This is a genomic window from Sphingomonas sp. Ag1 (assembly GCF_000980895.1).
GTDB classification, from domain to species: Bacteria; Pseudomonadota; Alphaproteobacteria; order Sphingomonadales; family Sphingomonadaceae; genus Sphingomonas; species Sphingomonas panaciterrae.
In genome coordinates this window covers 729,068-785,467 of record NZ_LAZX01000094.1, presented here as the reverse complement: position 1 = coordinate 785,467, position 56,400 = coordinate 729,068, and the positions used below count along the sequence as shown (strand labels likewise).

The 56,400-nt window shown below is 66.6% G+C and carries 56 protein-coding genes (2 of these 56 only partly in view); 35 read left to right on the top strand and 21 right to left on the bottom strand.

The genetic code is table 11. From position 1 onward, the window contains the following. The 6 genes from XM50_RS16680 to XM50_RS16655 form a co-directional block, all read left to right on the top strand. On the top strand, positions 1 to 197 hold the end of the coding sequence (locus XM50_RS16680; protein ID WP_231622006.1) for a glycosyltransferase family 2 protein. It extends 682 nt beyond the left edge of the window; the window shows 197 of its 879 coding nt (coding positions 683–879); its start codon lies off the left edge, out of view; it ends in the stop codon at positions 195 to 197. Then, positions 194 to 1,114, top strand: a complete 921-nt coding sequence (locus XM50_RS16675) for a glycosyltransferase family 2 protein (protein ID WP_046411048.1) — start codon at positions 194 to 196, stop codon at positions 1,112 to 1,114. Before XM50_RS16680 ends, XM50_RS16675 begins: the two co-directional genes overlap by 4 nt. Positions 1,115 to 1,396: 282 nt before the next feature. Then, complete coding sequence (locus tag XM50_RS16670; protein ID WP_046411046.1) at positions 1,397 to 1,807, top strand: hypothetical protein; 411 nt, start codon at positions 1,397 to 1,399, stop codon at positions 1,805 to 1,807. Positions 1,808 to 2,141: 334 nt separating this feature from the next. Next, on the top strand, positions 2,142 to 2,750 hold the full coding sequence (locus tag XM50_RS16665) for an SRPBCC family protein (protein WP_046411044.1): 609 nt from the start codon (positions 2,142 to 2,144) through the stop codon (positions 2,748 to 2,750). After that, positions 2,750 to 3,946, top strand: a complete 1,197-nt coding sequence (locus XM50_RS16660) for a zinc-dependent alcohol dehydrogenase (RefSeq protein WP_046411042.1) — start codon at positions 2,750 to 2,752, stop codon at positions 3,944 to 3,946. Before XM50_RS16665 ends, XM50_RS16660 begins: the two co-directional genes overlap by 1 nt. Positions 3,947 to 3,957: 11 nt before the next feature. Then, positions 3,958 to 4,743: an SDR family NAD(P)-dependent oxidoreductase gene (locus XM50_RS16655; protein WP_046411040.1), complete on the top strand. Its 786-nt coding sequence runs from the start codon at positions 3,958 to 3,960 to the stop codon at positions 4,741 to 4,743. Between the two features lie 27 nt (positions 4,744 to 4,770). Here XM50_RS16655 and XM50_RS16650 read toward each other — a convergent pair whose 3' ends face one another. Then, positions 4,771 to 5,439 carry a CerR family C-terminal domain-containing protein gene (locus XM50_RS16650; protein WP_197075570.1) on the bottom strand — a complete coding sequence of 223 codons (669 nt, stop codon included), beginning with the start codon at positions 5,437 to 5,439 and terminating at the stop codon, positions 4,771 to 4,773. An 81-nt stretch (positions 5,440 to 5,520) separates the two neighbouring features. On the opposite strand from XM50_RS16650, the gene XM50_RS16645 reads away from it, so the two are divergent. From XM50_RS16645 to XM50_RS19270, 4 genes are all read left to right on the top strand, one after another. Next, positions 5,521 to 6,435, top strand: coding sequence for an oxygenase MpaB family protein (locus XM50_RS16645; RefSeq protein WP_046411038.1), 915 nt, complete (start codon positions 5,521 to 5,523; stop codon positions 6,433 to 6,435). Positions 6,436 to 6,530: 95 nt separating this feature from the next. Next, complete coding sequence (locus tag XM50_RS16640; RefSeq protein ID WP_052742614.1) at positions 6,531 to 9,059, top strand: TonB-dependent receptor; 2,529 nt, start codon at positions 6,531 to 6,533, stop codon at positions 9,057 to 9,059. 26 nt (positions 9,060 to 9,085) lie between these two features. Continuing rightward, a complete protein-coding gene (locus XM50_RS16635) occupies positions 9,086 to 10,618 on the top strand; it encodes a fatty acid--CoA ligase (RefSeq protein WP_046411035.1) in 1,533 nt (510 codons plus the stop codon). Continuing rightward, positions 10,615 to 11,358 (top strand): acyl-CoA dehydrogenase family protein, encoded by a 744-nt coding sequence (locus tag XM50_RS19270; RefSeq protein WP_052742613.1) that lies wholly within the window; start codon positions 10,615 to 10,617, stop codon positions 11,356 to 11,358. The genes XM50_RS16635 and XM50_RS19270 overlap by 4 nt, the downstream gene beginning before the upstream one ends. Positions 11,359 to 11,377: 19 nt before the next feature. Here the strand turns inward: XM50_RS19270 and XM50_RS16625 are convergent, their stop codons facing one another. Further along, the gene (locus XM50_RS16625; RefSeq protein WP_046411033.1) at positions 11,378 to 11,791 is read right to left on the bottom strand and encodes a hypothetical protein; all 414 of its coding nucleotides are present in this window, start codon (positions 11,789 to 11,791) and stop codon (positions 11,378 to 11,380) included. 59 nt (positions 11,792 to 11,850) lie between these two features. On the opposite strand from XM50_RS16625, the gene XM50_RS20580 reads away from it, so the two are divergent. After that, positions 11,851 to 12,087, top strand: coding sequence for a hypothetical protein (locus XM50_RS20580; protein WP_197075569.1), 237 nt, complete (start codon positions 11,851 to 11,853; stop codon positions 12,085 to 12,087). A gap of 60 nt (positions 12,088 to 12,147) precedes the next feature. Here the strand turns inward: XM50_RS20580 and XM50_RS16615 are convergent, their stop codons facing one another. Continuing rightward, complete coding sequence (locus tag XM50_RS16615; protein ID WP_046411029.1) at positions 12,148 to 13,296, bottom strand: acyl-CoA dehydrogenase family protein; 1,149 nt, start codon at positions 13,294 to 13,296, stop codon at positions 12,148 to 12,150. A gap of 79 nt (positions 13,297 to 13,375) precedes the next feature. Next, positions 13,376 to 14,122, bottom strand: coding sequence for a helix-turn-helix transcriptional regulator (locus tag XM50_RS16610; RefSeq protein ID WP_046411027.1), 747 nt, complete (start codon positions 14,120 to 14,122; stop codon positions 13,376 to 13,378). 127 nt (positions 14,123 to 14,249) lie between these two features. On the opposite strand from XM50_RS16610, the gene XM50_RS16605 reads away from it, so the two are divergent. Then, complete coding sequence (locus XM50_RS16605; RefSeq protein ID WP_046411025.1) at positions 14,250 to 15,029, top strand: SDR family oxidoreductase; 780 nt, start codon at positions 14,250 to 14,252, stop codon at positions 15,027 to 15,029. Between the two features lie 43 nt (positions 15,030 to 15,072). Here the strand turns inward: XM50_RS16605 and XM50_RS16600 are convergent, their stop codons facing one another. Genes XM50_RS16600 through XM50_RS16590 form a run of 3 tightly spaced genes read right to left on the bottom strand, consistent with a single transcriptional unit; the run spans position 15,073 to position 16,691 of the window. Next, a complete protein-coding gene (locus XM50_RS16600; protein WP_046411023.1) occupies positions 15,073 to 15,531 on the bottom strand; it encodes a cytidine deaminase in 459 nt (152 codons plus the stop codon). After that, a complete protein-coding gene (locus tag XM50_RS16595; protein WP_046411021.1) occupies positions 15,528 to 16,202 on the bottom strand; it encodes a GH25 family lysozyme in 675 nt (224 codons plus the stop codon). The genes XM50_RS16600 and XM50_RS16595 overlap by 4 nt, the downstream gene beginning before the upstream one ends. Before the next feature lie 6 nt (positions 16,203 to 16,208). Next, positions 16,209 to 16,691 carry a UPF0262 family protein gene (locus tag XM50_RS16590; RefSeq protein ID WP_046411846.1) on the bottom strand — a complete coding sequence of 161 codons (483 nt, stop codon included), beginning with the start codon at positions 16,689 to 16,691 and terminating at the stop codon, positions 16,209 to 16,211. 119 nt (positions 16,692 to 16,810) lie between these two features. Between XM50_RS16590 and XM50_RS16585 the strand changes: the two genes are divergently transcribed. Then, positions 16,811 to 18,301 (top strand): replicative DNA helicase, encoded by a 1,491-nt coding sequence (locus XM50_RS16585; protein ID WP_046411019.1) that lies wholly within the window; start codon positions 16,811 to 16,813, stop codon positions 18,299 to 18,301. 42 nt (positions 18,302 to 18,343) lie between these two features. Here XM50_RS16585 and XM50_RS16580 read toward each other — a convergent pair whose 3' ends face one another. The 8 genes from XM50_RS16580 to XM50_RS16545 form a co-directional block, all read right to left on the bottom strand. Further along, positions 18,344 to 19,102: a phosphoadenylyl-sulfate reductase gene (locus XM50_RS16580; protein ID WP_046411017.1), complete on the bottom strand. Its 759-nt coding sequence runs from the start codon at positions 19,100 to 19,102 to the stop codon at positions 18,344 to 18,346. Continuing rightward, complete coding sequence (locus tag XM50_RS16575) at positions 19,095 to 19,523, bottom strand: DUF934 domain-containing protein (protein ID WP_046411016.1); 429 nt, start codon at positions 19,521 to 19,523, stop codon at positions 19,095 to 19,097. Before XM50_RS16575 ends, XM50_RS16580 begins: the two co-directional genes overlap by 8 nt. Beyond that, positions 19,516 to 21,147 carry a nitrite/sulfite reductase gene (locus XM50_RS16570; RefSeq protein ID WP_046411014.1) on the bottom strand — a complete coding sequence of 544 codons (1,632 nt, stop codon included), beginning with the start codon at positions 21,145 to 21,147 and terminating at the stop codon, positions 19,516 to 19,518. The genes XM50_RS16575 and XM50_RS16570 overlap by 8 nt, the downstream gene beginning before the upstream one ends. Positions 21,148 to 21,189: 42 nt before the next feature. Next, positions 21,190 to 21,486 carry a DUF2849 domain-containing protein gene (locus tag XM50_RS16565; protein ID WP_046411012.1) on the bottom strand — a complete coding sequence of 99 codons (297 nt, stop codon included), beginning with the start codon at positions 21,484 to 21,486 and terminating at the stop codon, positions 21,190 to 21,192. Further along, on the bottom strand, positions 21,483 to 22,274 hold the full coding sequence (cobA, locus tag XM50_RS16560; RefSeq protein ID WP_046411010.1) for a uroporphyrinogen-III C-methyltransferase: 792 nt from the start codon (positions 22,272 to 22,274) through the stop codon (positions 21,483 to 21,485). Before cobA ends, XM50_RS16565 begins: the two co-directional genes overlap by 4 nt. A gap of 95 nt (positions 22,275 to 22,369) precedes the next feature. After that, positions 22,370 to 23,014: a hypothetical protein gene (locus XM50_RS16555; RefSeq protein ID WP_046411008.1), complete on the bottom strand. Its 645-nt coding sequence runs from the start codon at positions 23,012 to 23,014 to the stop codon at positions 22,370 to 22,372. A gap of 40 nt (positions 23,015 to 23,054) precedes the next feature. After that, a complete protein-coding gene (astD, locus tag XM50_RS16550) occupies positions 23,055 to 24,464 on the bottom strand; it encodes a succinylglutamate-semialdehyde dehydrogenase (protein WP_046411007.1) in 1,410 nt (469 codons plus the stop codon). Between the two features lie 59 nt (positions 24,465 to 24,523). After that, the gene (locus XM50_RS16545; protein WP_046411844.1) at positions 24,524 to 25,894 is read right to left on the bottom strand and encodes a protein adenylyltransferase SelO family protein; all 1,371 of its coding nucleotides are present in this window, start codon (positions 25,892 to 25,894) and stop codon (positions 24,524 to 24,526) included. Positions 25,895 to 25,931: 37 nt separating this feature from the next. Between XM50_RS16545 and XM50_RS16540 the strand changes: the two genes are divergently transcribed. The 3 genes from XM50_RS16540 to XM50_RS16530 are packed head-to-tail and all read left to right on the top strand — an operon-like array spanning position 25,932 to position 28,733. Further along, entirely contained in the window at positions 25,932 to 26,807 is an 876-nt protein-coding gene (locus XM50_RS16540; protein ID WP_046411005.1) for an alpha/beta fold hydrolase, read from the top strand. A 34-nt stretch (positions 26,808 to 26,841) separates the two neighbouring features. After that, the gene (locus XM50_RS16535) at positions 26,842 to 27,615 is read left to right on the top strand and encodes an SDR family oxidoreductase (RefSeq protein WP_046411003.1); all 774 of its coding nucleotides are present in this window, start codon (positions 26,842 to 26,844) and stop codon (positions 27,613 to 27,615) included. After that, a complete protein-coding gene (locus tag XM50_RS16530; protein ID WP_046411001.1) occupies positions 27,612 to 28,733 on the top strand; it encodes a glycosidase in 1,122 nt (373 codons plus the stop codon). Before XM50_RS16535 ends, XM50_RS16530 begins: the two co-directional genes overlap by 4 nt. A 20-nt stretch (positions 28,734 to 28,753) precedes the next feature. Here XM50_RS16530 and glsA read toward each other — a convergent pair whose 3' ends face one another. Further along, positions 28,754 to 29,695, bottom strand: coding sequence for a glutaminase A (gene glsA / locus XM50_RS16525; protein ID WP_052742612.1), 942 nt, complete (start codon positions 29,693 to 29,695; stop codon positions 28,754 to 28,756). Positions 29,696 to 29,816: 121 nt separating this feature from the next. Between glsA and XM50_RS16520 the strand changes: the two genes are divergently transcribed. Further along, complete coding sequence (locus tag XM50_RS16520) at positions 29,817 to 30,959, top strand: glycosyltransferase (RefSeq protein WP_046410999.1); 1,143 nt, start codon at positions 29,817 to 29,819, stop codon at positions 30,957 to 30,959. An 80-nt stretch (positions 30,960 to 31,039) separates the two neighbouring features. Further along, positions 31,040 to 32,443 carry an NAD(P)H-dependent flavin oxidoreductase gene (locus XM50_RS16515; RefSeq protein WP_046411841.1) on the top strand — a complete coding sequence of 468 codons (1,404 nt, stop codon included), beginning with the start codon at positions 31,040 to 31,042 and terminating at the stop codon, positions 32,441 to 32,443. 96 nt (positions 32,444 to 32,539) lie between these two features. Here XM50_RS16515 and XM50_RS16510 read toward each other — a convergent pair whose 3' ends face one another. Both XM50_RS16510 and XM50_RS16505 read right to left on the bottom strand, forming a co-directional pair. Beyond that, positions 32,540 to 32,731: a hypothetical protein gene (locus tag XM50_RS16510; protein WP_046410997.1), complete on the bottom strand. Its 192-nt coding sequence runs from the start codon at positions 32,729 to 32,731 to the stop codon at positions 32,540 to 32,542. Between the two features lie 91 nt (positions 32,732 to 32,822). Further along, entirely contained in the window at positions 32,823 to 33,821 is a 999-nt protein-coding gene (locus XM50_RS16505; protein ID WP_046410995.1) for a 2-hydroxyacid dehydrogenase, read from the bottom strand. 135 nt (positions 33,822 to 33,956) lie between these two features. On the opposite strand from XM50_RS16505, the gene XM50_RS16500 reads away from it, so the two are divergent. The 4 genes from XM50_RS16500 to XM50_RS16485 are packed head-to-tail and all read left to right on the top strand — an operon-like array spanning position 33,957 to position 36,408. Continuing rightward, entirely contained in the window at positions 33,957 to 34,415 is a 459-nt protein-coding gene (locus XM50_RS16500; RefSeq protein WP_231622005.1) for an SH3 domain-containing protein, read from the top strand. Positions 34,416 to 34,429: 14 nt separating this feature from the next. After that, positions 34,430 to 35,248: a carboxylating nicotinate-nucleotide diphosphorylase gene (gene nadC / locus XM50_RS16495; protein ID WP_046410993.1), complete on the top strand. Its 819-nt coding sequence runs from the start codon at positions 34,430 to 34,432 to the stop codon at positions 35,246 to 35,248. A 12-nt stretch (positions 35,249 to 35,260) separates the two neighbouring features. Continuing rightward, the gene (locus XM50_RS19265) at positions 35,261 to 35,701 is read left to right on the top strand and encodes a hypothetical protein (RefSeq protein WP_125945788.1); all 441 of its coding nucleotides are present in this window, start codon (positions 35,261 to 35,263) and stop codon (positions 35,699 to 35,701) included. Continuing rightward, positions 35,698 to 36,408: a ribonuclease T2 family protein gene (locus XM50_RS16485; RefSeq protein WP_046410991.1), complete on the top strand. Its 711-nt coding sequence runs from the start codon at positions 35,698 to 35,700 to the stop codon at positions 36,406 to 36,408. Before XM50_RS19265 ends, XM50_RS16485 begins: the two co-directional genes overlap by 4 nt. A 57-nt stretch (positions 36,409 to 36,465) precedes the next feature. On the opposite strand, the gene XM50_RS16480 is transcribed toward XM50_RS16485, so the two are convergent. Next, complete coding sequence (locus XM50_RS16480) at positions 36,466 to 37,644, bottom strand: vWA domain-containing protein (RefSeq protein WP_046410989.1); 1,179 nt, start codon at positions 37,642 to 37,644, stop codon at positions 36,466 to 36,468. Positions 37,645 to 37,756: 112 nt separating this feature from the next. On the opposite strand from XM50_RS16480, the gene otsB reads away from it, so the two are divergent. The 4 genes from otsB to XM50_RS16460 are packed head-to-tail and all read left to right on the top strand — an operon-like array spanning position 37,757 to position 43,787. Next, a complete protein-coding gene (otsB, locus tag XM50_RS16475; RefSeq protein ID WP_046410987.1) occupies positions 37,757 to 38,500 on the top strand; it encodes a trehalose-phosphatase in 744 nt (247 codons plus the stop codon). Beyond that, positions 38,497 to 40,293, top strand: coding sequence for a glycoside hydrolase family 15 protein (locus XM50_RS16470; protein WP_046410985.1), 1,797 nt, complete (start codon positions 38,497 to 38,499; stop codon positions 40,291 to 40,293). The genes otsB and XM50_RS16470 overlap by 4 nt, the downstream gene beginning before the upstream one ends. Then, positions 40,290 to 41,687, top strand: a complete 1,398-nt coding sequence (locus tag XM50_RS16465; protein WP_046410983.1) for an alpha,alpha-trehalose-phosphate synthase (UDP-forming) — start codon at positions 40,290 to 40,292, stop codon at positions 41,685 to 41,687. Before XM50_RS16470 ends, XM50_RS16465 begins: the two co-directional genes overlap by 4 nt. 51 nt (positions 41,688 to 41,738) lie before the next feature. Continuing rightward, positions 41,739 to 43,787 carry a TonB-dependent receptor gene (locus tag XM50_RS16460; protein ID WP_046410981.1) on the top strand — a complete coding sequence of 683 codons (2,049 nt, stop codon included), beginning with the start codon at positions 41,739 to 41,741 and terminating at the stop codon, positions 43,785 to 43,787. 9 nt (positions 43,788 to 43,796) lie between these two features. Here the strand turns inward: XM50_RS16460 and XM50_RS16455 are convergent, their stop codons facing one another. After that, positions 43,797 to 44,396 carry a TetR/AcrR family transcriptional regulator gene (locus XM50_RS16455; RefSeq protein WP_046411837.1) on the bottom strand — a complete coding sequence of 200 codons (600 nt, stop codon included), beginning with the start codon at positions 44,394 to 44,396 and terminating at the stop codon, positions 43,797 to 43,799. Between the two features lie 154 nt (positions 44,397 to 44,550). On the opposite strand from XM50_RS16455, the gene XM50_RS16450 reads away from it, so the two are divergent. The 5 genes from XM50_RS16450 to XM50_RS16430 are packed head-to-tail and all read left to right on the top strand — an operon-like array spanning position 44,551 to position 51,749. Then, positions 44,551 to 45,840, top strand: coding sequence for an efflux RND transporter periplasmic adaptor subunit (locus XM50_RS16450; RefSeq protein ID WP_082103131.1), 1,290 nt, complete (start codon positions 44,551 to 44,553; stop codon positions 45,838 to 45,840). 6 nt (positions 45,841 to 45,846) lie between these two features. Next, on the top strand, positions 45,847 to 49,056 hold the full coding sequence (locus tag XM50_RS16445) for an efflux RND transporter permease subunit (protein WP_046410979.1): 3,210 nt from the start codon (positions 45,847 to 45,849) through the stop codon (positions 49,054 to 49,056). Positions 49,057 to 49,061: 5 nt separating this feature from the next. Next, positions 49,062 to 50,594 carry an efflux transporter outer membrane subunit gene (locus XM50_RS16440; RefSeq protein ID WP_443024677.1) on the top strand — a complete coding sequence of 511 codons (1,533 nt, stop codon included), beginning with the start codon at positions 49,062 to 49,064 and terminating at the stop codon, positions 50,592 to 50,594. Positions 50,595 to 50,654: 60 nt separating this feature from the next. Then, the gene (locus tag XM50_RS16435) at positions 50,655 to 50,909 is read left to right on the top strand and encodes a hypothetical protein (RefSeq protein ID WP_046410975.1); all 255 of its coding nucleotides are present in this window, start codon (positions 50,655 to 50,657) and stop codon (positions 50,907 to 50,909) included. A 60-nt stretch (positions 50,910 to 50,969) separates the two neighbouring features. Continuing rightward, positions 50,970 to 51,749, top strand: a complete 780-nt coding sequence (locus XM50_RS16430) for a metallophosphoesterase family protein (RefSeq protein ID WP_046411833.1) — start codon at positions 50,970 to 50,972, stop codon at positions 51,747 to 51,749. Positions 51,750 to 51,857: 108 nt separating this feature from the next. Here XM50_RS16430 and XM50_RS16425 read toward each other — a convergent pair whose 3' ends face one another. Further along, on the bottom strand, positions 51,858 to 52,136 hold the full coding sequence (locus tag XM50_RS16425) for a hypothetical protein (protein ID WP_052742609.1): 279 nt from the start codon (positions 52,134 to 52,136) through the stop codon (positions 51,858 to 51,860). 177 nt (positions 52,137 to 52,313) lie between these two features. Here XM50_RS16425 and argS point away from each other — a divergent pair, with 177 nt between their 5' ends. From argS to XM50_RS16405, 4 genes are all read left to right on the top strand, one after another. Next, positions 52,314 to 54,038, top strand: a complete 1,725-nt coding sequence (gene argS, locus XM50_RS16420) for an arginine--tRNA ligase (RefSeq protein ID WP_046410973.1) — start codon at positions 52,314 to 52,316, stop codon at positions 54,036 to 54,038. A gap of 3 nt (positions 54,039 to 54,041) precedes the next feature. Continuing rightward, on the top strand, positions 54,042 to 54,764 hold the full coding sequence (locus XM50_RS16415; protein WP_046410971.1) for an SPOR domain-containing protein: 723 nt from the start codon (positions 54,042 to 54,044) through the stop codon (positions 54,762 to 54,764). A gap of 61 nt (positions 54,765 to 54,825) precedes the next feature. Beyond that, positions 54,826 to 55,830 carry a beta-N-acetylhexosaminidase gene (gene nagZ / locus XM50_RS16410; protein ID WP_046410970.1) on the top strand — a complete coding sequence of 335 codons (1,005 nt, stop codon included), beginning with the start codon at positions 54,826 to 54,828 and terminating at the stop codon, positions 55,828 to 55,830. After that, positions 55,827 to 56,400: the 5' portion of a segregation and condensation protein A gene (locus XM50_RS16405; RefSeq protein ID WP_046410969.1), read on the top strand. 152 nt of this gene lie beyond the right edge of the window; the window shows 574 of its 726 coding nt (coding positions 1–574); it begins with the start codon at positions 55,827 to 55,829; its stop codon lies beyond the right edge, outside the window. The genes nagZ and XM50_RS16405 overlap by 4 nt, the downstream gene beginning before the upstream one ends.

Here is a 56,400-nt window from a genome sequence, read left to right as displayed (position 1 = left end):
GGCGGGGCGGGCGGTTGCGGTGGTTCGTGGCAAGCGCTGCGATGCCGGTGTCGATTCTGGTGCATGGGCTACGCATCCTGACCAGCCCCGCGTTGACCAACTGGCGGGAGCGCCGGCGTGGTCTCGCGACGCTCGCGCGGTTGCGATTGTGGCGCTGTGCCGACGGCATGTTGCGGCTGGTGGGCGCACGCCCGTGACTGAGGTCGCAGTGTGTATCGTCTCGTTCCGTGATCCGGCGCTGGTCGCGCAATGCCTCACGGCGCTGGCCCGTTCGACGTTCACCGACTTTGCGGTGGTAATCTGCGAGAATGGCGGGGCAGCGGCGCGGCGTGCGTTGCAGGACCGGTTGCCCGCGACGCTGCCCGGCGGGCAGCCGGTCACGGTCGTCCCCCAGTCCGACAATCTGGGCTATGCCGGCGGGGTGAATGCCTGCATCGCCGCGCGGCGCAACGCCGCGGCCTGGTGGGTGCTCAATCCGGACACGACGCCGGAACCCGCTGCGCTCGCCGCACTGGTGACGCGACTGGGGCGGGGGGATTGCGACGCGGTGGGCGGCATCCTGTACCACCCGGGTGGCCGGGTGCAGGCCTATGGTGGGCGCTGGTACCCGGTGTTGGCGCGGGCGACCTCGATCGGGGTCGGCGCTTGGATCGATGCGCCGCCCGATGCGGCCCGGGTCGAGCGGGACATGAACTATCTGCTGGGGGCGTGCATGCTGGTCAGCCGTGCCTTTGTGCAGGCCGCCGGGCCGATGCGGGACGATTATTTCCTCTACGCTGAAGAGATCGAATGGTGTCTTCGCGCGCAGCAGCACGGCCTGCAACTTGGCTTCGCGCCGGACGCCCGTGTCTGTCATGGACAGGGTGGCACCACCGGCTCCGCCACGGCTATTCGGCAGCGGCCGCGGCTGCCGATCTTCCTTGATGAGCGCAACAAGCTGCACGTGGTGCGCGATACGACGCCGGCGCACCTGCCGATCGCGGCGCTGTCGGCGCTGATACTGGGTGCGGCACGCTTCGCCCGGCGCGGCGCGGTGCGGCAATGGGGCGACGCGCTGGCGGGATGGTGGGCGGGCATCCGCAATCATCGCGGCGCGCCCGAGTGGATCGCCTGACGAGCATCAGTCTCGTCGCGCAGTAAGTCGGACGCTTCCCGACCAGCAGCTGATTAAAAATATACCGATCGGTATGAATAGTTGTTGACCGACACCGGCAGCGTCTCTATACCAACCGGTACACAACAGCTGCTCCCGTGTCATCGGCCATGATGCGGGAAAAGCGCCGAAGATGCCTGGCGACCGACGCCGGGAAGATCAACTGTTCAGATTGCCACCGCCCGCCCGTCGCCCGCGCGACGGTGCCCGGTCGCGCGCCCAACAGGGCAGAAGGGAAGCATCATGGCCTATCTCGCCTTCAACACTATCGACGCTGCGCTTCCGCTGGCGCCGATCGCCGATCCGATCCCCGCCAGCACTGCGCGGGACGATCGCTATGCCGATGATGCCCGCTTCGGCGCGTTGGAATGGTCTGTCATTGCGTTGGCGCGCAATGATCGGCTGTCATCCTTGCGCGAGCCAGGTCGCTTGTCGGTCGCGCTACGGGCGGTGATGCGGCAGAACAATCCCCGTCTTGCCGACGAGCGGCTTGAGGCGTTGCGGCGGATGGCGGTGCTCGCCTGGCACCAGAGCTTCCAGGTTGCGGCAAGCGAGCTTCGCGCCTTCTTCGACGCCGGCTTCACCCATGGCCAGTATGAAACCATGATGGCCAGCATCGCGGCGGCGCGCACACAGCGCCGCCGTCGCCGCTGAGTGCATCCGCCTGGGCGCTCGTGCGTTGGGTGCGAGGGTGATCGATGCGAGGAGCATCACGCCCCGACGGGGTCCATCAGTCTTGATGTAGTCGCGGCATGGTCGCTGCTGCGGATGGTGCGCTGTGCGCCAGTATCGCGATTAGATACGACATGATCTGCATCAATATAGAAGGTGATCGACGTTGCATCTGATGTGCGCGACGACAGGATGCGATCTGCGCTTCTTCTTCAATCTTTAGGGGCTGGTCGGGCAAGTTTTTGATTTCATCGGATTGTGTCGGGAACGGGCCTGCTATTGCACTCGTTAAGGCCGCATTCCTCAGGAGGATGCAATGGCCGACACGATCGACCCGGCGCGTGCCGACGACGCGCCGCTTTCCACATCGAAACACCGCGGTGCTGCCGTGGAGGCAGCGGGCAATGCGACGCTGCCGCATCCGGCGGACGGCAATGCCGATACGCTGATCGGGCGCACCGTGACGATACGGCGCCCGCGCGCCGAACTGTTCGCCTTCTGGCGCGACTTCACCAACCTTCCCCACGTGCTCGAGAATGTCGAGCGGATCGAGGTGCTGGACGACCGCCGCTCGCACTGGACGGTGACCGCACCGGGCGTGAACACCGTCGAATGGGTGGCGGCAATCACCGACGAAAAGAAGGGCGAGTATATCACCTGGGCGTCGGAGGATGGCGCTGACGTGCCCAACAGCGGGCGGATCGATTTCCGCGACGCGCAGGGCGATCGCGGCACGATCGTCACCGCGACGATCCTTTATGATCCGCCCGCCGGGCTGATCGGCAAGGTCATCGCCAAGATGTTCCAGCGCGAACCCGCCATCCAGGCGCGGCGCGACCTGCGCCGGTTCAAGCAACTGATGGAAACCGGCGAAATCGCCACCGGCGCGCGCAACCGCCGCCTTCTGGACGAGGGGAAGAACTGATGCGAGCATTGGCCTGGCACGGCAAGCATGACGTGCGCGTCGACACGGTCGACGATCCGGAAATCCTCAACCCGCGTGATGCAATCATCAAGATCACCTCGACGGCGATCTGCGGGTCCGACCTTCACCTGTACGACGGCTATATCCCCACGATGCAGTCGGGCGACATCCTGGGCCATGAGTTCATGGGCGAGGTGGTCGAGACCGGCCCGAAATCGACGTTGAAGAAGGGCCAGCGCGTGGTGGTGCCATTCACCATCTCGTGCGGCGCCTGCTACCATTGCAGCAAGCACCAATATTCCGCCTGCGACAACGGCCTGCCCGCCGACAACCAGGATCTGGGGCAGGAGATGTATGGTCAGCCCATGGCGGGCCTGTTTGGCTACAGTCACCTGACCGGCGGCTATTCGGGCGGCCAGGCGGAATATGTCCGCATCCCATTCAGCGACGTCGGCCCGATCGTGGTGCCGGACGGCGTCCCCGATGAGAAGGTGCTGTTCCTGTCGGACATCCTGCCCACCGGCTGGATGGCGGCGGAAAATGCCGAGATCGAACCGGGCGACACGGTGGCCGTGTGGGGCTGCGGGCCGGTCGGCCTGTTCGCGGTACAGTCCGCCTTCCTGATGGGCGCGGCGCGGGTGATCGCGATCGATCACTTTCCCCGCCGGCTGGAACTGGCGAAGAAGTTCGGCGCCGAGACGATCAACTTCGAGGAAACCGCCACTTATGAGGCGCTGATGGAGATGACCGGCGGCATCGGGCCCGATGCGTGCATCGATTCCGTCGGCCTGGAGGCGCACGGCCTGTTCGTCGATAATGTGATCGACCAGATCAAGGCGTCGACCTTCCTCGGCACCGATCGGCCGCACTCGATCCGCCAGGCGATCCTTGCCTGTCGCAAGGGCGGGCGGGTGTCGATGCCGGCGGTCTATGGCGGCTTCGTCGACAAATTTCCGCTCGGCGCGTTCATGGAGAAGGGGCTGACGCTCAAGACCGGTCAGACCCACGTCCAGCATTATATGCCCGGGCTGCTCAACGCGATCATGGAGGAGAAGATCGATACGACCTTCCTGATCAGCCACACGCTGCCGCTGGAAAATGCCCCGGACGGCTACCGCATCTTCCACGACAAGCAGAATGAAGTGACCAAGGTGGTGTTGAAGCCGGGCCTTGAGCGGATCGAAATCGACCTTTGAGGAGAGGTGCCATGGCCAATAAGCTCGCCCTTGTTACCGGCGCCTCGACCGGCATCGGCTTCGAACTTGCCACCATCGCGGCCCGGGAAGGTCATGACCTGATCGTGGTCGCCGATGAGGAACTGATCCATGCCGCCGCGCGCGACTTCGAGCAGTTCGGCACCAATGTCGTGGCGGTAGAGGCGGACCTTTCCACGCTGGAAGGCGTGGACGCCGCGCTCGCCGCCGCGGCGGGGCGCCAGATCGACCTGGTCTGCGCCAACGCCGGGATCAGCAAGGGCGGGCCGTTCCTCGACGAAAGCATCGAGGATTGGCGCCATTCGATCGACACCAACGTCACCGGCACCGTCTATCTGCTGCAGAAGAGCCTGCGCGACATGGTGGCGCGCGGATCGGGCAAGATCCTGGTGACGGGATCGATCGCCGGCTACATCCCCGGCAGCTTCAACGCGATCTACAATGCGACCAAGGCGTTCATCGACAATTTTACCGAGGCGCTGCGCAACGAGATCAAGGACGTGGACGGCGTGACGCTCACCACGTTGATGCCCGGGCCGGTGGACACCGAATTTTTCGCCCGCGCCGACATGCTCGACACCTCCGTCGGGCAGAGCGAGAACAAGTCCGATCCTGCCGACGTGGCAAAGGACGGCTGGGACGCGCTGATGGCCGGCAAGGGGCACATCGTGTCGGGCCTGAAGAACAAGATCCAGGTGTTGGGCTCCGGTGTCGTGCCGCAGTCGGTGCTGGCGGAGCGGCATCGTGCGATGGCCGAGCCGGGATCGGGCAAGGAATGATCGCCGCGCGGTGATCCTCGCCGCTGGCTAAAGCGCCGCGATCCTGGCCTGGAGACGAGCCACGATCGCGGCCACCAGCGCAGGATCGACCGCCGCCCATCCGCCGAAATCCAGCGCGACCCGCCGCGCCGTGGTGAACGCGGAGAAACTGGACAGCAGCAGCAATGCCTCAAGCCGGTCCTCCTGCGCCGGTTCCGCGCGGCCGCCGATCGCCGCCACCAGCCCCGCGACCAGCGTCAGCCCCGGCTCCCACAGATCGCGGTACAAAAGGTCATGCGCCAGCCCCTTGTGGTTCATCTCGCGCATCATGAACGTCGCCCAGCTGTCGTCCTCCGCGACGTCGAGCAGCATTCCTGCCAGCAGCGACACCACTTCCTGCAACGCCGCGCGCGCTACATCCGGTGGCATGGGCATCCCCGCCTGGATCGCCGACACACCGCTCAGCATGCGCGCGCGATAGCGCTCCACCACATGTTCGGCACAGGCGCGGTACAGGCCTTCCTTGCCCCCGAAATGGTAGGTGATCGCCGGCAGCGCGACGCCAGTGCTCGCGGCGATCTCGCGCGTGCTCGTCCCCTCCAACCCGTGTTTGCTGAACAGCGCCAGCGCCGCGCCGATCAGGCGCTGCCGCGTCTCCGCGCTGCTGCGATACGGCCCGCGCGGCGCGCGCGGGCGAGGGGGAACGGCGCTGGTCACGCCGCCCTCCATACGGCCCACCGGGGTTGCGTGACAGCCCATTGCAGCATATCAAATCCTATCGAACGATCGGAATTGTTTATGTCAGTCGCGCATCGGGGCTATCAGGTGGATTACGCGAACCCGGTGGGGGAGGCGTCGCTCGTCCCGCCGACGTCGCCGCAATGGCGCGTGTTCAAGAACCCGGTGGCGATCGCGGTCGGCGGCGTGGCGGCGGTGCTGCTGGAGTTCGCCGACGCGCGGATACGCTCGGGCGTGTGGGACCATTCCACCTACAAGGTCGATCCGATCGGCCGGTCGAAGCGGACCGGTGTTGCCGCCATGGCGGGCGTATTCGGGCCGGCGAGCACGGCGCGGCGGATCATCGGCGGCGTCAATCGCATGCACCGCAAGGTGACCGGCGAGACGCCCGGCGGCGAAGCCTATCGCGCGCTTGATCCCGAGTTGCTTGACTGGGTCAGCGCCACCGCGGCCTATGGCTTCCTGGAGGCCTATCATCGCTTCGTCGCACCGCTCAGCGAGGCGGAGCGAAGCGCCTACTACCGCGACGGCGAACCCGTGGTGCGCCTGTACGGCGTGGAGAACCCGCTCACCAGCGATGACGATTTCTTCGCCATGCTGGACCGGCTGTTGCCGCGGTTTGAGCCGCACCCGATCAACCTGGAATTCCTGGCGATCATCCAGTCGGGGAAGGCCGCGCCGGCCGTGCCGCGCTTCCTTCACCAGGCGCTCGCCCGTGCGGCGGTGTCGCTGCTGCCGACGGCGGTGCGCCAGCGACTGGAGCTTGGCGCCGACTATGATCTGCGGCGCAGCGACCGGTTGATGCTGCTCGCAGCCGGCACGCTCGCAGACCGGGTGCGCGACCCGCGTTCGCCCGCGTGGCAGGCGGCACGGCGGCTCGGCCTGCCGGGCGATTTCGCTTGGCGCTCGCCGCGCGCGCAGGCGCGGATGCTGGGCCACGCCGGGATCGGCACACAGTCCGCGCCCGCCACCTGACACAGGTGTCAGGCGCTGCGCCCGGCGGCGCTGCTAGTAGAACAGGATGAAGACGCCCGAAAAGGGCGCTTGAGCTTTGATCGGGGAGAGGATCGATGACCGCAATGGGCCGTACGCGCCGGGCGATGTATTTGGGCGCCAGCATCTTGGCGGTGATGGCAGGCGCCGCGCAGGCGCAGGACGCGGCGGCGGGCGCGCCCGATGCCACCGCGCCGGCGCAGGAGGAAGCGCCGGCAACGACCAGTCAGCAGACACGGCCAAGTGACGCCGCGCTCGGCGACATCGTCGTTACGGCGCAGCGGCGCGCGGAATCGATCAACCGGGTCGGCATTTCAGTGCAGGCGCTGGAGTCCGAGACGCTGCAGGAATTGCGCGTCCAGAACGTGCGTGACCTGACCGCGGTCGTCCCCAGCTTCACCGTCGCGCAAAGCTACCAGGGCGTGCCCACCTACACGCTGCGCGGCATCGGCTTCAATTCGATCAACCTGTCGGCCCAGTCGACCGTCGGCACCTATGTCGACGAGGTCGCCTATGCCTATCCGATCATGAACACCGGCCCGCTGATCGATATCGAGCGGGTCGAGGTGCTGAAGGGGCCGCAGGGTACGCTCTACGGCCGCAACACCACCGCCGGCCTCATCAACTTCGTCACCGGCAAGCCGAGCGAGGATGCGTCGGGTGCGATGTCGGTCGATGTCGGCAACTACCAGACCTTCAATGTCGGCGGCTATGTCACTGGCCCGATCGCCGAGGGTATCCAGGGCCGCATCGGCTATCGCGTCGATCTCAGCAACGAGGGCTGGCAGATCAGCAACAGCCGCCCCAACGAGCGGCTTGGCCGCGTGAAGCGGTACGGCGTGCGCGGCTCGCTGGCGGCGCAGCCGGGTCCGTTCGAAATCGACGTGTCGGCCACCTATTGGGTCAACAAGTCGGACACGGTGGCGGGCCAGGCGATCGGCTTCACCCCCGCCACGACGCCGGGCAGCGGCGGCGCGGCGAGCAACTTCAACGCGCCCGGCGCGGCGGCCTATATCGCAGCCAACCGCCCGACCAGCGGCAGCCAGGCAGACTGGGCGCCCTATGCGCGCCGCTCCGCCGATATCGGTCGCGGTGCTGGCCTGAAGGGGCCGCTGGCCGAGGACAATTACTTCATCGGGCTGAAGGCGCGCGTCCAACTCGACATTTCGGACAATGTCCGCGCGGTCTCGCTGACCGGCTATAACGAGTTCGATCGCAAGGCGACGTTCGACTGGTCCGGCATCCCCAACGAGGTGCTGATCCAGGAGGCGGACGGTAACATCAAGAGCTTCGCGCAGGAGCTTCGCGTCGAGGGCGATGGCCCCGGCTTCAACTGGCTGGTCGGCGGCTATTACGCCAAGGACAAGATCCGCGACACGAACCGCACGCTGCTGGGCGAGAATGCCAATTCCGCGCTGCTCCGCTTCGCGACGTCGCAGTTGATCAACTCGCCGATCAACACCTTCGGCTATACGCTGGCCGATGCGGCGACGACGTTCCGCACCTATCGTGACGAAGGCGCGTTCGACACGACGACGTGGAGCATCTTCGCCAATGGCGACTATGCCTTCTTAGACCTCGTGAAGCTCACGCTGGGCGCGCGCTACACACAGGATCTGCAGAAATTCACCGGCTGCTCGCGCGATTTCAACGGCAGCATGCAGACCAACATCAACCTGTTCAACCGCGGCCTCTATCAGCAGCTGTTCAACCCGACGCAGCCGCTCGCCGCGCCGATCGGCCGCAACGACTGCAACACCTTCAATCCGGCGACCAACAGCTTCGGCATCGTCAACTCGCGGCTGGACGAGGACAATTTCGCGTGGCGCGCAGCGCTCGACTTCACGCCCAACGCGACGACATTGTTCTACGCCTCGATCTCGCGCGGGTATAAGTCGGGCACCTCGCCGATCAACGCGGCCAGCAACGCGGCGCAGAACCTGCCGGCCAAGCAGGAGCGGCTGACCGCCTACGAAATCGGTGCGAAGCTCGGCTTCCTCGATCGCCGCGTGCAGCTGAACGTCGCCGGCTTCTATTACGACTATAAGGACAAGCAGATCAGCGCCTATTTCGCTGATCCGATCTACACCGCGCTCGCTCGGCTGGATAACATTCCGAAGTCGGAGGCTTATGGCATCGAGGGCGAGCTGACCGTCCGCCCCGCCCGCCCGCTGACGCTGATGGCGAACGCCTTGTGGCTGAAGACGCGGATCAACGGCTATGTCGGCACCAACGCCGCCGGCCGCCCGCAGGATTTCGACGGTGCGCGCTTCATCTACAGCCCGGAATGGACGCTGTCGGGCACCGCGCTGTTCGACCAGCCGGTCAATGACGACGTCAGCTTCACCGCCAATGCGAACGTACGCTGGCAGTCGCGCCAGACGACGATCTTCGAATTCAATCCGCTGTACGACATCAAGCCGTACGCGGTGGTCAACGCCGGCTTCGGCGTGAAGGCGGCGGACGAAAGCTGGGCGGTGAACGTCTGGGGTCGCAACCTCTTCGACGAATACTACTGGAACGCGGTCGCCAGCAACGCCAACATCGTCGTGCGCTTCCCGGGCCAGGTCCGCACATACGGTGCCACCGCGACCTTCCGGTTCTGAGGCGTGGAGAGAGGAGCGGGAGAGGCATGACGAACTTGCCGCCGACATTCGGTGAGGCACTGGCGCGGCACGCGGCGGAACGGCCGCAGCAGGTGGCGCTTCGGTTCGAGGACCGGGTGACCGATTATGCGACCTTCGATGCCCATGCGTCGCAGATCGCCAACGGTCTACTGGCGATGGGGCTGAAGCACGGTGATCGCGTCGCCTATGTCGGTAAGAACAGCGACTGGGCGGTCGAACTGGCGCTCGGCACTGCCCGCGCTGGCATGGTGCTGGTGCCGATCATCTGGCGGCTGGCCCCCGCTGAAGTGGACGGCATCCTGGGCGATTCCGGTGCGCAGACGCTGTTTGTCGAGCCTGCCTTCGCCCGCGACTTTCCGGCCGCGCAGGTGGTGGTCATGGACGACGGCTTCGCCCGCTGGCGCGACGCGCAGAGCAGCACGCCGCCGCCGGTGACCGTCACCGAGGACGACGTGGTGCTCCAGCTTTACACCTCGGGCACCACCGGCGCGCCCAAGGGCGTGATGCTGAGCCACGCCAATGGCATTCAGCAGCGGCAGAAGCAGATCGACGCGCGGATCGACTGGCTGCTCGCTGATCCGGGTGACACCACGATCATCGCGATGCCCTACGGCCATATCGGCGGCGTCGGCGTCGCGCTCGGCGCCGTCAACAGCGGGCAAGAACTCATCATCCACGCCGAATATGATGCCGGCGCGGTGATGGACGCGATTGCCGAGCATCGCGTCCGCCGGCTGTTCCTGGTTCCGGCCGCGATCGGCCTGATGCTCCAGCATCCCAAGGCGGCGAGCGCCGATTTCTCCTCGATCGAGACGCTGTCCTACGGCGCCAGCCCGATCCCGCTGCCGCTGTTGCAGCAGGCAGTCGAGCGGATCGGCTGCGGCTTCGTCCAGGTCTATGGCATGACCGAGACGTGGGGTTCGATCGTCGCTCTGCCGCCGGAGGATCACCTGCCCGGGCGCGAGCACAAGATGACCGCTGCCGGAAAGGCGCTGCCTGGCGTCGAGCTGAAGATCATCGACGAGGATGGCAACACGCTGCCGCCCGGCGAGATCGGCGAGGTCGCGATCCGCAGCCCAAACAACACGCGCGGCTATTGGAACAAGCCGGAGGAAAGCGCCAAGGCGCTGATCGGCGATGGATGGCTGCGCACCGGCGACGCGGGGATCCTCGATGAGGAGGGCTATCTCTACATCCAGGACCGCATCAAGGACATGATCATCACCGGCGCGGAGAACGTCTATCCCGCCGAGGTGGAAAGCGCGATCTACGGCCATCCCGCCGTGGCGGACGTCGCCGTGATCGGCGTCCCCGACCCCAAATGGGGTGAGGCGGTGAAGGCGATGGTGGTGTTGAAGCCCGGCGCCGAATGCGACGGCGATGCGATCATCACCCATGCCCGCGAGCGGATCGCCGGGTTCAAATGCCCAAAGAGCGTCGAGTTCATCGAGGCGCTGCCGCGCAACCCGTCGGGCAAGATCCTGCGGCGCACGCTGCGCGAGCCTTTCTGGTCCGGCCACGAACGGAGAGTGAATTGACGAGCTTCGCACGCACCGACGAACAGCGGATGCTGGCCGAGACGCTGGACGTTGCCCTTTCCAACGGGGCTGACTGGCAGGCGGCCGTGGTGGACACCGGGCTCGGCCAATTGGGCGTGTCGGCGGACGAGGAGGGGCTTGGCACCGACCTGCGCGATGCGGCGGTCGTTGCGGCTGCCTTCGGGCGCGCGAACGCTGCCTTGCCCTGGGCGGAACATTGGGTTGCGACCCGGTTGGGTGCGCGGGGGGAGAATGGCCCGCGTGCGGATGCCGACGTCGCGGCGCTCGCGCGTGCAAGGGAGCCGCGCGAGGGCCAATGGGCCGAGGACGCGCTGACCGTGCTGCATTGCGCGGAGATCGTCGGCCTGTGCCGCACGATGCTGCGCGACGCCGCGACCTTCTCCAAGGAGCGCCGCCAGTTCGGGGTCGCGATCGCCAGCTTCCAGGCGCTGCGCCATCGCATGGCCGACATGGCGATGATCCTTGAGCAGGCAGAGGCGATCACGGCTGCTGCGATCACCTCGTTCGACGGCGATGAGACCGGCCGTGCGCGGGCGGTGTCCGCCGCACGCGTTGTTTGCGACGACGCCGCTCGCCTGATCGGGGAGGGCGCGGTGCAGATCCACGGCGCGATGGGGCTGACCGCGGAGTTGCGGCTTGGCGGCTATTTCCGCCGCGCGCGCACGCTGGCGCAAGGCGACGGCACCGCCCGCCATCACCTGCGACGCTACGCCGCCTGACGAATCCCCTGATCCGGTCTTAACGGGCGTCCGGCCGTCGCGCGGACGCCCACCAGGTCCAGCCGGTTACGCCGCCGCTCGCCGCGCCGAGGCCAGCGAGCCAGTAACCATCGCGCACGTCGATCACGAAGACGAGCAGCGCGGCGAATGCTGCCCCGGCGACAAGGCCGCCCGCAATATAGGCCAGCGCGCTTTCGCGATCATGGCGGGTCAGCCACGCCGTGAACGGCAGACCGATCAGCAGCGCGCCGCCCGCCACGATCGGCGCTGCCACCAGAAGCGGCGCGATCGCCAGCAGCAGCGAGGCCGGAACGTCGGTGGCGCGCTCGACCCGGGTCAGGCCCAGCAGCGCGAAGAAGGTGGAAAAGAGCAGATAGGGCGCCGCCCCGACGAGCGCGCCGGCGAGTACCGATCTGGCAAAAGCCCGTATCATGCCCCATCACAACAGGTGCGCGGCCAAACGGCAACATGCCTCGGCGCCGGGGGCAATTCTTGAAGGATGCGCGCACCGGTCACCATGTGCGGGTTATCCGGGGGAGGGGTGAAATGCCAGTCGAGGCGCCAGACCATGTTCAACTTGCCATGCCGCCCGGCGGCGAAGATGCGGCACGCCGCTTCTACGCCGGTCTGCTGGGTATTCCCGAAGTTCCCAAGCCCGCCCATCTCGCCGAGCGCGGCGGCTGCTGTTTCGTCCTCACCTTGAGCCTTCCGGGGCATGCGGATCGATGATCCCGTCACCGTTCTCGCCGCCGCTCGCCCCGTGAACCGTGGAAGGCGACGGTTTCCCGGTCAGGCCGCCTGATCCACCACGACTCGCGCGATCAGGTCACGCTGGATCTCGTTCGACCCGGCGTAGATGCTGGCGGCGCGATTGTTCAGATATTTGGGCATGGCGATCGCGATCGCGTCGGGCGCGTCCTCGTGGTCGCCCTCCCAGCCGGCGGCGATTTCCAGCGCCAGCAGGTCGATCCGCTGCGACGCCTCGGTGCCCAGCACCTTCAGCATCGACGGCCGCACCGCATCGGCAGGCCCGCCGCCTTCCAGCCCGGCCAGCTCGATCGCGCGCAGCGCGTCGACCGCGATCGCCTCGCGCGCCAGCCGCTCGCGATTGCCCTCATGGCTCAGCCAGCCGGTGGCCTGCGCCGCTTCGCGCACCATGTCGAGGAACGCGGCAAGGCCCGGCGCATAGCGGCCCGACCGTTCGAAGGTCAGAAGGTGCTTCGCCACGGTCCAGCCGTCATTCTCCTCGCCCAGCCGCCCGCTGACGGGGACGCGCACGTCGTCGAAGAACACCTGGTTGAATTCATGCTCGCCGGCCAGCGTGTGGATCGGCGACACGGTGATGCCCGGCGTCTTCATCTCCAGCAGCAGGAAGGTGATTCCGGTCTGCGGCCGCCCCTCGGTGCTGGTGCGCACCAGGCAGAACATGCGGTTGGCGAAATGCGCATGCGTGGTCCAGATCTTTGAGCCGTTCAGCACGTAATCATCGCCGTCGCGCACGGCGCGCAGTTTCAGCGAGGCGAGGTCGGATCCGGAGCCGGGCTCCGAATATCCCTGGCACCAGCGATCCTCGCCCGACAGGATGGGCGGCAGCAGCGTCGCCTTCTGTTCGGGCGACCCGTAGTGCATGATGACCGGCGCCACCATCTTCAGCCCCATCGGTGACAGGCCGGGCGCGTGCGCGCGGGCATATTCCTCCGCCCAGATATAGCGCTGGATCTCGTTCCAGCCGGTCCCGCCATATTCGACCGGCCAGTCGGGCGCGGCCCAGCCCTGCGCGTGAAGGATACGCTGCCACGCGTCGGCGACATCGGGGTGCAGGAACACGCTCGTCCCACGCCGGGCGCCGCGGCGCAACTCGGGCGTCAGCTTCTCGGACAGGAAGGTGCGCACCTCATCACGAAAGGCGCGCGCGTCTGCGCTGTTCAGGCTCTCCATGCCGCCACCGTGCGCGCGGCGCGCCCGCCATGCACCTGACGCTCTTGTCAGGGAGCACGCTTGTCAGGGAGCAGGCTTGTCAGGCGTGCGGGCCGAGGAATCCGTGGCCGGTGGCGATCTGGATCATCCGCGCGCGCGTGGTCGCGCCCAGCTTCTCCGCCGCATTGCGCAGGTGGAAGCGGACGGTGGACACCGACAGCGACAGGATCGTGCCGATCTCGGCATTGGTCTTTCCGGCCGCGGCCCAGCGCACGCATTGCGCCTCGCGCGCGGACAATTGCCCCGGCGGCGTGCGCACGCGCCGCATCGTCAATTCGGTATGCGCGGCGAGCAGGCGATAGGCGAGCGCGAACAGCGGCTCCGCCCATTCGGCAAAGATCGCCGGCATGTCGACCGGCTGGGTCGCGACCCACAGCACCGTGCCCACCTGTCCGCCCGCCAGATGCACCGGCGCGATCAGCGCGCCCGTAAAGCCGAATTCCTCCGTCACCCGCGAACAATCGATCGCCTCGAGCAGCCCCGTTGCGCGCCACGATCCCAGCCGCCCGTCGGCATACCAGATCGGCTCGGCAAAGATCCGCGCGGCGTGAAGGAAGCTGGATCGCAGCGCCAGGCTGCGGTTGCGCCAATAGGTGTCGTTGGCGCACACCCACGGCATCCGCTCGGCATAGGCGCGGCCGTCGCGATCGGCCATCGGCACCGGATCGCCGAGGTCGCTCTGCGCCGCCACATAGGGGAGGCCGACGCGTGCGCCATAGGCGACTACCTCGGCCGCCAGTGCGTCCACATCCTCCCACGACAAGGCTGCCGATCGATCCGACTGCATCTGTGCTCCCGCTCCCTGCCGCTGCGCTAGCCGCCCGCAATGGTGGCGACAAGGGCAGGTCTTGCGCTCGTCCGCGGATCACGCGATGGAGGGGCGTAACTATAGTTATGGTACGGAGGGGAAAGCCATGAGCCAGGATTATTCCGGCAAGCACGTGTTCGTCGCGGGCGCATCGAGCGGCATCAATCTGGAGATCGCGCACAGCTTCGCGCGGGCCGGCGCAAAGGTGACGGTGCTGAGCCGCAGCGCCGACAAGATCGAGGCTGCCGCGCAGGGCATCCGCGATGCCGGTGGCGAGGCACTCGGCATCGCCTGCGACGTGCGCGACTATGACGGGCTGGAGGCCGCCTATGCGCAGGCGACGGCCAAGTTCGGTGCGATCGACGTGCTGATTTCGGGTGCGGCGGGCAATTTCCTTGCGCCTGCGGTGAAGCTGTCGGCCAATGCCTTCAAGACCGTGGTCGACATCGACCTGCTTGGCACGTTCAACGTGTTCCGCGCCAGCTACGATCACCTGACCAAGCCGGGCGCATCACTGATCGCGATCACCGCGGGGCAGGCGGTGCATCCGTCCGCGTTCCAGATCCACGCCTGCGCCGCCAAGGCCGGCGTCAACATGGTCACCAAGTGCCTGGCGCTGGAATGGGGACCGGCCGGGATCCGCGTCAACGGCATCTCGCCCGGCCCGATCGGCGATACCGAGGGGATGAAGCGTCTTGGCGGTGATCCCGCGCGCGAGGCGCAGATCAAGGGCCGCCTCGCGCTGCGCGATTACGGCACCAAGTCGGATGTGGCCGAGGCGGCGCTGTGGCTGTCCAGCCCGGCGGCAAAATATGTCACCGGCGCGATCCTCAACGTCGACGGCGGCAGCGATCTGGGCGACGCCAGCGCCAACGCACTCGGCTGATCCACCAACGGCACGCCACCCTTGTCTGTGGGTGGCGTGCCGATCAGTCGCGGCGGGCGGAAATGCCCAGGTCCGCTGGGCCAAAGGCGTCGGGCAGCAACTCCGAAAGGCGATAGCTGGTCAGCGCGTCGCCCTCGGCGCCCGCGCAATGCACGCGGATGTCGCGCCCGCCGATCTGCGCCGCCTCGTTGATCACCTGTCGGCAGCGGCCGCACGGGCGCACCACGTCGGCACCGACGATCGCGCCGTCGCGGATCATGCCGCCCACGATCCCGATCGCCACCACATCGGCCAGCCGCCCCTGTGCGTTGACCGTGGCGATCGCCACCGTTTCCGCACAAAGCGACAGGCCGTAGCTGGCGTTCTCGAAATTCGCGCCGCTCACCACCTGGCCGTCGCTCAGCAGCACCGCCGCGCCGACGCCGAAGTTGGAATAGGGCGCATGGGCATTGCGCGCCGCGGCACGGGCTTGGTCGATCAGGGTAGTCGCTTCGTCGTTCATGATGCTGCCACGTTCCAGTTCACGGGACCGTCGATGCCGTCGATCCGCCGTATGTCGCTCGCCCGCCACATGCGCCACGGCCGGGCGGCATAATCAGGCTTGAAGAATAAACCGCTCGCCCACACCGGACGGGGGAGGGCGCTCGCCAGATCATAATCGCGCTCGAACGCGCGCGACACCCGCAGCAGCACGGGCTTGCCGGTATGCGCCTCGATCAGCGCCGCGGCGCTGCGCACCTCCTCGATCAGCGTCGCGGCGTCAGGGCGATTGGCGCAATCCTCGGCAAAGTCGAAATCGATCGCCGCGGGCAGCGCCTCCTCATCACGCGGGACCATGGTGTTGAACGCATTGGCCTGGTTGATCGCCGGGTCGCACAAGGACCAGCGGTGCACCGCCCCGCGCCGCATGCCGGCGCCGGCGATTCCCTCCCAATTCTCCTCAAACCGCTGGTCGCGCCGCCGCGCCCCATGCGTCGCGGTGGCATAAGCGAAATCGGCCCCGCCCCCGGCGACCACCTTCCACTCCACTGCGCCGTTGGCATCGCTCACGTCGACGCCCTGCACCGCATAGTCCGCCACCGCCGGATGCCATTGCACCGCCGCACGCCAGGCAAACAGCGCGCCAACGACAAGCACGCCGACGAGCAGCAGGAAACCCCTCAACCGAAACAAGACAAATCAACCCTTGATGTGAAGCACGCAGATCAGCGTGAACAGCCGGCGCGCGGTATCGAAATCGAGCTCTATCTTGCCCGCCAGTCGATCCTTCAGCAACTCCGCCGCTTCATTGTGAATCCCGCGACGGGCCATATCGATCGTCTCGATCTGCTGCGGCGTGGATTGCCGGATCGCCTGGTAATAGCTGTCGCAGATTGCGAAATAATCGCGGATCGGGCGGCGGAACCGCCCCATGCCCAGGATATGCGCCTCCAGCGGGCTGCCATCCTCGCGTTTGATCTGCAGGATCAGCCGTCCTTCCTCGACCGACAGTGCCAGTCGGTAGGGCCCGGCATAGCCATCGGGGTGCTGTTTCTGCGGGGCGAAGTAATTGCCCTCGATCAGGTCGAAGATCGCAATCCGCCGTTCCTGCTCGATATCGGCCGAACGCCACAGGATCGTGCGCTCGTCCAGTTCGATATCGATGATCCGGGGATCGGCCATCACGACCCGATACTGGCCAACGGCGGGCGCGGCAATGAGGGGTGCGGCAATCTCATCCACAGCTTTCAACGTCCTGCCGGTTCACGCAACGCGCGATCGGGGGTAGATGCGGTCGTCTGATGGCTACTCTGGCATTTCCCCAACCGGCTCCGGCCGAACCCGTTCAGCTGCCCCGCAACGTCGAGGCGGAGGCCGCGCTGCTCGGCGCGATGATGATCGACAATCGGCTGGCCGACGATATCGCCGACCGGCTCGACCCGGCGCATTTCTATGAGCCCGTCCACGGCCGCATCTTCGCCGCGATCAAGACGCTGCGCTCGAACGACATGTTGGCGACCCCGGTCACGCTACGCCCGATGTTCGAGGCGGACGAGGGGATGCGCGAACTTGGCGGCCCGGCCTATCTCGCACAGCTCACCGGCTCGGGCGCGGGCCTGATCGGCGCACGCCAGTTCGCGCAGCAGATCTACGACCTCGCCATGCTCCGCTCGCTGGTGACGGTCGGGCGCACGTTGGTCGAGCGCGCGATGGACACCTCGGAGGAGGTGAACCCGCGCGCCCAGATCGAACTCGCCGAGGAGGAGCTGTTCAAGGTCGCCGCAGACGGCACGACCGAGAATGCGATCAAGAGCTTCGCGCAGGCGACCAAGGTCGCGCTGAAGATGGCGGAGACGGCGCTGAACTCCGGCGGCAAGGTCTCGGGCATCACCACCGGGTTCGACACCGTCAACGCCCGCATCGGCGGGATGCACCGCTCCGACTTGATGATCCTCGCCGGCCGTCCGGGCATGGGCAAGACGTCGCTTGCCACCAACATCGCCTTCAACGCCGCGCAGCGGTGGATGATGGACATGAAGGCCGGCATTGCCCCCAGCGAATCGATCGGCGCAAAGGTCGCCTTCTTCAGCCTCGAAATGTCCGCCGATCAGCTGGCGACGCGTATCCTTGCCGAGCAATCGCGCATCACGTCGGAAAAGCTGCGTCGAGGTGACATCAGTCGCGCCGAATTTCACCAGCTCGCCGCGGCGGCGGCTGATCTCGAAAGCCTGCCGCTGTTCATCGACGACACCGGCGGCCTCTCGATCAGCGCGCTGCACACCCGCGTCCGCCGGCTGCAGCGGCGCCACAATAACGAGATTGGCCTAGTCATCGTCGATTACCTTCAGCTGCTCTCGGGCAGCGGCAAGGCGAGCGACGGCAACCGCGTACAGGAAATCTCCGAAATCAGCCGTGGCCTGAAGACGCTGGCAAAGGATCTGCACGTCCCGGTGCTCGCGCTCTCACAGCTCAGCCGTGCGGTGGAGCAGCGCGAGGACAAGCGCCCGCAGCTCTCCGACCTTCGCGAATCCGGCTCGATCGAGCAGGACGCCGACATGGTCTGGTTCGTGTTCCGCGAGGATTATTACGTCGCCGCCAAGGAGCCCAAGCGCCCGACCGAGGGCGACGCGGCGAAGATCTTCGAGGATCACGCGCAATGGGCCAGCGACATGGAGCGCGTGTACGGCCTTGCCGAGCTGATCATCGCCAAGCAGCGTCACGGCGCGACCGGCAAGGTGACGATGAAGTTCGACCCGAGCGTGACGCGTTTCAGCGACTACGCCGGCTATTGATCGATGGGCAGGGCGGGCGGCGACGCTCGCCCGCCCCGCCAATCAGAAGGCGGGTTCTTCGCCCGGCTTCTCGGGCACGTGGATGCCGCATTCCACCTTGTCCCAGCCGCGCCAGCGGCCGGCGCGCGGATCCTCGCCCGGCTGCACCTTGGACGTGCACGGCTTGCAGCCGATCGAAGGATAGCCGTTCGCCTCCAGCGGATGGCGCGGCAGCTCGTGCTCGTCGAAATAGGCCTCCAGCCGCGCGCGGTCCCAGTCGGCCAGCGGGTTCAGCTTCAACCGCCCGTCGTCCACCTCGAACCGCGGCAGCGCGGCGCGCGTCGCCGACTGGAAGCCCTTACGACCCGAGATCCAGGCGTCGAACGGCAGCAGCGCCCGGCGCAGCGGCTCCACCTTGCGCAGGTCGCAGCAGCCGTCGGGATCGTAGGACCAGCGCAGCCCGTTTGCGTCCTTCGCCGCCAGCAGTCGCGGATCGGGGCGAAAGACGCGCAGGTCGGTGAGGCCCAGCCGCTCCGACAGCTCGTCACGATATTCCAGCGTCTCGCCGAACATCTTCTGCGTGTTGGTGAAGATTACCGGCACGTCCTGGTCGACCTGCGCCACCATGTGCAGCAGCACGGCCGATTCCGTCCCGAACGACGAAACCGCCGCGATGCGGCCTTTCAGCTCGCCGCCGAGCAGATCGCGCAGCATGTCCTGCGTGGACACGCCGGCAAAGCGCGCCTCCATCGCCGCCGCGTCCTCGGCGGTGAAGGCGGGCGCGACATCGATCATGTCGAGGCAACGAGCAGCACTAGCCATGGCGTAGCTTCCAAACGGGCACCGCCGGATCGGCCGCGCGCTGATAGGGGTGGTCGTAGCGGTTGAGGCTGCGCTTCAGCGTCTCGGCATCGACCGGCGCTTCGGGCGCGAAGCTGTCGAAGCCGCAGCGGCGCATATGCGGGATCTGGTCGACCAGCACGTCGCCCGCGGCGCGCAGCTCGCCGGTGTAACCCGCCTCGCGCAGGATCCGCGCCGCGGAATAGCCACGTCCGTCGCGAAAGCTGGGGAAGCTCACCTCGACCAGCGCCAGCTGGCCGAGCAGCGGCAGCAGCGCGCGCGCGTCGTCGCCCGCCTCCAGGCGCACCGCGCCGGCATTGGTCTGGCCGTCGAGGAAGGAATCCAGCGTGATCGCCGGCTCGTCATGCGCCTCGTCGTCGCGGAAGCGGAGCAGATTATCCATAGATCGCCTCCTTGAACGTCTCGAAGCCAACACGGCGATAGGTGTCGAGGAAGCGCTCGCCCGGCTCGCGCACCTGAACGAAACGGTCGGTGACGCGCTCGATCGCGTCGACGACGCCATCCTCGTCGAAACCGGGGCCGGTGATCTTGGCGAGGCTCACGTCCTCCGCGCCCGATCCGCCAAGCGAAAGCTGGTAGTTTTCCTTGCCCTTCTTATCGACGCCCAGGATGCCGATGTGCCCGGCATGGTGGTGGCCGCAGGCGTTGATGCAGCCCGAGATCTTGAGCTTCAGCTCGCCCAGGTCGCGCTGGCGATCGAGATCGCTGAAGCGCTGCGCGATCTTCTGCGCCAGCGGGATCGACCGCGCATTGGCGAGGCTGCAATAATCAAGGCCGGGGCAGGCGATGATGTCGCTGATGAGGTCGAGGTTCGCCTCGGCCAGCCCCGCCTCGGTCAGCTTCTGCCACACCGCATACAGGTCCGCCTTGCGCACATGCGGCAGGACGATGTTCTGCGCATGGGTGACGCGCAGCTCGTCGAACGAGTAACGCTCGCCGAGGTCCGCCATCACGTCGATCTGGTCGGCGGAGGCGTCGCCGGGGATGCCGCCGACCGGCTTCAGCGAGACGTTCACGATCGCATAGCCCGGCTGCTTGTGCGGCTTCACATTCTGATCCAGCCAGACGGCGAAATCGGGATCGCTGCGATCCACCTCATCCGACAGGCCGCTTTCGAACGACGGCGGCGCAAAGAAGGCGCTGATCCGCTCCAGCTCCGCCACCGGAGGGTCGATGCCCAGCGTCTTCACATGGGCGAATTCCTCCTCGACCTGGCGGCGATATTCGTCCGGGCCCAGTTCGTGCAGCAGGATCTTGATCCGCGCCTTGTAGATATTGTCGCGCCGGCCGTAGCGATTGTACACGCGCAGGCACGCCTCGAGGTAGCTCAGCAGCTCGTCGGCGGTGACAAAATCGCGGATTTCGTGTGCGATCATCGGGGTGCGGCCCATGCCGCCGCCCACGAAGATCTTGGCGCCCAGCACGCCGTCCTTCTTCAGCAGCTCGATCCCGATATCGTGCAGCCGCATCGCCGCGCGATCCTCCGCCGCCGCGATCACCGCAATCTTGAACTTGCGCGGCAGGTAGGTGAACTCGGGGTGGAACGTCGACCATTGCCGCAGCAGCTCCGCCCAGGGGCGCGGGTCGGTCACTTCGTCGGCGGCCGCGCCGGCGAACTGGTCCGAACTGATGTTGCGGATGCAATTGCCGCTGGTCTGGATGGCGTGCATCTCCACCGTTGCCAGCTCGGCGAGGATATCGGGCGCATCCTCCAGCTTGATCCAGTTGAACTGAATGTTCTGGCGCGTCGTGAAATGGCCATAGCCGCGGTCATACTTGCGCGCGACATGCCCCAGCATCCGCATCTGCCGGCTGCTCAGCGTGCCATAGGGCACCGCCACGCGCAGCATATAGGCGTGCAACTGCAGGTACAGGCCGTTCATCAGCCGCAGCGGCTTGAACTGGTCCTCGGTCATCTGACCCGCGAGGCGCCGCTTCACCTGGTCGCGGAATTCCTCCACCCGGGCGTCGACGATCGACTGGTCATACTGGTCATACTGATACATCGTGTCTTCCTGGTCCCCGCCGCTCGCCGGCGGGATCGCGGGTCAAATTACCCAGCTGCCCGCATCGGGATCAGCCGGCTTCAGCGTCAGGTCCGGGCGGACGGTGGGCCCCAGCGCGCGGATGCGGTCCTTGATATGCGCCGGCCGCGGCCCCTCGGGCGTCGCCACCGCGTCGATCACATAGGGCACGTTGACCCGGCGCGCGCCTTCCTCCGCCTTGGCGATCGCCTCGCCGCGATCGCCCACATCGACGGCATCCTCGACATGGCGCGACCAGCCTTCGCCGGTCCACCATGTGACGTCGCCGGTCACCAGATCATTCCCCGTCAGCAATTTCATCCGTTCATGCTCTCCGCAGCACGTGCCCAGGCTACCAATTTGTCCTCCGCATCCGACAGTTCGACGACTTCGCCCACGACGATGATCGCCGGGCTCGCCACCTTCTCGCGTCCCACCATCGCGCCCAGATCCGCCAGCAGCGTCTTCAGCGCGCGGTGGCCAGGGCAGGTGCCCTTTTCCAGCACCGCGACGGGCATGTCGGGCGCGACGCCATCGGCGATCAATTTGTCCGCAATCGCATCCGCGGTGGCAACGCCCATGTAGATCACCAGCGTGCGCCCCTGGCCGGCGAGGCCCGACCAATCCTGTTCGGTCAGCCCCTTGCACTGGCCAGCGACGAAGCTGACCGCGCTGGAATGATCGCGGTGCGTCAGCGGCAGCATCGCCTCCGCCGCGCAGCCGAGCGCCGCCGAGACGCCGGGGATCACCTCGACGGGCAGACCGGCGGCACGCACCGCCTCCACTTCCTCGCCGCCGCGCCCGAAGATGAACGGGTCGCCGCCCTTCAGCCGCACGACCTGGCTGCCCGCGCGCACATGCGCCACGATCAGCGCATTGATCGCCTCCTGCGGCAATGTGTGGCGCGCGCGCCGCTTCGCCACCGAGATGCGGTGCGCATCGGCCGGCGCAATGTCGAGCACGCGCGGGTCGATCAACCCGTCGTGCACCACCACGTCCGCGGCTTTCAGCGCCTCCACGGCGCGAACGGTCAGCAGGCCCGGATCGCCCGGGCCGGCACCAACAAGGATCACGCGTCCGCGTGCATCAGGATCAAGAAGGCTGGCCATCGTTGCGTGAACATGGTCCCGCCGTGACAGCGCAGCAACCGAGCGATAATTGCCGAGCCCCTAGGTCAGCTATTGCCGCGAGCTGCCCGCCGAGATCAGGCGCAGCCTTCGACATAGGCCAGCACCGGCATCGTCCCGACATGGATCAGGCTGACCTTGCCGTCCTGCCCGATCTCGAACCGCACCGCGGGGTCGCCGCTCGCGGCATTGGGCGCGGTCAGATACTTCGCCGGGCGATCCTCATATTTGTGCGGCTCGGCGCGAAAGCCGCCGAACCATTGCCGCACGGCCTGTTCGCTCGATCCGACGCCGATCCCCTCGACCAGCTTCACGTCGGATCGCTGGCCCACGGTGATTCGGCGCACTTTGCCCTCGGTCACGATCGCATAGACGCCGGGGAAGGCGGGCGAGCTGACCGTGCGGCAGCCCTCATCGATCTGCGCGCCGCGCTCGGCCCAGCCGCTGCCGCGCGGCACCGCCTCGCCAATGCGCAACGCGCCCAACCCCTCGAGGGCCAGCGTCTTGCCCGGCGCTGGGGTTTCGGCGGGTGTCGGCGCCGCAGTCGGGCTGGCGACCGGTGTCGGGCTGCTGAGCGGCGTGGGGGTGGCTGCCGGCACGGTGGCTCCCTCCGTCGCTTCGGTCGTTGCATCGACCGGCGCTGCGCTGTTGGGGCTCTCGGGCTCGGACGAGCAGGCGGCAAGCGCGACCGCCAGGATCAGCGCCGGGGAAAGGTTTCGCATCCGTGCTGAACGGCCGACCAGCCGTCGGGTTGCGCCCGGATCAGGCGTCGCGCAGCCCGATGCCGATCGACGCACGCGCCGCATCCGCCTCGTTCGACACCACCGGATAGGCGCAATAATCGGCCGCATAATAAGCGCTCGGCCGGTGATTGCCCGACCAGCCGATGCCGCCGAACGGCGCGGCGGAGGAGGCGCCGTTGGTCGGCCGGTTCCAGTTGACGATGCCCGCCCGCGCGCCGGACCAGAAACGATCGTACAGCCCCGGTGTCTGGCTGATCAGCGAGGCGGACAGGCCGTAGCGGGTGTTGTTCGCCTCCGCGATCGCTTCGTCGAACGTCTCGGTCCGCACCACCTGAAGGATTGGACCGAACAATTCCATGTCGGGCCGCTCGCTCGCCTCGGTCATGTCGATCACGCCAGGCAGCAGGAACGGGCGATCGGGCTGCGTGCGCTGGAGATGCCGGATCGGCCGCCCGCCGCGCATCAGCAGCGCGAGGAAACTCTCGCTCAGCTGGTCGGCCACCTCATTGTCGATCACAGGGCCCATGTACGGTGCCGGGTCATCATGCGGCGCGCCGACGATCAGCCGCGAGATCAGCTTGTCGAGCTGCTCCATCAGCGGATCGAACAATTTCTGGTCAACGATCAGCCGCCGCGCCGCGGTGCACCGCTGGCCGGCGGTGGTGAAGGCCGACTGGATGATGATGATCGACGCGGCATACAGGTCGGGCGTGTCCCACACGATGATCGGATTGTTGCCGCCCATCTCCAGCGCCAGGATCTTCTCCGGCTTCTCGGCGAACGCACGGTTGAGCGCCAGGCCGGTGCGCGCCGATCCGGTGAACAGCAATCCGTCGATCCCGTCATGCCCGGCCAATGCGCGGCCCTCGTCCGGCCCGCCAATGACCAGCCGGATGCATTCCTCCGGCACGCCTGCCGCGCGATAGCAATCGACCAGGAAGGCGCCCGACGCCGGCGTCTTTTCCGATGGCTTGAACACCACGGCATTGCCCGCGATCAGCGCGGGGACGATGTGGCCATTGGGCAGATGCGCGGGGAAATTGTACGGCCCCAGCACCGCCAGCACGCCATGCGGCTTGTGCCGCACCGCCATGCGCGACCCCATCGGCGCGTCCAGCCGGCGCTGCGCCGTCCGGTCGGCATAAGCGGACACCGAGATATCCACCTTGGCCATCAACGTGTCGACCTCGGTGCGCGCCTCCCAAAGCGGCTTGCCCGTCTCGCGCGCGATCACGTCGGCGAACGCCTCGTGCCGCGATCGCACGACATTGGCGAAGCGGCGCAGCGTCTCGATGCGATAGGTCAGCGGGCGAGCCGCCCAGGTGGCCCAGCCCGATCGCGCCGCCGCGACCTCCGCGTCGACGTCTCCCACCGCCGCGCGCCACAATTCGGCGCCGGTCGCTGGTTCGAAGGAGATGATCTCGCTCACGGATGGCCCTTTGACGTCACGTCGCTTGCTTTAGGATAGGAACCGGCGGTGTCACAAGGTCAGCGAAGTGCCTCGCCCATAACCCTGATCGCGGCGACCTTGGCATGGAATGGTGCCCAGTCGTCGCGCTCGGCGATCGGCTGCCAGATGGCTTCCACTTCCTCGATCAGCATCGAACAGGGCTCACCCTGCCAATAGGAATGTGATCGGTCGGCGCGCAGCGGCGCGGCGTCGAGCAGTGCGCGCACCTCCGTCCATGGCTCACCATAAGTGGGCGGCAGCGGTTGGGCGAAGGCGTCGAAGAAGAAACGGTCGATCCCCGTGGCCGTTTCGCGCAACGCGCGCTCGGTGGCCTGCACCAGCGCCCGGTCGGCGTCGCTCCCGCTCGGCCGGCGTCCCATCCGCCACAGGAAAGCATCGACGACCGCGCGCTGATATTCCGGCGCGAACCGCTCCAGCGCGGCGATCAGCGGCTCCGCCTCGGACAGCAGCCGCAGCGACGCGGCAAGCTGCATCACGTCCCAATGGATCGCCTCGGGCTGCCGGCCAAAGGCATACAGCCCGGCATGGTCGAAATAGGCGGCGGTAAAGCCCGGCTCCCACGTCGGCGCGAACCGCCACGGGCCATAGTCGAAGCTTTCGGCCGTGACGTTGATATTGTCGGAATTGAGCACGCCATGGACGAACCCCGCCGCCATGTAGCTCGCCGCCAGCTGCGCCGTGCCGTCGACCACCAGGTTCAGCAGCCGGACGGGATCATCGCTGTCCTCGCCATAAAGGTTGGTCAGGACATAGCGGACCAGCCGGCGCATCGATTCCTCGTCGCGCTCATAGGCCAGCCGCTGGAACGATCCGATGCGCACATGGCCATGGCTCAGCCGCACCAGCACCGCGGCGCGGGTGGGGGAGGGCTCATCGTTGCGCTCCAGCGCTTCGCCCGTCTCGATCAGCGAAAACGTCCGCGACGTGCGGACGCCCAGCGCCTCCAGCATCTCGGTCGCCAGCACTTCGCGCACGCCGCCCTTCAGCGTCAGCCTGCCATCGCCGGCGCGGCTCCACGGCGTCTGGCCCGATCCCTTGGTGCCAAGGTCCATCAGCCGCCCGTTGCGGTCGCGCAGCTGGGCAAAGGTGAAGCCGCGCCCGTCGCCCAGATCGGGATTGTACACGCGGAACTGATGGCCGTGATACCGCAAGGCCAGCGGTTGCGGCAGCGTGGCCGGAAGCGGCCGGAAGCGGCCGAAATGTTCCAGCCACGCGCCATCGTCGAGCGTATCGAGGCCGACCTCGGCCGCCGCGCGATCATTGCGGAACCGCAGCGTGGTCTCGGGGAAATCGGCCGCCGTCACCGGATCGTAAAAGGCGTCCCCAAGCGACAGCAGCAGCGTCTCTGGTTGATAGGCGTGCGGGGCAGCTTGTGGTTCTGGGGCCATGCGTGGATATGGGGCGCGCGCGACGAAAGGTGCAAGGATGGCCGCCTGGCAGGACATATTTTGGTCATCGGACGACGGGTTGCGGCTTCACGCCCGCGACTATCCCGGTGACGATGCCGCGCTGCCGGTGGTCTGCCTCCCGGGCCTGACGCGCAATGCGCGCGACTATGACGCGCTCGCCCGGCGGATCGCGGGAGAGCGGCGGGTCTTCGCGCTCGACCTGCGCGGCCGCGGCGAAAGCGCCCACGCCAGGGATCCGATGAGCTACGTGCCGACCACCTATGCCCGTGACGTGGCGGCATTTCTGTCGGAACATCGGATCAACCGGTTCATCGCCATCGGGACCGCGCTGGGCGGCATCGTGACCATGTTGCTCGCCGGGCTGGTGCCGGGCCGCATTGCCGGGGCGCTGCTAAACGATGTGGGGCCAGAGATCGAACCGGCCGGGCTCGCGCGCATCCGGGGCTATGTCGGGCGGTCCAGCACCTGGCCGACCTGGATGCACGCCGCGCGCGCCACGCGGGAGGCGAATGCCGATGCCTATCCCGATTTCGGGATCGAGGATTGGCTGGCGATGGCCAAGCGTCTGTACCGGCTGACCAGCAATGGCCGCATCGTGCTCGACTACGACCTGCGCATTGCCGAGCCGTTTCGCGTGCCGGGCAACGAAACGGGCCCTGACATGTGGGGCGCGCTTCATGCGCTGGCGACGGTGCCGGTGCTGATCGTTCGCGGCGGCCGATCGGACGTACTCAGCGCCAGCGTGGCGGAACGCATGGTCGCCAGCCTGCCGCTCGCTGAACTGGTGACGGTGCCGGGCGTGGGGCACGCACCGCTGCTCACCGAACCGGCGGTGCAGGGGCCGATCGACCGATGGCTCGCGCGCGCTGCCGTGGAACCCGCAAGCGCCTGAAACGTCGGAACTGCTCCCGCGAACAGGAGCTTTCATGGCCGACATTTCCGATGCGCATACCGCGACGACGCCGATTGCCGGGCGGCGCGTATTGATCACCGGCGGTACCACCGGGATCGGCCGCGCGATCGCGGTGCTGCTGGCGAGCGAGGGCGCAAAAGTGTTCGTCTGCGGCCGCGACGAAACCCATCTCGCCGACGCGCTGAAGCGCATCCGGGAGGTGGGCGAGGGCGACGGCATGAGCATTGACCTCGCCGAGGAAGATAATGTCGCCCGGCTGTTCGATGCCGCAAGCGCCTATCTCGGTGGCGTGGACGTCGCGGTGATCAACGCCGCACGCGGCGCCGAGGGGCTGACCGACATGAGCGAGGCGGAGCTTCGCTACACGATCGGCAGCAATTTCACCGCCTATCTCCTGTCGGCGCAGGCTGCGGCGAAGGCGATGGGCGCGCACGGCGAGGATGCGAAGGGCAGCGGCGACATCGTCCTGATCGGCTCGATGAGCGCCTATGTGCTGGGCAAGGGCTCGACCGTCTATGCCGGGATCAAATACGGTATTCAGGGTTTCGCCATTGCTCTGCGGCGCGAGCTTGGGCGCAAGGGCGTGCGCGTCTCGCTGGTAGAGCCCGGGCTGACCGGCAGCGACATGGTCGGCGGCACGCCCGAGGAACAGGCGGAGCGGATCGCCAAGGAAGAGATGCTGCGCGCGGAGGATATCGCCGTCGGCGTCCATTACCTGCTGACCCAGCCGCGCCGCGCGGTCGTCCAGCAACTGACCATATCTCCCCGGATGCAGGACGAAGAATGACCTTCCCGCTCGACCATCTGGTATTCACCCCGCACGACGTCGACCTGTCGCGCTCCCCGCTCGCCGGGCACATCGACGAGGAAACCTATGTCCTGGGCGCATTCAACCCGGGCATGACGCGGCTGCCCAATGGCAATCTGCTGATGATGGTCCGGGTGGCGGAGGCGCTGCGCACGCCGATCCGCGAGGGTCATGTCCGCGCCATCCGCTGGCACGACGGGCGTTATCACCTCGACAATTGGCCGCTGCAGCTCGTCGACACCGCCGATCCGCGCAAGTTCATGATGCGCGGCGGCGGGTGGAAGGTGATGGCGCTGACCTCGCTGTCCTGGCTGCTCCCGGTCGAACTCGACGCGAGCGGCCGGCGGGTCGAGGCGGTGCGTTACGACCAGGCGATCGCGCCGCGTGCCAGCTACCAGAATTACGGTGTCGAGGATGCGCGCATCAGTCGTGTCGACGGCCGCTATCTGATGACCACCTGCTCGGTCAGTCCGGAGCGGCATTCCACCACGCTCTACACCAGCGATGACGCGCGCGACTGGCAGCTCGAGGGGATCGTCCTCGATCACCAGAACAAGGACATGCTGATTTTCGAAGGGCGGATCGGCGGCAAGTTCTGGTCGCAGACGCGGCCGCTGGGCGACCTTTATTTCGCCTATCCGCCCGACAGCGAATGGCGCGCCGGCCCGTCGATCAACCTCGCCTCCTCGCCCGACGCGCTGCATTGGAAGCCGAGCGACCATCCCGGCATCCGCCCCCATGCCGCGACCGTCGCCACCGCGCGGATGGGCGGCGGCGCGCAGCCGGTGCTGACCGACGACGGCTGGCTCACGCTCTGGCACGGCGTCGAGCCGTCGGGCGTGGTCGGCATCTACCGCACCTATTGGACATTGCTCGACCGTGACGAGCCATGGCGCACCGTCGCCACCCAGCACCAGCCGCTACTGGAGCCCAACCCGGCGCTGACCGAGCCGCTGAAGGACCTCATGTACCTCGACAATGTGGTCTTCACGACCGGCATCGTCGACGCTGGCGACCATTGGATCGTGGCGAGCGGCGAGGCTGATCTCGCCTGCCGCATCACCCACATTCCCAAGACGGCGATCGCGCCCGGCTGAGGCGCGACCGCCGCGCGTGCTCACGCCACCATCGGCGGCCCGAACACCGACCAGCCGGTCCGGTCGGCGAACATCTCCAGCGCGCGCACGCCCAGCATCGAATTGCCGTTCTGGTCGAGGTTGGGGGACCAGACCGCGATCGCGCCCTGTTCCGGCGCCACCGCCAGGATGCCGCCACCGACGCCGCTCTTGGCGGGCAGGCCGACCCGCATCGCGAAGTCGCCCGAGCCATCATAATGGCCGCACGTCATCATCAGCGCGAGCAGCTTGCGCATCCGCACTGCTACGGCATCGGCATCCTCATCGTCGGGATTGCGCCGGGTATGCGCCAGGAACAGCCCCGTCCGTGCCAGTCCGCGGCAATCGAGCATGATCGCGCATTGCTTGACATAGGCTTCCATCACCTCGTCCGGGTCGCTGTTGAGGTTGCCGTGGTGGCGCATGAAGCTCATCATCGCGCGGTTCAGGTCGCCGCCCTTGTGCTCGGAATCGAGCACGTCCTGGTTCAGCGCCACGTCGTCGACGCACGCATGATGGCGCACGAAATCCACCACCGCGCTGGCCTGTTTGTCGTCGTCCAGCTGCTCGACCAGGATGTCGACCACGGCCAGCGCGCCGGCGTTGATGAAGGGATTGCGTGGGATGCCGCCGGTCCGCTCCAGGTCGATGATTGAATTGAACGGGTCACCCGACGGCTCGCGCCCGACGCGCTTGAACACGTCGTCGCCCAGCGCGCACAGCGCCAGCTCCAGTGCAAAGACCTTGGCAATGCTTTGCAGCGGGAAGGGGGTGTCCGCCGCCCCGCCGGTGATCACTTCCTCGTCCATCGTCACCACGGCCATGCCGAAATCGCCCGGCGCCTTGCCCTCTTCCTTGGCATCCGCCGCGGCCTCGATCTCCACCGCATCAGCCTTAATCTCGCGGGCAATGTCCTGAACGATCCCGTGCAATGCCTGATCCATGTTGTTCTCCGCTTGTCTCAGCGGTCTAACTGGCGGGAGCCGGCATGGGTCCGCGCCGGCAAGAAGACGCGTCGCGGCAATGGCTCAACATTCGCCCTGATCACCGCTAAAGCGACGCGCGATGCCACAGCCGATCAACATCCTGCACCTCCACTCCACCTTTGACCTGGGCGGCAAGGAGGCGCGCGCGGTGCGGCTGATGAACGCCTTTGGCGATCGTGCCCGGCACACGATCGTGTCGGGCATGGAGGGGCGCTACGGCGCGCGCGAGCGGATCGCCAGGGGCATCCGCTACGAAATCGCGCAGAACCCGCCGCCGTTGCAGGGTAAGCCCTCCGTTGGCCGTTACGATGCGATCGCCCGCTACATGCGCCGCTTCGATCTGGTGCTGACCTACAATTGGGGCGCCATCGACGGCGTCATGGCGCGCCGGGTGTTCGGGCGCGGCGTGCCCCCCGTGGTGCACCATGAGGATGGCTTCAACGAGGATGAGGCCGGCGGGCTGAAGCGCGAACGCAACCTCTACCGCCGGCTCGCACTGTCGGCCGCGCACGGTCTTGCGGTGCCCTCCACCACGCTGGAGCGGATCGCGCTCGAAACCTGGAAACAGCCGCGCGCGAAAGTTCACCGCATCGTCAACGGCATCGCGACCGAGCTGTATGCCAAGCGCCCGGAGCCAAAGGCGATCCCCGGCTTCGTGCGCAAGCCCAAGGAAGTGGTGATCGGCACCGTCGCTGGCCTTCGCGCGGTGAAGGATTTGCCGGCGCTGGTCCGCGCCGCGGGGGGATTGTCGCACCGCTTCCGGCTGGTGATCGTTGGCGAGGGGCCGGAACGCGCCGCGATCGAACAGGCGGCGCTGGCGATGGGGATCGAGGATGAGCTGGTCCTCCCCGGCTTCCTCGACCGGCCGTATCGTTTCATGGGGCATTTCGACATGCTGGCGCTGTCGTCACGGTCTGAGCAATTTCCCATCGCGGTGGTCGAGGCGATGGCCGCCGGGCTGCCGATCGTGGCCCCGCCGGTCGGCGACGTGCCGTTCATGGTGGCGCCGGAAAACGCGCCCTTCATCACCGATTATCCCGGCGAGGTCCGGCTGCGCGACGCGATGCAGGCACTGATCGCCGACCCTGAATTGCGACGCACCGTCGGTGAAGCCAACCGCCGCAAGGCACAGGCGGAATATGACGAGCGGCAGATGATCGCACGGTATGCCGCGCTGTATGAATCGGCGCTCGGAAGGCCGGGCGCACTGACAAGGGCGTAAATTGCTCGCGCCGTGCAACCTTTCTCGCTAGGGCGCCTTATTGGATTTTCGAGAGGTGATTTAAGGCCGTGGCGACTGCCGTGTTTAAGGGGCTCAAGCCCATCGTCTACAATGGCCGTGAGGTTTGGCCGCTGGTGGAAGGCGGCAAGGGTGTTGCGGCTACCAATCATGCGTCGGCCGGCGCGTGGGCGGCCGCGGGCGGCATCGGCACGGTCAGCGCCGTCAACGCCGACAGCTACGATCCCGAAGGCAAGATCATTCCGCAGGTCTATCATGCGCTGACGCGGCGGGACCGGCATGAGGAATTGATCGAATACGCCATCGAAGGCGCCGTGCAGCAGGTGCAGCGCGCCTGGGAGATCGCCGGTGGCAAGGGCGCGATCAACATCAATGTACTGTGGGAAATGGGCGGTGCGCAGCGCGTGCTGCAAGGCGTGCTGGAACGGACCCGCGGCATGGTCGCCGGTGTCACCTGCGGCGCCGGCATGCCGTACAAGCTGAGCGAGATCGCCGCTTCCTACAACGTCAATTACCTGCCGATCGTTTCCTCGGGCCGTGCCTTCCGCGCGCTGTGGAAGCGCGCTTATTCCAAGGTGTCGGAGCTGCTGGCGGCGGTCGTCTATGAGGATCCCTGGCTCGCCGGTGGTCACAATGGCCTCTCCAATGCCGAAGACCCGCTGAAGCCGGAGGATCCCTATCCCCGCGTGAAGGCGCTGCGCGAAACGATGCGCGAGGGTGGCATTCCTGATACCACGCCGATCATCATGGCCGGCGGCGTCTGGTATTTGCGCGACTGGAACGACTGGATCGACAATCCGGAACTCGGCACCATCGCCTTCCAGTACGGCACGCGCCCGCTGCTGACGCAGGAAAGCCCCATTCCGCAGCAGTGGAAGGAACGGCTGATGACGATCGAGGAGGGCGACGTCCTCCTGCATCGCTTCTCGCCGACCGGCTTCTATTCGTCGGCCGTCCGCAATCCCTTCCTGCGCAGCCTCGAGGCGCGCTCGGAACGCCAGATCGCCTTTTCGACGAAGGAGGCTGGAGACCACATCTTCCAGCTCGACGTGGGCGTGAAGGGCAAGAACTTCTGGGTCACCAAGGGTGATCTGCTGCGCGCGCGCGAGTGGTTCGGCCACGGCTTCACCGATGCGCTGAAGACGCCGGACAATACGCTCGTGTTCGTGACGCCGCAGGAAAAGGCGGAGATCCGCAAGGATCAGGCGGATTGCATGGGCTGCCTCAGCCAGTGCCTGTTTTCGAGCTGGGCGGATACCGAGACGAACTCGACCGGCCGTCTCGCCGATCCACGCAGCTTCTGCATCCAGAAGACGCTGCAGGATATCGCCCACGGCGGCGATACGGAGGCGAACCTGATGTTCGCCGGCCATGCGGCCTATAATTTCAAGCGCGATCCCTTCTACTCGAACGGCTTCGTGCCAACGGTGAAGCAGCTCGTCGATCGCATCCTGACGGGCGACTGATCACGCCTGGCCGGGGCTGACGCTCCGGCCTTCAATCCCTCCACCGTCATCCTCCTCGCGTTGCTGCGCCAGAAGGATGACGGTCAGGGGGGCGCATCAATTGTCGATGGTGCCGATCACCGCGCCGGCAGTACCGCCCACCGCCGCGCCCTTTTCCACGCTGCCACCAGTAGCCGCTGCCACGCCAGCGCCACCTGCACCGCCAATTGCCGCGCCGCGCAACGTCGAGCAGGCTGAGGTGGTCACGGCGGTGGCGCCAAGCATCAACAGAAGAAACGTCTTCTTCATCGCACATTCTCCGATCGATTTAACAACCGGACAATGCGCCCAACATAGGTTGCGTTCCGGCAGGACACGCAACTTTACAGTTCTCGGGTACTCAGACCCAGCCTTCCAGCACCTGGTCGGGCGGCCGATGACCATCGGCCCACATGCGAATATTGGTCATTACCTTTTCGCCGGTGGCCAGCCGCCCCTCGAACGTGGCCGATCCCATGTGCGGCGTCATCACGACATTGGGCAGCGCCAGCAAACGCGGGTCGATCGCCGGTTCGTGCTTCCACACGTCCAGCCCCGCGCCCGCCAGTCGCCCCGCCTCCAGCGCGTCGATCAGCGCATCCTCGTCGACGATCCCGCCGCGGCTGGCGTTGATCAGATAGACGTGCGAGCGCAGCAGCGCGATCCGCTCGGCGCTGATCAGGTTTTCGCTGTCGGCGTTGCGCGGCGTGTGGATCGTCAGGATGTCGATATTGGCCAGCATCTCGTCCAGATTGGGATGCCATTGCGCCTGCAGTTCGGCCTCCACCACCTTCGGCAGCCGGTGGCGGTTGTGATAATGGATCGACAGGCCGAACGCCCGCGCGCGGCGGGCGACGGCCTGGCCGATGCGCCCCATGCCGACGATGCCCAGCGCCTTGCCCCCGATGCGATGGCCGAGCATCCCGCCCGGGCTCCACCCCTTCCATTCGCCCGACCGCACCAGCTTCTCGCCCTCGGCCAGCCGGCGCGGGACGGAAACGATCAGCGCCATCGTCATGTCGGCGGTATCTTCGGTCAGCACGCCGGGCGTGTTGGTGACGATGATGCCGCGCCGGCGCGCCGCCTTCAGGTCGATATGGTTCACGCCCGCGCCGAAATTGGCGATCAGCTTCAGCCGCTCGCCCGCACCCTCGATCAGCTCGGCATCGATCGTGTCCACCACCGTCGGCACCAGCACGTCGCAATCGGACATGGCAGCGGCCAGCTCCTCGCGGGTCATCGCCTTGTCACCGCGGTTGTTGACCGTGTCGAACAGGGCCTCCAGCCGGTCCATGGTGATGTCGGGCAATTCGCGCGTCACGATCACGCGGGGATTGGCGCAGCGGCGAGTATCGACCATGGCATTGGATTGGCGAAGCGCGGCGCGGGCGTCAACGATCGGTTGATGCGGCAGCCGTGCGGGCGCTACAGGAACGGCTTGGTCGACGGGGGTGTATCGATGCGGCGATGGACGGCGGGATGGGTGGCGCTTGCCGTGCTGTTCGGGCTGGTGGCCAATGAAGTCGCCGCGCAGGCCAAGGACAGGCCGAAACCACCCTATTTCGCCTCCATTTCGGCCGGAAAGGCCCGGATGCGCTCCGGCCCCGGACGCAGTTATCCGGCGACCTGGCTCTACGTCCGCGCCGACCTGCCGGTCCGCGTCGTCGACGTGTTCAAGGAATGGCGCAAGGTGGAGGATCCCGGCGGTACCCAGGGGTGGATGCTCGGCTCGCTGATCAGCAGCACGCGCACCGCGATGATCAAGGAGTCGATCGCCGAATTGCGTGACCGGCCCGCCTATGGCGCGCGCATCCTGTGGCGCGCCGAACCGGGCGTGATCGGCCGGGTCAGCCAATGCGCGCGCGGCTGGTGCCGCCTCGATATTCGCGGCCAGGCGGGCTTCGTGGAAATCAGCCGCCTCTGGGGCGTGGAACAAGAGGAAGTGCTGCCGTGATCGCTGGCTTTGACATGGACGCCTTTGTCAGCGCGACGCTTGCCGAGGATCTCGGCGGCGGCCGCGACGTCACGTCCGAGGCGGTGATCCCGGCCGACGCCCGGTTTGAGGGTGTGATGGCCACGCGCGACGCGATTGCCGTCGCCGGGCTGCCGATTGCCGCTGCCTTCTTTCGCCGGCTCGATCCTGATGCCTCGGTCGACCTTCTGGCCAGCGATGGCGATCGCGTCGCGGCCGGCACGCCGGTCATGCGGCTGGCCGGCCGCGCGCGGGCGCTGCTGACGGCGGAGCGGTCGGCGCTCAATACCGTCCAGCACCTGTCGGGCATCGCAACCCTGACCGCCGCCTATGCCGATCGTATCCGCGGCACCGGGGCCATCCTGCTCGACACGCGAAAGACGATCCCGGGACTGCGGCTGCTGGAGAAATATGCCACCCGCATGGGCGGTGCGCAGAACCATCGCATGGGGCTGTGGGATGCGGCGATGATCAAGGATAATCACATCGCCGTCGCCGGCAGCGTCGGGGAAGCAGTGCGCCGCGCCCGTGATGCCGGCGTCGCTGACATCATCGTCGAGGTCGACCGGGTGGAGCAGATCGAGCCAGCGCTCGCCGCCGGCGCGACGCGGCTGCTGCTCGACAACATGCCCCCGCAGATCCTGCGCGGTGCGGTGACGCTCGTCGGTGGGCGGGTACCCACCGAGGCATCCGGCGGCGTCACGCTGGATACGATCCGCGCCATTGCGGAAACCGGCGTCACCTACGTCAGCGTCGGGCGTCTCACCCAGTCCGCGCCTGCCGCGGATATCGGCCTCGACTTCGCTCTCGCCTGAGGAACCTCGCCGTTGATCCGTCCCCTGTCGATCAGGCGCTTTGAGCGCCTGTACCTTTTGGCGCTCGCGCTCGGCCTGCTCAGCACCATGCTCGACTGGCCTCAGCGTGTCGCAAGCTTCGCCAGCAATCCTGCGCTGGCGGAGATGGGCTGGCTGCTGCCGACATCGGTGGTCTTCAACATCACGCTGCGATTGCTGCTGTGGTATTTCACCGCCCGCCAGCCGAGCATCGCGGCCAAATGGTTCGTGGTGGTGCTTGCGGCGATCGCCTTCGTGATCCTGTTGTTCGGCCTGGTCGCGCTGATCGTCGGTGCCACGCCGTCGCTGGCGGCATCACTCGCCGGCCTTGCGTCGGGCGCGCTGTACGTCGTTTCGGCGGCCTATCTGTTTCGCCCCGACGCCAGGCTTTGGTTCGGCGAACATGCCGTTGAAGAACAGGAGTTTACCGAATGATCCGTGGCTTTGCTCTGGCGCTGGCGCTGATGCCGGGCGTGGCCGCCGCCCAGGCATATCAATGCTCGGTTCCGGCCGGCACGGACCTCCGGGTGCGTCCCGACCTGCCAAGCAAGAGCGAGCCACAGCGTCTGCTGCCAATCGGAAGTTATACGCTGGCGATCAGCTGGTCGCCGCAGCACTGCCGCACCCCCGATCGCGCCGCCCGCTCCACGTTCCAGTGCGGCAGCGGCAACCGCTTCGGCTTCGTCCTGCACGGCCTCTGGCCCGACGGGTTCGGCAAGGAGTGGCCGCAATATTGCAAGGCGACGCCGCTGATTTCGCAACGCACGGTGCGGGCAAACCTGTGCGCGACCCCGTCGGCGCAGCTGCTGCAGCATGAATGGGCCAAGCACGGCACCTGCATGCCCGGCGAAACGCCCGACAGCTATTTCGGCAAGGCGACCTCGCTCTTCAACGAGGTCCGCTATCCCGACATGAACGCCCTCGCGCGCCAGAGCCTGACCGCCGGCAAGCTCGCCACCGCAATCGCGCGGGTCAATCGCGGCATGCGCGCCGACATGATGCGCGTCACGACCGACCGCATGGGCTGGCTGAACGAGGTCTGGATCTGCATGGACAGGAAGTTCCGCTACACCCGCTGCCCGGCGCACCAGGGCGGCGTGAAGCCGAACGCCCGCGTCCGCATTTGGACCGGCAAGCGCTGAACGATCGCTCGCCCGCCCCGCGACGAACGGGGGCAGGGCGGGCGGATCAGCGCAAGGTCACCGCTTGCGCGTGAGTTCCCGCATCGCATCGTCCAGCCCGGCGAGCGTCAGCGGGTACATGCGGTCGTTCATCAGTTCGCGAATGATCTTCACCGATTGCGAATAGCCCCATTGCGCCTGCGCGACCGGGTTCAGCCAGACGGCGGCCGGGTAAGTAGTCGTCAGGCGGTTCATCCACACCGCGCCCGATTCCTCGTTGAAATGTTCCACCGAGCCGCCCGGATGGGTGATCTCATACGGGCTCATCGACGCGTCACCGACGAACACCAGCTTGTAGTCGTGCGGGAATTTGTGAAGCACGTCCCACATCGGCGTCCGCTCGGAAAAGCGGCGCTTGTTGTCCTTCCACACCCCTTCGTAAGGGCAGTTGTGGAAGTAGAAGAACTCCAGGTTCTTGAACTCGCTGGTGGCGGCCGAGAACAGTTCCTCACACAGCTTGACGAACGGGTCCATCGATCCGCCAACGTCGAGGAACAACAGCAATTTCACCGCATTGCGCCGTTCCGCGCGCATGCGAATGTCAAGCCAGCCCTGCCGCGCAGTTCCGTCGATCGTGCCGTCAATATCCAGTTCGTCCTGCGCGCCCTCACGAGCGAACTTGCGCAGCCGGCGTAGCGCGATCTTGATGTTGCGGGTGCCCAGCTCCTTGGTGTTGTCGAGATTCTTGAACTCGCGCTGGTCCCACACCTTCAGCGCGCGCTTCTGCTTCGATTCGCCGCCGACGCGCACGCCCTCGGGGTTGTAGCCGGAGTTTCCGAACGGGCTGGTCCCGCCGGTGCCGATCCACTTGTTGCCGCCCTGGTGGCGCTTCTGCTGTTCCTCGAGCCGCTTCTTCAGCGTCTCCATGATCTCCTCCCAGGAGCCGAGCGACTTGATCGCCTCCATCTCCTCGGGCGTCAGGAACTTCTCGGAGACCGCCTTCAGCCAGTCTTCCGGAATCTGCGCGCCTTCCTGGATGAAGCTGTTCTCGATCCCCTTGAAAACCTTGGCGAACACCTGATCGAACTTGTCAAGCAGGCCCTCGTCCTTCACGTACACAGCGCGCGACAGATAGTAGAAATCTTCGGGCGTGCGATCGATCACCTCCGCATCGAGCGCTTCGAGCAGGAGCAGATGCTCCTTCAGGCTCGCCGGGATGCCCGCGACGCGCAGCTCATCGAGGAAGTTGAGGAACATCGGCCATCCGCCCCATCATTTATCTGCTCTTTTGCCGCTGATGACAGACTTGGCGGGATGGCGCCAGCATCGGACGCTGACGAACGCGGGCGCGCACGCTAGAGCGTCGGCCATGAGCCCAGTTGCGTCGCTTCCCCCGCCGCCGCCCCTTCGTGCGAGCGGCCATTGCCTCCTTCTCGATTTCGACGGCACTTTGGTCGACCTGGTGGATCGGCCCGACGCGATCGTGGTCGATACCGGGCTAATTGATCTTCTTCACCAGCTCGCTGGAACCTTTGCCGGCCGTTTCGCCTTAGTCAGTGGACGATCAGTGGCGCAGATCGAGGGGTTCCTGGGTGATGCTGCCGCGGAAATCGCGGTGGTGGGCAGTCATGGCGCCGAACTGCGGCTGGGAGGCCGGAACATCGCGCCGGATCGTCCGCCCGCGCTGGTCGAGGCCGAGCGGGCATTCTCCGCGGCGTTCGCGGGCGAAGAGGGGGTTGTGGTCGAGGTGAAATCGCTGGGCGTTGCCGTTCATTATCGCATGGCACCGGAGCATGGCGTAGCCGCGCGGCGGCTCGCCGAACAATATGCTGATCGGGACGGGCTGGTTTTGCAGACCGGCAAGATGATGGTCGAACTGCGCGTCGGCGGCCACGACAAGGGCACCGGAATAGATGCGCTGCTGCGGCATGAGCCGTTTGCCGGGCACATGCCAGTGTTCGCGGGTGATGACGTGACCGACGAATCCGGCTTGGCGCTCGTCGCCGAGCGCGGCGGTGTCGGCGTGCTGGTCGGCGCTCCGCGTGAGACGGCGGCGCAGTTCCGCCTGGATGATGTGGCCGCCGTGCGCGCCTGGTTGGAGAAGGCGGCATGACCGCGACGATGGATCTGTGGCCGATCGGCAATTGCCAGGTATCCGCGCTGGTGGACCGCGCCGGCCGCTTCGTGTGGGGCTGCACCCCGCGCGTCGATGGCGACCCGGCTTTCTGCTCGCTGCTTGATGACAATCCCAAGGCCGGTGACGATGCGTTCGGTTTTTGGGAGATCGACATCGATCGCTGCCGCACGACGACGCAATCCTATCTGCGTAACACGCCCATTCTGGTCACGCGGCACGAGGATGAGGACGGCAATGCGATCGAGGTGATCGATTTCTGCCCGCGCTTCACCCGTAATGGCAGGCGCTACCGCCCGGTAGCGTTCGCCCGCATTGTGCGGCCCGTCGCGGGCAGCCCGCGCATCCGCGTTCGCCTGCGCCCCGCCGTGACCTGGGGCTCCGTGCGGGCCACGACGACGCGTGGGTCCAACCATATCCGCTACCTGCTGGACGACAGCGTGCTTCGCCTGTCGACCACGGCGCCGGTCGGCTGGATCGAGGATGAGCGGATGTTTCGCGTGGAGCGTCCGCTGCACTTCTTCCTCGGCCCGGACGAAAGCTTTTCCGACGACCTTCACGCCGCGCTCGACAATATGCTCGAGCGAACGATCGAGGAATGGCGGCATTGGGTACGCGGGCTCGCGACGCCCTATGAATGGCAGGAGGCGGTGATCCGCTCCGCCATCACGCTGAAGCTGTGCCAGCATGAGGAAACCGGCGCGATTGTCGCCGCGCTGACCACGTCGATCCCCGAACATGCAGATTCCCAGCGGAACTGGGACTATCGCTACTGCTGGGTCCGCGACGCTTACTATACCGTCCAGGCGCTCAACCGGCTGGGGGCGCTCGATGTGCTCGAAGGGTATCTCGAATATCTGCGCAACATCGTCGACAACGCCAAGGATGGCCACATCCAGCCGCTCTACGGCGTCGGCGGGGAGGCGACCCTGATCGAGTGGGAGGCGCCGGCGCTGTCGGGCTATCGCGGCATGGGGCCGGTGCGCGTCGGCAACCAGGCCTATGAGCAGATCCAGCATGATGCCTATGGCCAGATCGTCCTTTCCAACGCGCAAGCCTTCTTCGATCATCGCCTGTTGCGCGTCGCCGGGCGCGAGGATTTCGAGGCGCTGGAGCCGATCGGCGAGCGTGCCTGGCAGAAGTTCGATCAGCCTGACGCGGGCCTGTGGGAATTGCGCACCAAGAGCCATGTGCACACCTATTCGGCGGCGATGTGCTGGGCGGCATGCGACCGGCTCGCCAATGCCGCAGAGGCGCTGAAGCTCGACGACCGCGCCGATTTCTGGCGCGAGCGGGCAGAGACGATGCGCGCGCGGATCGAGGAAGCGGCCTGGCGCCCCGACACGCAGCGCATGTCGGCGACCTTCGGCGGCGACGACCTCGATGCCAGCCTGCTGCAGCTGCTCGACCTCCGCTTCCTTTCGCCCGACGACCCACGTTTCCGCACGACGCTGGAGGCGGTGGAGGGGGGCTTGCGCCGCGGATCGTACATGCTGCGCTACGCGACGGAGGATGATTTCGGCCTGCCGCACACGGCGTTCAACGTCTGCACCTTCTGGTTGATCGAGGCGCTTCATTTCACCGGCCGGGATGCCGACGCGCGTGAATTGTTTGAAGAAATGCTGGCGCGCTGCACCCCCGCCGGCCTGTTGTCGGAGGATATCGACCCGAATACCGGTGAATTGTGGGGCAATTATCCCCAGACCTACTCGCTCGTCGGCGTGATCAATTGCGCCGTCCTGCTCAGTAAACCCTGGAGTGCCATACGTTGAGCCGTCTGATCGTCATCTCCAACCGCGTTTCTGCACCAACCCCGCAACAGCCAAGCGCACAAGGAGGATTGGCGGTCGCCCTGACCGCCGCGCTGCGCGAGGCGGACGGCATATGGTTCGGTTGGTCGGGGGAGACGGGCGAGACGGGTGAGCTGAAGTTCGAGACGTTCGATGGGGTGACCTCCGCCACGATCGATCTGCCGGAACAGGACGTGGAGGAATATTACGACGGCTATGCGAACCGCACGCTCTGGCCACTGTTCCACTATCGCCTCGGCCTGACCGAGTTCGAACGCGATTTCCAAGGCGGCTACGAACGGGTGAACCGGCTGTTCGCCGAAGTGATCAGCCCACATATCGAGCCCGATGACCTGATCTGGGTTCACGATTACCACATGATCCCGCTCGGCTGGCTGCTGCGCCAGCAGGGCATCACCAATCGCCTAGGTTTCTTTCTGCACATCCCCTGGCCGCCGACCGACCTGCTGCATGCCCTGCCCGAGCATCGGCGGTTGGTGGAGGCGCTGTTCGCCTATGACCTGGTCGGCTTCCACACGCGCGAATGGCTGGAGACGTTCCACGATTATGTCGTCCGGGAGATGGGTGGCACGATCGAGGATGATGACCGCGTCACCGTCGGCGGCCGCACGATCCGGGCGATCGCCTGTCCGATCGGCATCGACGCGCGCGAATTCATCGCCAGCGCGCAGAGCAATGAGGCGGTGACGACCCAGAACCGCGTAGTCGAAAGCCTGAGCGGCCGTCGCCTGATCGTCGGCGTCGACCGGCTGGATTATTCCAAGGGGCTGGAGGAACGGTTCAACGGTTATCTTCGCTTCCTCGATACCCGGCCCGACGCCCATGCCCAGGTCACGATGCTCCAGATCGCGCCTCCGTCGCGTGCCAGCGTGCAGAGCTATCAGGACATTCGCGCAACACTCGACGCGCTGTCCGGCCGCATCAACGGGGCGCATGCGGAAATCGACTGGGTGCCGTTGCGCTACGTCAACCGCGGGCTGCCGCGCGGCGTGCTCGCGGGTGTCTATCGCGCCGCCAAGATCGGGCTGGTCACCCCGCTTCGCGACGGCATGAACCTTGTCGCGAAGGAGTTTGTGGCGGCGCAGGATCCCGAGGATCCCGGCGTGCTGATCCTGTCCCGCTTCGCTGGCGCCGCGGCGCAGCTTACCGGGGCATTGCTGATCAACCCCTACAGCCCCGACGAGATGGCGGACGCAATCGAGCATGCGCTGAACATGCCGCGTGACGAGCGGATCGCGCGCTGGCGTCCGATGTTCGACAATGTCGTCGACGAGGACGTGATCTGGTGGCGCAAGCGCTTCACCGAGGTGCTGGCGTCGACGGAGCGGGTGGCAGAGGTGGCGCTGGAGGTCTGACCGCGCTTGCGCCGCTTGCACGAAGGGGGCGTGGCAACCCATAGGCGGCGCATGACCTCTCGCGCCAGCGCTGCCCTCGTCCTGATCCTATTGCCCACTGCGGCCCACGCCCAGGCGGGTTCCGACATCGTCGTCACTGGCCGCGGGCTCGACGACCGTCCCGGCGACCGTACCGCAGACGTAGTCACGATCGACGCGCAGCGGATCAGCGCCAATGCCAGCGATCGGCTGGAAAGCGTTCTCGCTGATGTCGCGGGGCTGCAGCAGTTTCGCCGCTCGGACTCGCGCTCGGCCAATCCGACCAGCCAGGGCATTTCGCTGCGCGGGATCGGCGGCAACGCGTCCAGCCGCGCGTTGCTGGTGCTCGATGGCGTGCCGCAGGCAGATCCGTTCGGCGGATGGGTGCCATTTCCGGCCTATGCCACCGATCGGATCGGCCGCATCCGTGTCACCCGCGGCGGGGGGAGCGGCTATTTCGGCCCCGGCGCGCTTGCTGGCACGGTCGAACTGGAAAGCGCTGACCCGCGCGATCGCCCGACGCTGCTCGGCAGCCTTGCCTATGGCAGTCGCGATTCGCTCGATGCACAGGCGTCGGGCACGTTTCTGTCGGGTCCGGGCTTTGCCACTGTCTCGGCGGCCTATGCGCGTGGCGACGGCTTCATTCCGGTGGTCGCGGCAGATCGCGGTCCGGCCGACCGGCCCGCGCCTTACGAACAAGCATCGGCGGCGCTGCGCGGGGTCATCCGCGTGGCGCCCGATACCGAGCTTCAGGCCAATGTCAGCGGCTTCACCGATCATCGCGAACGCGGCACCGCCTTCACTGCCAATCGCAGCGAGGGGGCTGACGCCAGCCTGCGCATCGTCGGGCGCGGGGCGTGGGGCTATTCGGCGCTGGCCTATCTCCAGACCCGCTCCTTCGCGTCGCAATTCGCCAGTGTCTCCGCAGGCCGGGTCAGCGCCAGCCAGACGCTCGACCAGTATAACACCCCTGCCACCGGTATCGGCGCGCGGTTCGAGATCGTGCCGCCCGTCGGTGCGGGCCGCGACCTGCGCCTGGGCATCGACGTGCGCGACGTGACCGGGCGCACCCAGGAAAATTACACCTATGTCGGCGGTGCGCCCACGCGGCGGCGCATCGCCGGCGGCAGCAGCAGGACGACCGGCATCTTCGCCGACGGCAGCGTGGAGGCAGGACGCTGGACGCTCACCCTGGGCGGGCGCCTCGATCGCTGGCGCATCGCCGACGGGCAGCTTGACGAATATACGCTGGCGACCGGCGTGCCCTTGACGGCCAGCCGCTTTCCGGAGCGCGACGGCACCGAATGGACCGGTCGCGCCGGTCTCGCCTTCGCGCCGGTGGAGGCCGTCATTTTGCGGGTGAGCGGCTATCGCGGCTGGCGCTTGCCGACGCTCAACGAATTGTACCGCCCGTTCCGGGTCGGCGCCGATGCCACCGCCGCCAACCCGGATCTCGCGCCCGAGCGGCTGAGCGGCGTCGACGGCGGCGTGACGCTGGCGCCCCTGGCCAATCTGACGCTGTCCGCCACCGTGTTCTGGAACCGGCTGGACAATACCATTGCCAATGTGACGGCGGGGCAGGGGCCGGGCACCTTCCCGGGCGTCGGCTTCGTCAACGGCGCCTATCGCGTGCGGCAGAACCTGGACGCGATCCGCTCCAAGGGGCTTGAGCTGGACGCGCGCTGGCAGGCGGGGCCGGTGTTCGCCATCGCCTCGTGGAGCCATGTCGATCCGCGGGTGGAAGCATCAGGTGCCGCCGCGCCGCTCGACGGCCTGCGCCCGGCGCAGACGCCGCGCGATCAGTTGTCGGGCACGCTCGGCTGGCGTCAGGGCGCTTGGACCGCGTCGGCGACGCTGCGCCACATGTCCGGCCAGTTCGAGGACGATCAGAACGCCCGCGTGCTTGCCCCCGCAACGACGCTCGACGCGTATCTGTCGGTGCCGGTGACGCGAGGGCTTGCGATCGAGGCGCGGGGCGAAAACCTGTTCGATGCGCTGGTCGAAGCGGGCGTCAGCGGCGCCGATGTGATTGAACGTGCGACGCCGCGCACCTTGTGGATCGGCGTGCGCTTCAGCGGCTAGGCGCGCCCGTCACGAAAGGGCGGCTTCGGCGCTGGCGTCCGTTTCGCTGGCGCCCGCGTCGTGCTGCAGTCCGTCGATGGCCGCGTTGATGCACGTCATCAACGCGCGGATCACGTCCGGGCTGGGCTGATCCTGCTCGGTCACGCGTCGCTGGAAAACGCCGGCAGCAATCGTCTGGATCATTTCCGCCACCTGGATGAACCGGCTCGACGACACCGATGCCGGCACAAGCAGGCACAAGGCAGACGTCAGCTCGCTGCGCATCCGCTCCCGCACCGCGCGGACGATTTCGGCAATCCGCTCGTTGCGCGATGCCTCGGCCATGATCTCCGCCACGAGTCGTCCCCCCTCGGGGTTCTCGCACGCAACGAACTGACCGATCCACGCGCGCACCACGGCGGGATCACCCGTGGCGCCCGCGGCGCACAGGCCACGTTCCGACAGAAAGTCTTCCAGATCGCGCGCGACGATCTCCGCCACGATCGCTTCCTTGTTGGCGAAATCGCGATAGATCTGCCCGACGGCAATTCCCGACGTCTGCGCGATCTGCGCCATGCCCGTGCCGTGGAACCCGGTCGCCGCAAAGGCTTCACGTGCCGCCTGGATCAATTTCTCGCGCCGTGCGTTTGCCCGCCCGATGCGCAAGCCGGGGAGGGCTGCGCCACATTGTTCGATGACCTCTCTCCTCGACTTGACGCGTTTTCCAGTTCGCAGTAGCAGCAAACGTGAGTGAACGATCACTCACTTTATTTCAGAGAACGATATGGCATTCAAGAGGGTCGCGCTATCAGCCCTGCTGCTGGCGTCGGTGTCCGCCTGTGGTGGGCAGAACGATCAGGGTCAGCAGCAACAGCAGGCGGGACCCCCTCAGGTATCGGTCATCACCGTCCAGCCGCAGGCTGTGACGCTGACAACGACCTTGCCGGGCCGCACGGCCGCGTTTGAAACCTCCGAAGTGCGCCCGCAGGTTAATGGCCTGATCGTTGAGCGCCTGTTCACGGAGGGCGATTCGGTTCGTCGCGGCCAGCCGCTCTTCCGCATCGATCAGCAGCCCTATCTCGCCGCGGTCGCCAGCGCGCGGGCGTCGCTCGCGCGAGCCCGCGCCGCCATCGCCTCCAGCGCGGCGCTGCAGCGTCGCTATGGCGAACTGGTGAAGATCAACGCGATCTCGCGCCAGGAATATGACAATGCGATCACGTCTGCACAGCAGGCGCAGGCCGACGTCGCGGCCCAGCAGGCGGCCTTGCGCTCCGCACAGATCGATCTTGAGCGCACCACGGTCCGCGCGCCGATCTCCGGCCGGATCGGTCGCGCGCAGTCGACCACCGGCGCGTTGGTGACCTCGGGCCAGACCAATCCGTTGACCACCATCCAGCGCCTCGATCCGATCTATGTCGATGTGCCGCAATCGAGCGCCGACCTCCTGCGCCTGCGTCAGTCGATCGCGGCTGGCGAGCTGTCCCGCGGCGGCGGCGCCGCGCGCGTTCGCTTGCGGCTCGAGGATGGCTCGCTTTACCCGATCGAGGGCAAGCTGCAGTTTACCGACGTCACCGTCGATCCGACCACCGGAACGCAGACGATCCGAGCGATCTTCCAGAACCCGCGCGGCCTGCTGCTGCCGGGCATGTACGTCCGCGCCGAACTGGTCGAGGGGACGGAGCGCAACGGCATCCTGGTGCCGCAGCGCGCCGTGCAGCGCAACGAAAGCGGCCAGGCCACTGCGATGGTGGTCGGACGGGACAACAAGGTCGAACCGCGGATCCTCACCACCGATCGCACGATTGGCGAGGACTGGCTGGTAACCGCCGGGCTGAAGCCTGGGGATCGTGTCATCGTGGAAGGTGGCGGCGGCATGCTGCGTCCGGGCATGCCCGTCTCGCCCAAGCCGTGGAACCCGAATGCGGCGCCCGCTGGCACGGGTGCCCCTGGCGCGCCCGGTCAGCCGCAAGGCAAGGGGCAACCACAAGGGCAGCCGCAGGGGCAGGGGCAGGGACAACCGGCCCAGGCTGGCCAACCCCAGGCGCAGCCCAACGGCCAGGCTCAGGCGAAGTAACCCTACATGGCACGCTATTTCATCGATCGACCCATCTTCGCATGGGTGATCGCGATCGTCCTGATGCTGGCTGGCGTCATCGCCATCCGCAGCCTTCCCGTCGCGCAGTTCCCGGAGATCGCGCCACCCACGGTGTCGATCACCGCGACCTATCCGGGCGCGGATGCGACGACGCTGGAACGCACCACCACGCAGATTATCGAGCAGCAGCTGCGCGGCATCGATAACCTGCGCTATTTTTCGTCCTCGTCCTCCTCGTCGGGCGTGCTCACGATCACGCTGACGTTCGAACAGGGCACCGATCCTGACATCGCGCAGGTGCAGGTTCAGAACAAATTGCAGGCGGCGACTCCGCTGCTGCCGCAGGAAGTGCAGCAACAGGGCATTCAGGTTCAGAAGTCCGCCGCCAGCTTCCTCGTCATCGTCGGCCTGTATTCGGAAGACGGCTCGCACTCGATCACTGACCTGTCGGACATGGTCGTGTCGCGGCTGCAGGACCCGGTCAGCCGCGTGAACGGCGTGGGCGAGCTTCAGATCTTCGGCTCGCAATATGCGATGCGCATCTGGATCGATCCGCTGAAGCTGAACAACTATCAGCTCACCATCGCCGATGTGACCAATGCCGTGCGGGCGCAGAATGCCCAGGTCTCGGCCGGCCAGATCGGTGCTCAGCCCGCTCCCAAGGAGCAGATGCTGAACGCGACCGTCTCGGTCCAGTCACGCCTCCAGACGCCGGAGCAATTCGGTCAGATCCGCCTGAAGACGACGGAAAATGGCGCGGTTGTTCGGTTGGCCGACGTGGCTCGGGTTGAGCTTGGCGCCGAGAATTACGGCTTCGATACCAAGTTCAACGGCAAGCCCGCCTCGGGCTTCGGCGTCCGTCTTGCCGCGGGTGCCAACGCGCTCGACACCGTCGACGCGGTGAAGGCCGAAGTGGAATCGATCGCCAAGGGTTTCCCGGCCGACGTCAAGGTCGTGTACCCCTTCGATACCACGCCGTTCGTCCGCCTGTCGGTGGAACAGGTGATCCACACGCTGGTCGAGGCAGTCGTCCTCGTCTTCCTGGTGATGTTCCTGTTCCTGCAGAACTGGCGCGCTACGCTGATCCCGACGATCGCGGTGCCGGTCGTGCTGCTCGGTACGTTCGCGATCATGCAGGTGGCGGGCTTCACCATCAATACCCTGACCTTGTTCGGCATGGTGCTCGCCATCGGTCTATTGGTCGACGACGCGATCGTTGTGGTCGAGAACGTCGAGCGTCTGATCGTCGACGAGGGGCTCAGCCCGAAGGACGCCGCGCGCAAGTCGATGGACGAAATCTCGGGCGCGCTGATCGGCATCGGCATGGTGCTGTCGGCGGTGTTCCTGCCGATGGCGTTCTTCGGCGGTTCCACGGGCGTCATCTATCGCCAGTTCTCGATCACCATCGTCTCGGCGATGATCCTATCGGTGCTGGTCGCGTTGATCCTGACACCGGCACTGTGCGCCACCATCCTGAAGCCGCACGATCCGACCAAGCACGAAGGCAACGGGATCTTTGCCCGCTTCTTCCGCTGGTTCAACCGCACCTTCGAGAAGGGGACGGTCAAGTACGAGCGGGGCGTGAAGAAGACCGCGCGCAGCTGGAAGCGGTCGATGCTCGTCTATCTGCTGATCGTCGGTGGCATGGTGCTGCTGTTCGCCCGGCTGCCCAGCGCCTTCTTGCCCGATGAGGATCAGGGCACGGTCATCGCGCTGGTGCAGGGGCCCGCGGGCGCCACGACCGCGCGCACCGACAAGGGTCTCGACCTCGTTCGGAATTATTTCCTCGAGCAGCCGGGTGTGCAGTCCGTCTTCACCATCAACGGCTTCAGCTTCGCAGGGCAGGGGCAGAATGCGGGCCTCGCCTTCATCAGCCTGAAGCCATGGGATGAGCGGCCGGGGATCGACAACAAGGCGCAGACCATCGCGGCCAAGTCCATGGGTGTATTCTCGAAGTACGAGGACGGCATGATCTTCGCGCTAGTGCCGCCGGCGGTGCAGGAGCTGGGCAATGCTACCGGCTTCGACCTCCAGCTCGTCGACACGGGTGGGATCGGCCATGAAAAGCTGACTCAGCTGCGCAACATGGTGCTGGGCATGGCGATGCAGGACAAGCTGATCGCACAGGTTCGCCCGCTCAGCCTGGAGGACGCGCCCCAGCTGAAGGTCGATATCGATCAGGACAAGGCGCGCGCGCTGGGGCTCGATCTGGCGACGGTCAATTCGACGCTGGCGACGGCGTGGGGCGGCTCCTACGTCAACGACTTCATCGACCGCGGCCGCGTGAAGCGCGTCTACGTCCAGGCGGACACGCCCTATCGCGTCCGGCCGGAGGATATTGCCGACTTCTACGTCCGCAACGACCAGGGCCAGATGGTGCCGTTCACCTCCTTCTCGACGGTGAGCTGGACCAACGCGCCGGTGTCGCTGACTCGCTACAATGGCCAGCCCGCGATGCAGTTGCAGGGTTCACCGGCGCCGGGCGTCAGCACCGGTGCCGCGATGGAGGCAATGGAGGAAATTCAGGCCAAGCTCCCACCCGGCACCGCGCTGGAGTGGACCGGGCTGTCGTTCGAGGAACGGCTGTCTGGTGGCCAGGCACCGGCACTCTATGCCTTGTCGCTGCTGATCGTCTTCCTGTGCCTCGCGGCATTGTACGAAAGCTGGTCGGTGCCGATCGCGGTGATGCTGGTGGTCCCCTTGGGCGTGATCGGTGCGCTCCTCGCGGCGACGCTGACCGGGCTGAACAACGACATCTACCTTCAGGTCGGCCTCATCACCACGATTGGTGTGGCGGCGAAAAACGCGATCCTGATCGTGGAGTTCGCGGAGGAACGTATCGCGGAAGGGATGAAGCCGTTCGACGCGGCGGTGGAGGCTGCGCGACTACGCCTGCGTCCGATCCTGATGACCAGCCTGGCCTTCATCTTCGGCGTGCTGCCGCTGGCGATCTCGACCGGCGCGGGTGCCGGTGGTCAGAATGCAATTGGCCGGTCGGTGGTGGGCGGCATGTTCTCCGCGACGGTGCTGGCGATCTTCCTGGTTCCGACCTTCTTCGTGGTCGTCTCGCGGCTGTTCGGCCACGGCAAGGACGATGAGGGGGATCAGAACGTCAACAACTACGAACCGTTGCGTGACGACGGGGACGATGGCGACGCAGGGCGCGATCGTGGCCCGACGCCGCAGGGAGCATGATCCAGATGAAGTCCCGTTCCCTCCTGGCGGCGCTCGCCGTCGCCACCACCCTGTCGGGCTGTAATCTCGCGCCCAAATATGTTCGCCCGGTCGGCGCCGCCCCGGAAACCCTGCCGCAAGGCGGTATCTATCCACGCGCGGCGACCGATGCGCCGGACATCACCCAGGTGGGCTGGCGCGATTTCTTCCTCGATCCCCGCCTTCGGCAAGTGATCGAGACCGGCCTTGCCAACAATCGTGACCTGCGGATTGCCGCCGGCAACGTGCTGCAGGCGCGGGCACAATATCGCGTCCAGCGTGCCAGCCAGGTGCCAAACACCACCATTTCCGGTTCGGGCACCTACACCAACAACGTCTTCGGCGCGGCCGGCGGCGGGCTCGGCGCTGGCGGAATGGCCGGCGGCGGCACTGGCACCGGCACCGGCACCGGCGGTGTTGGCGGCGGCACGGGTGTAGGCGCCGGGGCAGGGGCTGGCGCGGTTGGCGGCGGGATCGGCTCGGCCTCGTCGAACCTTGAGTTCTACTCGGTCAACGCCGGCTTCTCGCAGTTCGAGCTCGATCTCTTCGGTCGCGTCCGCAACCTCTCGCGCGCCGCGCTGGAGCAATATTTCGCTTCCGAAGAGGCGCAGCGCACCGCGCGGATCAGCCTCATCGCCGAAATCGCCAATGCCTGGCTGACCATGGCGGCGGACCAGGAACAGCTGCGCATCAGCCGCGAGACGCTGAAGGCGTTCGAACAATCGCTGGAGCTCACCCGCGCGCAGTTCCGTATCGGCGTCGCGTCCGAGCTGGAGGCGCGGCAGGCGGAGACCAATTACCAGGCCGCGCGCAATGACATTGCGGCGCTGCAGACTCAGGTTGCCCGCGATCAGAATGCGCTGAACCTCCTCGTCGGCGCCACCGTGCCCGCGGACCAGCTGCCGACCGAACTCGGCAACGCACCGGTGACCCGCGATGCGCTGCCCGGCAATCTGTCCTCGGAAGTGCTGCTGCGCCGTCCTGACGTGCTCCAGGCGGAGCATCAGCTGATTGCCGAGAACGCCAACATTGGCGCGGCGCGCGCGGCATTCTTCCCGCGTATCTCGCTCACCGCGACGATCGGGACGATCTCTACCGCGCTGTCGGGTTTGTTCGGCGGCGGCAGCTTCACCTACAATGCCGCGCCGTCGGTCGCACTGCCGCTGTTCGACGGCGGTCGCAACGCCGCCAATCTCGACTATGCCAAGGCGTCGCAGCAGGTGGCGGTCGCCACCTACGAACGCGCAATCCAGACCGCGTTCCGCGAAGTGTCCGATGCGCTCGCGCAGCGCGGCACGATCGAGGAGCAGGTCGCCGCGCAGACGGCGCGGGCGGAGGCAGCCTCGGTGGCGGCCCGCCTGTCCGACGCGCGCTACCGGGCAGGCGTGGATTCCTTCCTCGTGGCGCTCGACGCACAGCGCACCGCTTATGCTGCACAACAGCAATTGGTGACGACGCGCCTGGCGCGCGGAAGCAATCTTGTGGAACTCTACCGGTCGCTGGGTGGTGGATTAAACTAACCGCCTTGCCTCTCGGAACGTTTTTGTTACTCTCCCGTACTTAGGAAGAGGAGAGAGCCAATGACGCCACAAGAGCGCGCGGGCGAAGAATCCCTGGTGATCCTGCAAAGCCTGCTTTGCTTGCTCCGGGAGAAAAACGTGCTGACCCGCGCGGATATCGAAACGCTGACCGATCGGGTGGCGATGCGCGCGAGCCAGGCAGAGCGCGATCCGATCCCCTGTTGCGCCGAGGCCGCGCGCAGCGCCGCGCAGGAGATGGCGAAGATCGCCAGCTATATCGGCCCGCATTACGGCGGGAAGCACCGACGCAGCTGACCTGCGACACGCTAGGCGCTTGCCCGCGAACCGAATCGCGGGCAGCGCGTTGGCATGTCGATGAAGCTTTTCCACGTAAGCGATGTGCACTTCGGTGCTGAGGATCCCGCTGCGCTCGACTGGTTCGCGCAATGCGTCGCCGACGAGTCGCCCGATGCGGTGATCATGACGGGCGACCTGACCATGCGCGCCCGCACCCGCGAATTCGATGCCGGTGGAAAGTGGTTGATGTCCCTCGGCGTGCCGGTAACGATCGAGGTCGGCAACCACGATTTGCCCTATTATTGGGATCCGTTGCGCCGGCTGTTCAGCCCGTACAAGCGCTATGGCGCGGCGGAACGCATGATCGAAAAGACCCTCGACCTGCCCGGCATCACGATCGTGCCGCTCAAGACGACGGCCCGCGCGCAGTTGCGGCTCAACTGGTCAAAGGGGCATGTCAGCCGCGACGCGCTCAAGAATACGCTGGACCTGATCGCTGCGGCGCCGCGAGGCAACCTCATCTTCGTCGCGGGTCACCATCCCCTGATCGAAGGCGGGACGCGCGGCACCGCCAAGACACGCAATGGTGACGAAGCACTGAAGGCGCTGGCGGATGCCGGCACCCATGCTGTCCTGTCGGGCCATGTGCATGATCCCTTCGACAAGCCAGTGACATTTGGCGACTGGACGGTGCGGATGATCGGCGCGGGAACATTGTCAAAACGGCTGCGCTCGTCACCGCCGGCGTTCAACGAGATCAGGATCGCCGATGGCCGGTTCGAAACCCTGGCCCGGACCCTCTCGCCAGAACCCAAGCACCCGATCAGCGTCACCGCCAAAAGCGGCGCCCTGCGCTAGAGGGCAGCCCACGCCGCCGGGCAGCGGCCATGAAAAAGGCCGCCGGCGCCATCGCAGCGCCAGCGGCCCCTCGATCATCCGCGGAGGGGCTTGCCCCCCCCGAGTGGATCAGTTCGCGGTCAGCACCGACACCGCACCGCCCTGCGGCGCGCGGAAAGCGACCGGCGTGCCGCCGACGTTACCACGGACCTTCTCGCCCTCGACGACCAGGCGGAAACGGTCACCGCCGACGCGACGGCCGGTGATCACGGTCGCGCCTTCGCGCCCTTCGCTGGTCTTGTAGACGTAGGTCTGATTCTCGTGCTGGAAGCTCTTCTCGTCCTGCGCCTGCGCAGCAAACGGCGCCATTGCAGTGAGGAAAGCGGCGGTCATGATGAGCTTGCGCATGGTAGGATTCCTCGGTTTGAAACCAAATCTTTTCGCAAGTGCACAATAGATGCTGCGCCGCACCAACCAAAGCGCAAAAGTCGAAAATACAGTTGCAGCGGATGCAATCGCTGGCGGATTTGTCGCGCTCGTCGCATTGGTCTATCGCGCGCGTCTTCACGAACACGATTGGTTGCCATGACGCTCTATTCCCGTTTCGCCGCTTACGTTGACGCTGCCCTCGATGCGCTCGAGGCAGCTGGCGACCTGCCGTCGGGGATCGAGCGCCGCGCGGTGACGGTGGAGCCGCCGCGTGACCCCGCCCATGGTGATCTCGCCACCAATGCGGCGATGGTGCTGGCCAAGGCGGCAAAGACGAACCCGCGCGCGCTGGCTGAGAAGATCGGCGCTGCATTGCAGCAGCTGGATGAGGTTGCCGCGGTCGAGATCGCCGGCCCCGGCTTCATCAACCTCCGACTGGTCGATGACAGCTGGCGGGCGGAACTTGCCGCGATCCATGATCGTGCCGCTGACTATGGTCGTTCCACCGCCGGGCAGGGTACGACCGTCAACATCGAATATGTCTCGGCCAACCCGACCGGCCCGATGCACATGGGCCATTGCCGCGGCGCCGTGGTAGGGGATGCCCTGGCGTCGCTGCTGGAGTTTGCCGGCAACCGCGTGATCCGCGAATATTATGTCAACGATGCGGGCGGTCAGGTCGACGTGCTCGCCCGTTCCGCACACCTGCGTTACCGTGAGGCGCTGGGCGAGGATGTTGGCGCGATTCCCGAAGGCCTTTACCCTGGCGACTATCTGGTCCCCGTTGGCCAGCAGCTCGCCCAGGAATTCGGTGATCGCTATGCGACTGCGCCCGAGGCGGACTGGCTGCCCCTGTTCCGCACGCGCGCGGTCGATGCCATGCTGGTGCTGATCAAGGCCGATCTGGCGCTGCTCGGCATCCACCACGACGTCTTCTCGTCGGAGGCGGAGCTTCAGGCCGAGGGCAAGCCCGAGGCGGCCGAGGCGTGGCTGCGCGCCCGCGACCTCGTCTATGACGGCACGCTGGAAGCGCCCAAGGGAGAGACACCTGAGGATTGGGAGCCGGTCGAGCTGCCCTTGTTCCGCTCCACGCTGTTCGGCGACGATCAGGACCGCCCGATCAAGAAGTCGAACGGCCAGTGGACCTATTTCGGCGCCGACCTCGCCTATCACTTCCAAAAGGCGCAGACGGCGGACGCGCTGATCGACATCTGGGGCGCGGACCACGCCGGTACCGTGAAGCGCATCCAAGCGGCGGTCGCGGCGCTGACCGAGGGGCGCACCCGATTCGACGTGAAGCTGGTGCAGATGGTGCGCCTGCTGCGCGGCGGCGAGCCGGTGAAGATGTCCAAGCGCGCCGGCAACTTCGTCACGCTCGCGGACGTGGTGCGCGAAGTCGGCAAGGACGTCGTCCGCTTCACCATGCTGACTCGCCGCTCCGACGCGCAGATGGATTTTGACTTCGCCAAGGTGGTGGAGGCGTCGAAGGATAATCCTGTCTTCTACGTCCAGTACGCCCATGCACGCGTCGCCTCGCTGCGGCGTCGTGCAACCGAAGCGGGGCTGGACCTGTCCCATCCCGACGTGTCCCGGCTTGATACGGAGGAACTGGCGCTGGTGCAGCTGGCGGCGCAATTCCCGCGTGTGGTGGAAACGGCCGCTGCGGCACGTGAGCCGCATCGAATTGCCTTCTACCTGTATGACTTGGCAGCGGCATTTCACGCGCTATGGAATGTCGGTAACGATCGGCCCGACCGCCGCTTCCTGCTGCCCGACGACCCGGCGATGACGGCGGCGCGTCTGTTCTTGGCGGAAGGCGTCGGACAAATTATCCGCAACGGTCTCTCCATCATGGGCGTGGAGGCAGTCTCGGAGATGTGATTCATGGCGACCGAGGAATTCGATCTCAGGGATGAAGACCGGCTTCCGTGGCTTGAGACGGTGGAGCCGGACGAGCCGGAAGGGCCGGGCGTGCTGCGCGTCCTGCTGTTGGTCGCCGTCGGCCTCGTGCTTCTCGCCGCCATCGTCTTTGCCGTATTCAGCTTCCAGACCCGCGCGCCGGACGGCCAGGGTGAACTGATCGCCGCGCAGCCGGGCGACTATAAGGTGAAGCCGGATGATCCCGGCGGGCTGAAGGTCGACGGGGAAGGGGATTCGGCGATCGCCGCCAGCGCCGGGGCAAGCGCCACCGCCGCGATCGATCTGAAGGCGGTGCCCGAGGCGCCGATCGCCGGCCGCCGCGCCGACGCGCCGGCACCGGCCACCGACGGCAGCGCACGCACCGTCGCTGAGGTTCCCGGCTCGGGCGGACGGCTGGTCGCCGCCGCACCGATGGCCGCACCGAAGAAGCAGATCCCGGGTGCCAACTCGGGCGGGTCGCTGGTCCAGCTCGGCGCCTTCCCGAGCGAGGCGGCGGCGAACACCGCGTGGAGCGCGGTGGCCAAGCGCTTCTCCTATGTCGCGACGCTGGGCAAAACCGTCCAGCCCGCCGAGGTCAACGGCCGCAAGGTCTATCGCCTGAAGGTGAATGCCGGCAGCGCGGACGCCGCGAGTGATCTGTGTGGCCGCCTGACCGTCGCCGGCGAGAAGTGCTTCGTCACCAGCTGACCGCGGCGGGACGCCCGCGCGCCGGGGTGGAAACCCCCGGCGGACCCGCTAATACCGGGCCATGAAGCCAGTGATCTTTGGCCTGTCCGGGCCGACGCTTACCTCCGACGAACGCGCATTCTTCGCCGAGGCGCGTCCGGCGGGGTACATCCTGTTCAAGCGCAATTGCCTCGATCGTCAGCAGCTTCGCGCGCTGACCGACGAGCTGCGTACGCTGGAGGGTCGCTCGGACGTCGCGATCCTGGTCGATCAGGAAGGCGGTCGCGTCGCCCGGCTGGGACCCCCGGAATGGCCCGCCTTTCCCGCCGGCCCCGATTTCGACCGCCTGTATGACATCGCGCCTATGTCCGCGATTGAGGCAGCGCGCGCCAATGCGCAGGCGCTCGGGCTGATGATGGCGGAGGTCGGGATTACCGTCGATTGCCACCCGATCCTCGACGTGATCGGCCCCGGCACCACCGAGGCAATCTCGATCCGCGCTTTCGGCAGCGAGCCAAAGCGTGTCGCCGCGCTCGGCCGCGCGACGCTCGAAGGGCTGGCGGCCGGCGGCGTCGTCGGCGTGGTCAAGCACATGCCGGGCCACGGCCGGGCCAAGGTAGATTCGCACCATCTGCTCCCCACCGTCACGGCGACCGCGGCGGAGCTGGAGGATGATCTCGCGCCGTTCCGCGCGCTGGCCCATGCGCCGATGGGCATGACCAGTCACATCGTGTTCGAGGCGTGGGATGCTGAGCGCCCCGCCACCATGTCTCCGACCATCATCAACGATGTGATCCGCGGCAAGATCGGCTTTGATGGCCTGCTGATGACCGATGATATCGACATGAAGGCACTGTCCGGCACGCCGGCGGACAAGGCATCGGGGGCGATCGCCGCTGGCTGCGACATCGTGCTCGACTGCTGGGCGCGGCTCGATGAGATGGTCGCGATCGCCGATCGGCTGGACGATATCGCCCAGCCGTCACGCGACCGGCTCGATCGGGCGATGGCGACGCTGCGGCCAGCCGAGGGCGTGTTCGCGGATCTGGTCGCCAAGCGCGACGAATTGCTCGCGATCGGCGCGTGAGTGGGGAGCAGCTGACGCTTGATCTCGACGGGTGGGAAGGCCCGCTCGACCTGCTGCTCAATCTCGCCCGCTCGCAGAAAGTCGACCTGAAGCAGATCTCGATTCTCTCGCTGGTCGAACAATATCTGGCCTATGTCGAACGCGCCCGCACGCTGCAGCTGGAACTGGCCGCCGACTATCTCGTCATGGCGGCGTGGCTGGCCTATCTCAAATCGGCGCTCCTCTTGCCGCGCGACCCTGAGGTGGAGCCCGACCCCGAGGAACTGGCGCTGCGGCTGCAATTGCGGCTCGAGCGGCTCGCCGCCATGCGGGAGGCGGGGGCGCGGCTGATGGCGCGTGATCGGCTGGGCCGCGACGTGTTCCGCCGCCCCGCGCCCGACGGGCTTCGCACGATCCGCAAGGCGCGCTGGTCGGCGGAAATCTACGATCTCATCTCGGCCTATGGCCGGATCAGCGCGCGCACCCGCCCGGTCATGCATGTCGTGCAGGATCGACAGGTTATGACGCTGGAGGCGGCGATCGCGCGCATTTCCGCCCTGCTCGGCACGGCGATCGACTGGTCGCTGTTGC

Coding starts and splice junctions, on each gene's coding strand:
- XM50_RS16670 (WP_046411046.1), top strand. CDS start 1,397: ATGGCCTATCTCGCCTTCAACACTATCGACGCTGCGCTTCCGCTGGCG.
- XM50_RS16665 (WP_046411044.1), top strand. CDS start 2,142: ATGGCCGACACGATCGACCCGGCGCGTGCCGACGACGCGCCGCTTTCC.
- XM50_RS16660 (WP_046411042.1), top strand. CDS start 2,750: ATGCGAGCATTGGCCTGGCACGGCAAGCATGACGTGCGCGTCGACACG.
- XM50_RS16655 (WP_046411040.1), top strand. CDS start 3,958: ATGGCCAATAAGCTCGCCCTTGTTACCGGCGCCTCGACCGGCATCGGC.
- XM50_RS16645 (WP_046411038.1), top strand. CDS start 5,521: ATGTCAGTCGCGCATCGGGGCTATCAGGTGGATTACGCGAACCCGGTG.
- XM50_RS16640 (WP_052742614.1), top strand. CDS start 6,531: ATGACCGCAATGGGCCGTACGCGCCGGGCGATGTATTTGGGCGCCAGC.
- XM50_RS16635 (WP_046411035.1), top strand. CDS start 9,086: ATGACGAACTTGCCGCCGACATTCGGTGAGGCACTGGCGCGGCACGCG.
- XM50_RS16625 (WP_046411033.1), bottom strand. CDS start 11,791: ATGATACGGGCTTTTGCCAGATCGGTACTCGCCGGCGCGCTCGTCGGG.
- XM50_RS16615 (WP_046411029.1), bottom strand. CDS start 13,296: ATGGAGAGCCTGAACAGCGCAGACGCGCGCGCCTTTCGTGATGAGGTG.
- XM50_RS16610 (WP_046411027.1), bottom strand. CDS start 14,122: ATGCAGTCGGATCGATCGGCAGCCTTGTCGTGGGAGGATGTGGACGCA.
- XM50_RS16605 (WP_046411025.1), top strand. CDS start 14,250: ATGAGCCAGGATTATTCCGGCAAGCACGTGTTCGTCGCGGGCGCATCG.
- XM50_RS16600 (WP_046411023.1), bottom strand. CDS start 15,531: ATGAACGACGAAGCGACTACCCTGATCGACCAAGCCCGTGCCGCGGCG.
- XM50_RS16590 (WP_046411846.1), bottom strand. CDS start 16,691: ATGGCCGATCCCCGGATCATCGATATCGAACTGGACGAGCGCACGATC.
- XM50_RS16585 (WP_046411019.1), top strand. CDS start 16,811: ATGGCTACTCTGGCATTTCCCCAACCGGCTCCGGCCGAACCCGTTCAG.
- XM50_RS16580 (WP_046411017.1), bottom strand. CDS start 19,102: ATGGCTAGTGCTGCTCGTTGCCTCGACATGATCGATGTCGCGCCCGCC.
- XM50_RS16575 (WP_046411016.1), bottom strand. CDS start 19,523: ATGGATAATCTGCTCCGCTTCCGCGACGACGAGGCGCATGACGAGCCG.
- XM50_RS16570 (WP_046411014.1), bottom strand. CDS start 21,147: ATGTATCAGTATGACCAGTATGACCAGTCGATCGTCGACGCCCGGGTG.
- XM50_RS16565 (WP_046411012.1), bottom strand. CDS start 21,486: ATGAAATTGCTGACGGGGAATGATCTGGTGACCGGCGACGTCACATGG.
- cobA (WP_046411010.1), bottom strand. CDS start 22,274: ATGGCCAGCCTTCTTGATCCTGATGCACGCGGACGCGTGATCCTTGTT.
- XM50_RS16555 (WP_046411008.1), bottom strand. CDS start 23,014: ATGCGAAACCTTTCCCCGGCGCTGATCCTGGCGGTCGCGCTTGCCGCC.
- XM50_RS16545 (WP_046411844.1), bottom strand. CDS start 25,894: ATGGCCCCAGAACCACAAGCTGCCCCGCACGCCTATCAACCAGAGACG.
- XM50_RS16540 (WP_046411005.1), top strand. CDS start 25,932: ATGGCCGCCTGGCAGGACATATTTTGGTCATCGGACGACGGGTTGCGG.
- XM50_RS16535 (WP_046411003.1), top strand. CDS start 26,842: ATGGCCGACATTTCCGATGCGCATACCGCGACGACGCCGATTGCCGGG.
- XM50_RS16530 (WP_046411001.1), top strand. CDS start 27,612: ATGACCTTCCCGCTCGACCATCTGGTATTCACCCCGCACGACGTCGAC.
- glsA (WP_052742612.1), bottom strand. CDS start 29,695: ATGGATCAGGCATTGCACGGGATCGTTCAGGACATTGCCCGCGAGATT.
- XM50_RS16520 (WP_046410999.1), top strand. CDS start 29,817: ATGCCACAGCCGATCAACATCCTGCACCTCCACTCCACCTTTGACCTG.
- XM50_RS16510 (WP_046410997.1), bottom strand. CDS start 32,731: ATGAAGAAGACGTTTCTTCTGTTGATGCTTGGCGCCACCGCCGTGACC.
- XM50_RS16505 (WP_046410995.1), bottom strand. CDS start 33,821: ATGGTCGATACTCGCCGCTGCGCCAATCCCCGCGTGATCGTGACGCGC.
- nadC (WP_046410993.1), top strand. CDS start 34,430: ATGGACGCCTTTGTCAGCGCGACGCTTGCCGAGGATCTCGGCGGCGGC.
- XM50_RS16485 (WP_046410991.1), top strand. CDS start 35,698: ATGATCCGTGGCTTTGCTCTGGCGCTGGCGCTGATGCCGGGCGTGGCC.
- XM50_RS16480 (WP_046410989.1), bottom strand. CDS start 37,644: ATGTTCCTCAACTTCCTCGATGAGCTGCGCGTCGCGGGCATCCCGGCG.
- otsB (WP_046410987.1), top strand. CDS start 37,757: ATGAGCCCAGTTGCGTCGCTTCCCCCGCCGCCGCCCCTTCGTGCGAGC.
- XM50_RS16470 (WP_046410985.1), top strand. CDS start 38,497: ATGACCGCGACGATGGATCTGTGGCCGATCGGCAATTGCCAGGTATCC.
- XM50_RS16460 (WP_046410981.1), top strand. CDS start 41,739: ATGACCTCTCGCGCCAGCGCTGCCCTCGTCCTGATCCTATTGCCCACT.
- XM50_RS16450 (WP_082103131.1), top strand. CDS start 44,551: ATGGCATTCAAGAGGGTCGCGCTATCAGCCCTGCTGCTGGCGTCGGTG.
- XM50_RS16445 (WP_046410979.1), top strand. CDS start 45,847: ATGGCACGCTATTTCATCGATCGACCCATCTTCGCATGGGTGATCGCG.
- XM50_RS16440 (WP_443024677.1), top strand. CDS start 49,062: ATGAAGTCCCGTTCCCTCCTGGCGGCGCTCGCCGTCGCCACCACCCTG.
- XM50_RS16435 (WP_046410975.1), top strand. CDS start 50,655: ATGACGCCACAAGAGCGCGCGGGCGAAGAATCCCTGGTGATCCTGCAA.
- XM50_RS16430 (WP_046411833.1), top strand. CDS start 50,970: ATGAAGCTTTTCCACGTAAGCGATGTGCACTTCGGTGCTGAGGATCCC.
- XM50_RS16425 (WP_052742609.1), bottom strand. CDS start 52,136: ATGCGCAAGCTCATCATGACCGCCGCTTTCCTCACTGCAATGGCGCCG.
- argS (WP_046410973.1), top strand. CDS start 52,314: ATGACGCTCTATTCCCGTTTCGCCGCTTACGTTGACGCTGCCCTCGAT.
- XM50_RS16415 (WP_046410971.1), top strand. CDS start 54,042: ATGGCGACCGAGGAATTCGATCTCAGGGATGAAGACCGGCTTCCGTGG.
- nagZ (WP_046410970.1), top strand. CDS start 54,826: ATGAAGCCAGTGATCTTTGGCCTGTCCGGGCCGACGCTTACCTCCGAC.